This is a genomic window from Salinicola sp. RZ23, from assembly GCF_003206675.1.
GTDB classification, from domain to species: domain Bacteria; phylum Pseudomonadota; class Gammaproteobacteria; order Pseudomonadales; family Halomonadaceae; genus Salinicola; species Salinicola endophyticus.
In genome coordinates this window covers 172202-229872 of sequence record NZ_PZJK01000015.1, presented here as the reverse complement: position 1 = coordinate 229872, position 57671 = coordinate 172202, and the positions used below count along the sequence as shown (strand labels likewise).

Below are 57671 nucleotides of genomic sequence, written 5' to 3'. Positions count from 1 at the left end.
GTCAGACCCGCGACGCCCAGCCCGCCGCCTTCAACGCACCGTCGGGCGTCTCGGGCGCGGCGGGCGCCGCCAGCTACCAGCAGGTGAGCGAGGCCGGCGACGGCAGCGAGAAGGACGAACCCTCACCCGTCAACGCCACCCGCGAACGCAGCCGGCGTCGCTCCTCCGGCTACGAGCAGGACCTCAAGGATGCGCGTGAGATTGCTCAGGAGGATCCGCGCCTGGTAGCGATGGTGGTCAGAAGCTGGATGGATAAGTCATGACGGAAATGAACGGTGCCCGGCGCGGTGCGATCCTCCTGCTCTCGCTCGACGAGGACAGTGCGGCCGAGGTGTTCAAGTACCTCTCCTCGCGCGAGGTGCAGGAGATCAGTCAGGAGATGGCTCAGCTCGGCCAGGTGTCGCACCAGGACATGGCCGATGTGCTGCGCGATTTTCACAACGAGGCCGAGCAGTTCACGGCCATGAACCTGCACACCAACGACCACATCCGCTCGGTGCTGACCAAGGCGCTCGGCAGCGAGCGCGCCAGCAGCCTGATCGAGGACATCCTGGAGAGCTCCAACACGGCCTCCGGTATCGATTCGCTCAATCTGATGGAAGCTTCGATGGTGTCCGAGCTGATCCGCGACGAGCACCCGCAGATCATCGCCACCATCATGGTCCACCTCGAGCGCGGTCAGGCCGCCGATATCCTGGAGCTGTTCGACGACAAGCTGCGCAATGATGTGATGCTACGCATCGCCACCTTCAGCGGCGTGCAGCCGGCAGCCCTGCAGGAACTGACCGAGGTGCTCAGCTCGATGCTCGACGGTACCAATCTCAAGCGCAGCAAGATGGGTGGCGTGAGAACCGCCGCCGAGATCCTCAACCTGATGAACTCCTCCCAGGAGGAGCAGGCCATCGACGTGGTCCGCTCGCACAGCGAAGATCTGGCCCAGAAGATCATCGACGAGATGTTCCTGTTCGAGAACCTGCTCGACATCGACGACCGCGGCATTCAGCTCATCCTGCGCGAGGTCGAGACCAACTCTCTGGTCATCGCCCTGCGCGGAGCGGAAGAGGCGCTGGTCGACAAGTTTACCCGCAACATGTCCCAGCGCGCGGCCCAGCTCATGCGCGAGGACATGGAGAACCGCGGTCCGGTGCGCCTCTCCCAGGTGGAGAACGAGCAGAAAACGATTCTCGGTGTGGTACGGCGCCTGGCCGACTCCGGCGAGATCGCGCTGAGCGGTGGCGACGATGGCTACGTCTGATCGGCGCCGCGGTCAGCGCCTGGCTGCAGACGGCGAGCACTGGCACCGCTGGCAGATGGGCGACCTCGAGCGCCAGCGACCGGCATCGCGCAGTGACAGCGGCCGCGCCGAGGCCGCCGATCCGCAGCAGCAGCAAGCCAAGGCGGCGGCGCTGCGTGCCGAGGCGGAGCTGGCGCGCAACCAAGGCTACGAATCGGGTTACGCCGAAGGGCACGCCGCGGGCTACCGTGACGGCTATGCCGAAGGTCAGGCGGCCGCCAACGCAGCCGCAGCACTCGAATTTCACAAGCGTGTGTCGCTGCATCTGACGCCGCTCGCCGGTCTCGCCGAGAGCTTCCGCCAAGCGCTGGCGCAGCTCGATGACGAAACCGCCAATCAGTTGGTGGAGCTGGCGCTGATCACCGGCCGTCAGCTGGCCGGCGAATCGCTGGCTGCCAACCCCGAACACATCCTGAGCGTCGTGCGCGAGCTGCTCGAGGCTGACCATAGCCTCAACGGCAAGTCGCGTCTGTGGCTGCATCCGGACGATCTCACCCTGGTCAGCGCGGCGATCGGCGACACCCTCAGCGCCAGCGGCTGGGAGTGCTGCGCCGACCATTCGCTCGAGCGCGGCGGCTGTCGCGTGACCAGCGCCAGCGGCGGGCTGGACGCCAGCCTGGGCACCCAGTGGAAGGCGATCCTCGACCAGCGTCGGCGGCGCCAACCCGCCGCGCCGGACACCGCTGACGACTCCGACACGCCCACGCCTAAAGATGCCGCAGATCCCGATGCGTGAGCCCAACGTCACTGCCGACGAGGTCACCCCCGACAGCGTGACGCGTCACCGGCATCACTGGCAGCAGACGCTGGAGAAAGTGCGCCACCGCGTCGAGGCGCTGTCACACTATCGCCACGAAGGACGCATCATCCGTGCCACCGGGCTGGTACTGGAGGCGGTTGGCCTGCGCCTGCCGCTGGGGAGCGCCTGCCTGATCGAACTCTCGGGCCAGGGCGATGAGCGCTTCGCCGAAGCCGAAGTGGTCGGCTTTGCCGGCGACAAGCTGTTCTTGATGCCACTGGCGGATACCAGTGGACTGCTGCCCGGCGCTCGGGTCCTGGCGCTGAGCGGCAACCGGCTGGATGTCGCCAGCGCACGCCGCTTCCCACTCGGTGAAGGGCTGCTGGGACGTATCGTCGATGGCAACGGGCGCCCGCTCGATACCCGCGGCCCCCTCGACCTCACTCCGCATGCGCCGCTGGAGACGCCACCGATCAACCCCTTGGCCCGGGCACCGATCGACACCGCCATCGACGTCGGCATCCGCGCCATCAACGGCCTGCTGAGCGTCGGCCGCGGTCAGCGCATGGGGCTGTTCGCCGGTTCCGGGGTGGGCAAGAGCGTCCTGCTGGGCATGATGGCGCGCTTCACCAATGCCGATGTCATCGTGGTCGGCCTGATCGGCGAGCGTGGGCGCGAGGTGCAGGACTTCATCGAGAACATTCTCGGCGAAGAGGGGTTGGCACGCGCGGTCGTGGTCGCCGCACCGGCGGACACCTCACCCTTGCAGCGCATGCAGGGGGCCGCCTACGCCACCCGCCTGGCCGAGGATTTCCGCGACCAGGGGCGCAATGTGCTGCTGATCATGGACTCCCTCACCCGCTACGCCATGGCCGCACGCGAGATCGCCCTGGCAATCGGTGAGCCACCGGCGACCAAGGGCTATCCGCCGTCGGTGTTCGCCAAGCTGCCAGGGCTGGTGGAGCGCGCCGGCAACGGCAAGCGCGGCGGCGGCTCGATCACCGCTTTCTATACCGTACTCACCGAGGGCGACGACCAGCAGGACCCCATCGCCGATTCGGCGCGCGCCATCCTCGACGGCCATATCGTGCTTTCCCGCGCCCTCGCCGAGAGCGGCCACTACCCGGCGATCGATATCGAAGCCTCGATCAGCCGCGCCATGCCCGCGGTGGTCAGCGGCAAGCGGCTACGTCAGGCGCAGCGCTTCAAGCAGCTGATCTCGCGCTATCAGCGCAATCGCGACCTGATCAACGTGGGGGCCTATGTCAGCGGCCAGGATCCGCAGCTCGATCGGGCGGTGGCCCTCTACCCACGTCTGGAGGCCTTTCTCCAGCAGGGCATGGACGAAATCTCCGATATGGCGCATACCCTGGCCGAGCTGGACCGCCTGCTGCCCGAGACCGACTAGACCTGAGACCGACTAGGCCAGGATTCGACCCGAGACGCCCTCATCGCACGCCGAATAACCGCCCTCGGCGCACGCTAATCGGTGCTTTGCCCTGGCCAGACGTGACCCACAATGGCACTCGGTCACGGCTCTCTCATCGCGTGACGTCCGGATCATGGAGGTACGATTTTGGCCAACATGCAAGCCATGGCGATGCTGCGAGATCTCGCACGAGACAGCAGCGACAAGGCGGTCAAGGATCTGGGTCAGCTGCAGCGCCAGCGCCAGGAGGCCGAGACGCGCCTGGAGCAGCTCTTGCAGTATCGCGAGGAGTATCAGCATAAGCTCCACGCCAGTCTGACCGAGGGCGTCTCCTCGACCCAGTGGCGAGACTTCCAGCAGTTCCTCGCCTCGCTCGACAGCGCCATTGCCCAGCAGCGGCGGCTGCTCAGCGAGCAGGAGTCCAGGGTCGAGAGCGGCGTCACCCGCTGGCGTGGTGAGCAGCGCAAGCTCAACGCCTACGACACGCTCTACGCGCGCGGCGAGCGTGATCAGCTGCAGCGCCACGCGCGCGCAGAACAACGACATAGCGACGAGATGGCAGCCCAGCTGCGTCGGCGTCAGCAGGATAACGGCCGTCCCTACTAGCAAGTAGTCGATAGCAGGTAGTCGACCAGTAGCGGGCAGTAGTCAGGCGGTAGCGGGGCACCTGCCCCGACACTCACAGCGAGATGACGACGCGCATGGACGTGACACCGATTCCCCGTATGACCGCTGCAGGCGACAAGGCAGCGAGTGCCAAGTCGAGCGGCGATGCGTCGCCGTCGACGAGCTTCGCCGCGGCGCTGACCCAAGCCGGTGCGCAGCCGCGCTCGCCGTCGGACACCGATGCCTCCGGCAGCCGCGAGGCACGCCCCGCAACCGATGCCGCCCGCCTGACCGCCGATACCATCTGCCAGCTACCGGCCGAGCAGGCAGATGGCCTCGCCAAGCTGGCGCTGGCAGACTCGGCCAACGCCAGTGGCGACGACATTGCCGAGGCACTGAGCGCCCTCGCGAAGGCCGTCGGCGCCAGTGAAGATGGCGTTGCCGAGGCGCTGGGCGCACTGCGCACGCAGGCCGCCGGCGCCGGTGAAGATGGCGTTAGCGAGGCGCTGATCGGCGCAGACGGTAAAAAAGCAGCGGCCAATGAGCAGACCGACGCACTGACACTGGCCGCGCTGTTCGCCGGCCTGCAGCCCCTGAGCGCCAGCGCCGATCCCCGCGCGCCAACGGAAAACCGCGCCGGGCAAGCCCTGGCAACGAATGGCCTCGCAGGCTCGGCCAAGACGCCGACTTCCGCCAACGTTCTGGCCTCGGCCATCGGTCTCGCCACCCGCGATCTCGCAGGCCAGGCGCCCGCCGACGATGGCGAAGCGTCACGCGCCGGCGCCCGCGCGCTGTCGTCTGCACTGGACTCGGCGGCGGCTCAGCGTCATAGCGACACCCTGGCCCAACGCGACCCGCAGGCCCGAGCCGAGTCGCCACTTGCCGCCCTGCTCACGCGCGCGGCATCAGGGCAACAGGCCGCAGCTCAGGCTCAGGCAGCCGCCGGCAAGGACGCGCCCTTGACCGCGGAGCAACTGGCCGCGCGCACCCAGGCTACGGCACAGGGGACAGACCTATCTGCGCTGACCCGCGGTCACGGCGCCGCCACCGAGGCCAATGCAGGCTTTGCCGGCCAGCTCCAGCAGAGCGGTGCCCCGATGGCGATGACAGCAAACGCATCGCCCGCGGCCATGCCGAGTCACTCCCTGCCCGTCGCGGTGCAGTCGCCCCAGTGGCCAGCCTCGCTGGGCCAGCAGGTACTGCAGATGCAGCAGCGCGGCGACAACCAGATGGAGCTGAAGCTGCACCCCCGCGAGCTCGGCGCTCTGAGCGTCAGCCTGAATGTGCACGACAATCAAGCCCAACTGCAGATCCTCTCCGCCCACGCACCTGTACGCGCCGCCGTCGAAGCCGCCCTGCCGCAGCTGCGTGAGGCGCTGGCACAGAGCGGCATTGCCCTCGGCGAAGCGATGGTCGGCGATCAAGGCCAGTTCCAGCGCGAACAGCAGGAGAACGACGGCCGCGGCGCCCCGGGTGGCACGCGTAGCGCTACCGGCTTGGCCGCCCTCGACGAGCCGGCCGACGCCGCCACCGCAGCGCTGAACACGCTGCTGGGCGGCCGCGGCAACATCAACCTTTATGCCTGATCCGCGCTGCCGATAACACAGGGGCCGGCACTCGCCGGCGCCCCCTTGCTGTCGCGCAGGCGACGAGGGGCCCCGGCCGTCGTCTGAAAGGCGCAGTTAGCGCAGAGGATGGGGTCCTTTTCCGGCAATGACCGGACGCCACGACAGCGCATAATCCGCTGCAACTTCCCAGGGTTTCTATTCATGGCAGAAGCAATGGCTGCACCTCAAGCCGCGCCGCGCAAGAAGCGCTCGCGCCTGATCATCGGGCTCTTGATCGTGCTGCTGGCCGCCGCCAGCTCCGCCGCGATCTATTTCTTTCTTCACTCGCGTGGTGATGCCGAGCAGACCGCCGCCGTCGAGGAGAAGCCGGCCGAGCCGCCGACGCCGATCTTCGTCACCATCGCCCCGTTCACTGTCAACCTGCAGAGCGACTACGGCGACCGTCTGCTCTACGTGGGCTTGTCTCTGCGTGTCGGTGACCAGGCGACCAGCGACTTTCTGGTCCAGCACATGCCCGAGATTCGCAGCCGACTGTTGATGCTGCTGTCGGGCAAGAGCGCCGAGGAGCTGATCAAGCCGCAGGGCAAGGTCGAACTGAAGCAGGAGATCCTGGGTCTGTTCGACAAGCCGATCACTACGCCGCAGCCCGAGCTGTCGATCGACGACGTGCTGTTCTCCGACTTCATCGTGCAGTAAGCGGCGCCAGGTTACCCATGTCCCAAGACGATTTGCTGTCGCAGGAAGAGATCGACGCCCTCCTCAACGGCGTCAGCGGCGACGACGACAAGCAAGCCGAGGAGACGTCCGGCGAGAAGCGCACGCGTCCGTTCGATCCGGCCAATCAGCACCGGATCATCCGCGAGCGCCTGCAATCGCTGGACATCATCAACGAGCGTTTCGCACGCCTGTTTCGCGTGGCGCTGTTCAACCTGATCCGGCGCAGCGCCGATATCACTGTGTCCGGCGTACGCTACCAGAGCTACAGCCAGTTCGCGCGCAACCTGCCGGTACCGACCAACCTCAACCTGATCAGCCTCAAGCCGCTCAAGGGAACCGCCCTGCTGGTCTTTCCGCCGAGCCTGGTGTTCATGGTGGTCGACAACCTGTTCGGCGGCGATGGCCGCTTCCCGACCAAGTCCGACGGACGCGAGTTCACCGCCACCGAGCAACGCATCATCCAACGTCTGATGTCGCTGGCACTGGACGGCTACGGGGAGGCATGGAAGTCGGTCTATCCGCTGGAGGTCGAGTACATGCGCTCGGAGATGCAGGTGCGCTTCGCCAACATCACCAACTCGCCCAACGAGATCGTGGTGAACAGCACCTTCCATCTCGAAGTGGGCAACCTGGCCAGCGACTTCAATATCTGTATTCCGTTCTCGATGATCGAGCCGATCCGTGACGTGCTGTCGAGCCCGATCGGCGTCTACGGCAGCAACGACGCCCAGTGGGAGTCGCGCATGGCCGGCGAGATTCGCCAGACGGAGGTCGAGCTGATCGCCGACTTCACCGAGATCGATGCCACCCTCGGCGAGGTCATGGCGCTGGAAGTCGGCGACGTCCTGCCCATCGACCTGCCGCAGATCCTCGACGTACGGGTCGACGGCGTGCCGGTCATGGCCTGCGAATACGGCACGCGCCAGGGCCAGCGCGCCCTGCGCGTCAAGCATCTGATCGACCATGGTACCTATTCCGCCATGAAGGATTTCGACAATGAGTGACGATAACAAACCCAGCTCACCGGCCGACGACGCCAAGCCGCAGGACGATCAGTCCCAGGCGGAGAGCAGCGCGCAGGAGGATGCCGAGGATCTGTGGGCCGCCGCCATGGCCGAGCAGGGTGTCGAGCCGGAGCCGGACCCCGAGCCCGAACCTGCCGCCAAGCCGGCGCCCAAGCAGGAGCCAAAACCGGAACCCAAGCCGAACAAGCAGGACAGCGACGATGCTGCGTTCGTCAGCGCCGCCGACGAACGCAGCATGTTCCAGTCCTTCGACGAAGGCAGCCCGTCACACTCGACCCGCGACCTCGGCGTGATCATGGATATCCCGGTGAAGCTCTCGGTCGAGCTCGGGCGTACTCGTATCACCATCAAGCAGTTGCTGGAGCTCGCCCAGGGCTCGGTGGTGGAGCTCGACGGTCTGGCCGGAGAGCCAATGGACATCCTGATCAACGGCTACTTGATCGCCCAGGGCGAGGTCGTAGTGGTCGACGACAAATACGGCATCCGTATCACCGAGATCATCACCCCCTCCGAGCGCGTGCAGAAACTCAACCGATGAAGGAAGACGTCGTACGCCAGGCCGAGCCGCTGGTCGGTGGCACCAGCAATGACATCGGCCTGCTGATGATGGGCAAGACCGCCGTCTCGCTGCTGGTGGTCATCGCCATCATCCTGCTCTGCACCTGGCTACTGAAACGCCTCGGCACCCAGCGCAGGGGCGGCGGCAAGCATCTGCGCCTGGTCGCCAGCACCTCGGTGGGACAGCGCGAGCGTGTAGTCATCGTCGAGGTCGAGAATCGCTGGCTGGTGCTCGGTGTGGGTGGCGGTCAAGTGACCAAGCTCGACACCCTGGACTCACCGCCAATGCCACCGCCCGCCCCCGAGAGGCCAGCAGGTCCGCCGCTCACGGGCAGCTTTGCCAGCCGCCTGCGCCAGGCGATGCAGCACAACCTGCGCCAGTCGCTCAAGCCTCGCCAACGCCGGGAGGACGAACCGTGAGTGTCCGTCCCCGCCCCCGTGGTGTGGCCCTCGCCCTGATCACTGCCGCCCTGCTGCTGGCACCAGCGACTCAAGCGCTGGCCCAGGCCCTGCCGGGTATCGTCAGCGAGCCGATGGGCGACGGCGGACAGCGCTGGTCGCTCAGCCTGCAGACGCTGCTGTTCCTGTCGTCGCTGGCGTTCCTGCCCGCCCTGCTGCTGATGATGACCTGCTTCACCCGCATCATCATCGTGCTGGGGCTGCTGCGAACCGCCATGAGCACCCAGTCGTCGCCACCGACTCAGGTGCTGATCGGCCTGGCGCTATTCCTGACCTTCTTCGTGATGTCGCCAGTACTCGACCGCGTCTACCAGGACGCCTGGCAGCCCTACGCGGCGGAACAGATCTCGCTGGACCAGGCGCTCGAGCGCGGCAGTCAGCCGATTCGCGAATTCATGCTGGCGCAGACCCGCAAGAGCGATCTGGCAATGTTCGCGCGGATCGCCAAGGTCGGTGAGATGCAGGGGCCGGAGGACGTACCGATGCGGATCCTGGTCCCCGCCTACGCCACCAGTGAGCTGAAGACGGCGTTCCAGATCGGGTTCACCATTTTCATACCCTTCCTGATCATCGACCTGGTGGTGGCCAGTGTCCTGATGTCGCTGGGCATGATGATGGTACCGCCGGCAACGATCTCGCTGCCATTCAAGCTGATGCTGTTCGTACTGGTGGATGGCTGGCAGCTGCTGATCGGTTCGCTGACCCAGAGCTTCTACATGAGCTGACACGCACGGTCACCGCGGTGGCCGGTCCGGAGGTGTGCAATGACGCCCGAAATGGTAATGAGCCTGGCCTACCAGGGGATGAAGCTGACACTGATGATGGCCGGCCCCCTGCTGCTCACGGCCCTGCTGATCGGTCTACTGGTAAGCCTGTTTCAGGCCGCGACCCAGATCAACGAGATGACGCTGTCGTTCATCCCCAAGATCCTCGGGGTCTTCACCGCGCTGATCCTTTCCGGGTCGTGGTTGATCCAACTGCTGAGCAATTTCACCATCGAGCTGCTGACGAATATCCCGCAGATGGTCAACTGACACTCGCATGATCGATATCACCAGCGCCCAGTGGCAGGCGTGGCTCCAGCTCTTCGGCTGGCCCAGCGTGCGCATTCTGGCGTTCCTGAGCGCCTCACCGATCTGGAGCTGGTCCAGCGTGCCACGCCAGTTCAAGCTGCTGTTCGGCGTGGCCATGGCCTTCGCCATCGCGCCGTCGTTACCGCCAATGCCCAGCGTGCCACTGTTCTCGCTGGAGAGCGTCGGTATCATGCTGCAGCAGATTCTGATCGGCGCCGCCATGGGCCTGGTGCTACGCATCATGATCGCAGTGGTGATCAACGCCGGCGAATACATCAGCATGCAGATGGGTCTCGGCTTCGCGACCTTCTTCTCGCCCGACTCGGGCACCAACACCATGGTGCTGTCACGCTTTCTGGAGATGATCACGCTGCTGATGTTCCTGGCCATGAATGGCCACCTGATCACCCTCCAGATCCTGGCCTGGACCTTCGAGGTACTCCCGGTGGGCGCCACCTCGATCGACTCGAGCTTCGCCGAGACCCTGGCCCGCTGGGGCGGCACCATCTTCACCTCGGGCCTGCTGTTGGCCCTGCCCGTGGTCGCCTCGCTTTTGCTGATCAATCTGTCGCTGGGGATTCTCAACCGCGCCTCGCCGCAGTTGACAATCTTCTCCATCGGTTTCCCCATGACCCTCACCGCCGGCCTGGCGATGATCCTCGCGCTGACCCCCAATCTGGGTGGCTTTCTGAGCGACCTGTTCGAGCATCAGCTGCAATTCATGCAGGGCATGATCGAGCAGATGGCCGGCGCCACCTGACCCCCGCGGCGACGTCTGAAGGCCACGAGCCCTGAAGACAAGAACGCCCGGCGGCGAGGGTATCGCGACCGGGCGTCATGATGGTCTGTTCAGCTCGAATCGTTCACAGATAGCTCGGGAAGTGCCGCGGCCGTCGTGTGTCGTGTCTCCTCGCCCGACGCCAGCGCGTCGGGCGAGGGGGCATGGGCCCCCTCTCGCTCATCCGTTACACCAGGTCGTCCGTTACACCAGGTCGAACAGCGAGGTGCCCTGGAGGTTCATGAACGACTTCTGCGCCGCCTGCAGACCCACCTGACGCAGCACGTACTCGGAGACCGCCGAGTTGTAATCGAGGTCGATCAGATCGCTCTTGGTCTGGGTGTAGCTAACGTTGCGATCGTTACCCACGGTATCCAGCACGTCGAGCTCGTTGAGACGTGCACCCACCGAGGCGCGCACAGTCAGCACGTTGTCCAGTGCGTTGTCCATCTCACGACTGGTGGTGGAGAGCGCATTGGTGAAGGCCGCCTGAGCCTGATCGGAGTCGATCGGTGTTTCCAGCGCGCCCAGCATCTTCTCAAGAGCGCCGAAGACGTCCGGATTCATCTCCTTCGCGCGGCCCATGGAGAGAGTATCACCGTCCGCCGGACGGCCCTCAAGCTTGAGGCGCACGCCCCCGACCTCGATCGCACCGCTCTTGCCGTCGTAGGTGCCGCTGCCGCCCGGGCCGCCACTCACGTTGTAGTCGTAAGTGCCGTCACCGTTGTCACTGAAGCTGATGTCGAAGGTGCTGCCATAACCGTTCGCCGTGCTGTCGATGGTCTCGGGGCCGGTAAAGGTGAGCGAGCCGCCATTGCCGTCCCCCGCCCGCGCCAGATAGCCGGCGCCGGTGGCCACGCGCTGGAAGACTTCGTCGCCGGTGTTGCCTACCGACATCAGGCGTGACGGCCCGACCTTCTGCTCACGCCCTTCGGTGGCACCCTGGTAACTGATGCCGCCGTTGGTCTCGACAAAGGGCGCCGCACCATCCTTGTAGCCGCCGAAGAGATAGTTGCCGCTGCCATCGGTGGCATTGGCCTGCCCCACCAGCGCTTCGTAAACACCGCGCAGCTCGGTGGCCATGGACTGGCGAGCGGCATCGTTCAGCGTACCGTTACCGCCCTGAACCAACAGCTCCTTGGCTCGGCTCAGCGCATCGGTGACGCTGTTGAGTGCACTCTCTTCCTGGCTCAACGCGTTGCGCGCGGTGATACGGCTATCTGACTGCTGATTATTGCTCGCCATCGACTGCGAGACGCCGACCGCGCGCGCCGCCGCCTGGGGATCGTCCGACGGACGCACGACGCGCTTGCCGGAGGCGATCTTCTCGCCGATCTCCATGAACTGGCCTTGCTGCCGGTTCATCGAACTGACGCTGCGCTCGAACATGATGACGGTGCTGACGCGCATGACACTCTCCTGACTGGGTGCCCGCAGCGGGCACGCGCTTGGTCGATTCGATACGCGGCCTTCACCCGGAGGGGCGAAGGCCAAAACTTAACTTCTCAGGCCGAGAATCGTGTCCAGCACCGAGGTGCCGGCATCGATGATCTTGGCGTTGGCGGTGTAGTACTGCTGATAGCGCAGCAGATTGGCGTACTCTTCATCCAGGTTCACCCCGGAGTCGGCCTGCTGATAACTGTAGAGTTGATCCGCCAGTCCCTGTTGGGTGGTGAGGTTGGCATTGACGATCGCCGACTGGTTGCCCACGTCGCTGACCAACGCCGCGTAGGCACCGCTGAACGTGGCCTGCCCTCCCACCTGTTTCTGGTTCTGCAGATCCAGTAGTTTGAGCGCATTGCCGTTGTCACCGCTGCCACCATTGGCGCTGGCTGCCGCCGCGAAGAGGCTGGTATCGGTGAAGGCGATGTCGAAGCCCGCCGCGGCATTGCGCGTCGGCTGCACCAGGAATGTATCGCCATCGGCCGGCGTGCCGCTGGGCGTCACCGAGACGCCGCCGAAGACCAGATCGCCGTCGGCGTTGGTCGCGATGGTCGAGGTCTCGCCGCTGGTCAGGTTCTGCAGCTGATAGTCGTCACTGGCGCTCTGGTAGGTCAGCCGATAGTCGTCGGCACTCACCGGCGCATCGTCACTATAGCTGGCGCTCATGCTAACGTTAGACGCGTTACGCTCATTAGCCTGTACATTAGGCGAACCGATCGAGAAAAACGCCTGGCCAGGATCACCATCGAGATCGAACCCTTGCTCCTGCACCGCATTGAAGCTGCCCGCCAGGCTGGCAGCGAGTTGGCCGAGCTTGTTCTGCGCCCCGTCCAGCGTGTCATTGCGGAAACGCAGCAGGCCACCGAGCTCGCCACCCTGCACCACCGAGGCATTGAGCTCACGTACACCGCCCGATGAATCGCGATATCCAACGGTCTTGTTGGCGCCATCTTCATCGCCGTTAATGGCGCGGAGCTGGAAGCTTTTATTGCCGGCCACGAGCGGCAGGCCATTGGAGAGCGATATCTGATAAGTGGAGCCATCCTGTACGGCAACATCGACATCCACCAGCTTGCTCATATCGCCGACCAGCTTGTCACGCTGGTCCAGCAGCGCATTGGGCTCTTCACCCGATCTGGCTCGCGCCAGGGAGATCTGCTTATTGAGATCGGCAACCTGACCGCTGAGATCGTTGACCTGGGAGACGACACTGCCGATCTGGCCGTTGACGCCATCGCGCATGTCCTGAAGATACGTATCGAAGGCACGGAACTGCGCGACCATGCTCTGCGCCGTCCCCAGCACGCCCTCACGCGCCGCTGCATCCGACGGCGAGCCGGAGAGATCCTCCAGGCTGGAGAAGAACTTCTGCATCAGCGTGGTGAGTCCGGAGTCGCCGTCAGCGAGCAGGTCATCGACCTGGTTGATCTGCTTCTGATAGGTCTCGAGCGCTGTTTCGCGGCTGTTGGCCTGGTTGAGCTGACCACTGATATAGGCGTTGTACTGGCGTTGAACGCCATTCACCTTGACACCGTTGCCCATTTCGCCGCCACTGCTGCTCTCACCGAGCTGGATCAGCTGGCGATTGTAGCCATCGGTATAGACATTGGTGATGTTGTTACTGGTGGTGGAGAGCGCGGATTGCGCCGCGCCCAGACCGCTCAATCCAATCGAGAACAGGCTCATGTCGAATCCCTGTCAGACGCCATACCACATGGCGAGTTGCAATCACGTTGAAGACTTTATCGGCGATATCGCGGCGTGCTTGAACGATTCGGCTATTGATTTCGCAATGTTTTGTAATTCGTCTCGCCGACGCAGAGCGTAAAACCTGCGGCTCAGAACAGCGTTGTCGGCGCCCGCGCCAGCGAGTAGGGGTCGGAGGCCGCAACGAGACTCGGCTGAGACGACACCGACGCCAGATCGCCCAACTGGCCGATGATCCGATTGAGCTTGTCGGCATAGTTGGGATCGGTGGCATAGCCGGCGCGCTGGATGGCGTGGGCTGCCTGCTGTGGGGAGGTGGCGGCAAGCACGTTGCGATAGCGCGGATTGTCACCGATCAGCGCAGCGTAGTCGGCAAAGGCATCGGCGTAGGAGTCATAGACACGGAAACGATCCACGGTCTGGATCGGCCGGCCATTGACGTACTCGGTAGTGGCGATGTCGGTGGTCTTGCCCTGCCAGGCGCTACCCGCCTTGATCCCGAACAGGTTATGACTGTTGCCGCCGGCTTCGGTGGGGATTTCCCGTTTGCCCCAGCCAGTCTCCAGCGCAGCCTGCGCCAGAATCAGCTCGGCGGGCACGCCGGAGGCCTGCTCGGCGCGCTTGGCCGGCTCCGCCAGCTTGGTAAGGAAATCGGCAACATGCGCGGCGCGCCCGGCGAATTGGGTCGCGGCACCGGCCAGGCTGGCCGCCGACGGCACGATCTGATCAGTGGATGATCCAGGTGCCACGACATCGCTCTCCTGCGCCCCTGCCACCGGCGTACGCAGCGTATTGGTCAAGGGTGTCGGGATACCGCGCGGAATGCCGGCGATCAGCTTGTCGATATCCTCCTGCTGCGGCTGGGCCCGCTGGGTGCCAGGCAGCCCGCTGCTCTCGAGCTGCGTTACCAGCTGTTCGGCCAGACCGAAGCCCTTGCCGGCGAGATGCTGGGCCCACTGCTGATCCTGCATCGACTGAAGCATGTCGCCCTGCTGGCTGTGCAGCAGGTCCGACTTGGGGGTGGCTTCACGCATGCTCTTGAGCATCATCTGCAGGAAGACCGCTTCGAACTGCTTGGCGGCCTCCTTCAGGCTGCCTTGAGGCGAGTGCCCGGCGCTGTACTTGAGCTTCTGAATGCCCTGGACATCCAGCGCGAACTGCGACGAGAGGTCGTTACCGGTCATCAGATGATCTCCAGTTCAGCGTTCAGCGAGCCGGCGGCCTTGAGTGCCTGCAGGATCGACATCAGGTCCTGTGGCGAGGCACCCAGCGCATTCAGCGCATTGACCACGTCCATCAGGTCGGCACTGGTCTCCACCATCTGCAATGCACCACCCTCTTGCTGCACATTGATGTTGGCATTGGGCACGACCGCCGTGGTCCCGCCGGAGAGTGCGTTGGGCTGGCTGACCTGCGGGTTGGAGTCGATCACGACCGAGAGGTTGCCGTGGGCGACCGCCGCACGATTGAGTGTCACCGTATCCGACAGCACCACCGAGCCGGTACGCGAGTTGACGATCACCTTGGCCGGCCCGCGATCGGCGGTTACATCGACTCCCTGAACCCGCGCCAGGAAGTTGACCCGGGCATTGGGATCCGCCGGCAACTGCAGCCGCACGGTACGACCGTCAAGGGCAGACGCGACCGGCGCGCCGAACTCCTGGTTGATCGCCGCCACCACGCGCCGAGCATTCTCGAAATCGGAGCGCTTGAGAAACATGTCGAGGGAGCCATCGACGCCACCCAGCCGTACCGGCACCTCCTGCTCGACGAGGCCACCGCCCGGGATGCGCCCCGCTGCCTGATGGTTGATCGCCACGCTGCTGCCACCCGCCTGGGCCCCAACGCCGCCGACGTAGACGTTGCCCTGAGCCAGGGCGTAGACGCGGCCATCGGCCCCTTTCAACGGCGTCATCAACAGGGTGCCACCCCGCAGGCTATTGGCGTTGCCCACCGATGAGACGGTGACGTCGATCTCCTGCCCCTGGCGCGAGAACGGCGGCAACTGGGCGGTGACCATGACCGCCGCCACGTTGCGCAACTGCATGTTGGTGCCGGCCGGAATGGTCACACCGAGCTGCGACAGCAGGTTGACGATACTCTGCCCGGTGAACGGTGCCTGGGTGGTCTGGTCACCCGTCCCATCGAGGCCGACCACCAGGCCGTAACCCACCAGCGGGTTGTCTCGCACGCCGGCGAAGTTGGCCAGATCCTGAATCGGCTGCGCCTGGACGCCGGCAGTGGCTGCCAGCGTCACGACGAGGAGCAGCCAGCGGGAAAGACGGGTACGGCAGCGGCAGAGCAGTGTCATAAGCATCAGAACGGCGCGATGTTGAGGAAGAAACGCTGCAACCAGCCCATGGTCTGCGCCTCGTTGATGTAGCCGTCACCGATATACTCGATGCGGGCGTCGGCGACCTGAGTCGAACGCACGGTGTTGGAGCCGCTGATCGAACGTGGATTGACCACCCCGGAGAAGCGGATGTACTCCGTGCCCTGATTGATCGCGATCTGCTTCTCGCCGCGCACCTTGAGATTGCCGTTGGCGAGCAGATCGTAGACCGTCACAGTGATAGTGCCGGTAAAGGTGTTGTTGGCGTTGGCGCCACCCGAGCCATTGAAGACATTGCTGCCCTCCACGTCGGTGCCATAGTCCTCGAGCACGCTGAGCGGGCTCGGCACCTGATTCACCGTAAGGCCAATGGTGCCGTCACGCGAGGCTTGCGCCGCGGAGCTCTTGCTGGCGCTCACCTGCTCGTCGAGCACGATGGTGATGATATCGCCGACCTGACGCGGACGCCGATCCTCGAACAGCGGCTGGAAACCGAACCGCGCCTGATAGATCGAGCCGTTGGCCTGGGCCGGTGGCGTCGACGGGATCTCCACCGGCGACGAGTTCTCCACCACCGAGTGGCGCGGTATCTGCGCACAGCCGCTCATGCCCACGAGCAGGCAGAGCAGTAAGATACGGTGGCCGCGGGAGCCACCCTTGGTCAGCAGCCGCCAGGTGCGCAACAGCAAAGATCCCATGTATTCGTGGCCTCGGTTACAGCTGGCTCAGACGCGCCAGCATCTGATCGGAGGTTTCGACGGCCTTGCTGTTGATCTCGTAGGCACGCTGGGTCTCGATCATGCTGACCATCTCCTCGACCACGTTGACGTTGGAGGTCTCCACGTAGCCCTGATAGACCGTACCGGCACCTTGCAGGCCCGGGGTCAGACTGGTGCTCGGCCCGGATGCATCGGTCTCCAGGTATAGGTTCTGGCCGATGCTCTGCAGGCCGGTCGGGTTGATGAAGGTGGAGACCATGATCTGCCCCACCTGATTGCTCTGCGAGGTTCCCGGCTGGGTGACCGAGACCGTGCCATCCTGAGCTACGCTGATCGACAGCGCGTTCTGCGGAATGGTGATCGGCGGGTCGACCGGATAGCCACCGGCGGTTACCAACTGGCCGTTCTGGTCGACTTGAAAGCTGCCGTCACGGGTATAGCCGGTGGTACCGTCCGGCATCTGTACGGCGAAGAAACCCTTGCCGTTGATCGCCAGATCGCGCGAGTTCTCGGTATTCTGCAGACCGCCCTGGGTGTGCAGACGCTCGGTGGCCACCGGACGCACCCCGGTACCCACCTGCATGCCGGAAGGCAGCGTGTCGACGACCGAGGACTGGGCGCCGGGCTGACGTACGTTCTGATAGAGCAGGTCCTCGAACACGGCGCGCGAGCGCTTGAAACCGTTGGTCGAGACGTTGGCCAGGTTGTTGGAGATGACGTCCAGCTTGACCTGCTGCGCTTCCAGCCCGGTCTTGGCGGTCCAGAGTGATTTGATCATGATGGCATTCTCATAGTCGTGAGCTCGGCGCCGGGCGGGCTCAGGTCAGCGACAGCAGGCTGTTGGCACGCTGCTCGTTTTCGTCCGCGCTCTCGATCATCTTCATATGCATGTCGTAGCGGCGGGAGGAGTCGATCATAGAAATCATCGCGTCGGTGGGCGTCACATTGCTGCCCTCGAGTGCGCCGGGAACCAGCCGCAGGGTATCGTCCGCCGGCACCGGATTGGCGTTCTGCTGCCCCGGCGGCGGGGTCATGCGGAACAGGCCGTCTTCACCGCGGACCAGATTCTCGTTGCCCGGCGCCACCAGCTTGAGCTTGGCCAGCGGGGCGATGGAGTCGGGGTTCTGGCCCGGCTCGAGCACGCTGATCGAGCCATCCGCGCCGATGGTGACATCGGCGCCGACCGGGATCACGATGGCCTGACCGTTATCGCCCATCACCGGGTTGCCGAGCGAGGTCAAGAGCCCGGTGGCATCGACCTGCAGGTCGCCGCGTCGAGTATAGGCTTCACCGCCGCCGGGCGGTTGCACTGCCAGCCAGGCATCGCCCTGCAACGCCACGTCCAGGCTGCGCCCGGTGGTACTGATATTGCCCTGGGTGAAGTCGGAACCCGGCGTGGTCATTATCGACGCGACACGCGTAGGCAGCCGTGCCTCGCCTTCGACCGGAACGGCGCGCATCGCCATCAACTCGCCGCGGAAGCCCGGGGTCGAGACGTTGGCCAGGTTATTGTTGACCACCGCCTGCTGCGCCATGGTCTGACTGGCGCCGCCACCGGCAGTGTAGAGAATTCGATCCATCGGGGAGTCCTCGGAAAACGACGCCGCTGCCGATCAGACAGACCGGCAGCGATGACCTATCAGCGCAGCTGCGCGATCTGATCCATGACCTCGGACTGGGTTCGAATCGAATTGGTATTGGCCTGATAATTACGCTGCGCAATGATCAGGTTGACCAGCTCCTTAGTCAGATCGACGTTGGAGGCTTCGAGCGTCTCTGAAGCGATCGAGCCCAGTGTGCCGGTTCCCGCTGTCCCCAGCAGCTCGTTACCCGAGTCAACGGTGGCGGAGAAAAGGTTGCCGCCGGAAGGCGTCAGCCCCTCGGGATTACGGAAGGTGGCCAACGCGACCTGCCCAAGATTGACGGTCTTCTCGTTAGAGTAGCTACCTACTACAGAGCCATCGTCGGCAAAGCTGATCCCGACCAGGGCGCCCGAGGAGTAGCCATCCTGAGCCAGGCTCTTGACGGTCGAGTCGTTCGAGAACTGGGTGCTACCCGCCAGGTTGAAAGTGGCGGAAATCTCATTAACCCCATCACCCAACTCGTTGGCGGTGAAGTCGAGCTCAGGCCAGTTGACCGGGGTGGCCGTGGCATCCTCGCCATCGATCGTCGCCAGCTTGCCGTCCTCATCGAACGTCATTGACACATTCTGATCAGTCAGGATGCCATCGAGTGCAGTTCGTACATTCCAGGTATTGTCGTCAGTCTTCTGGAAATAGAGCGTGCTGTTGTGCTGGGCGCCCTGGGAGTCATAAACCGTGAAACTGGTCGAATAGTTGTAGTCGATCGAAGTCTGCTGCGTCGTATCCTCGTTCTGCTTGGCCGCGAGGGAATCATAAAGGACCGCTGTCGAAGTATCATCGGCGACGGTCGAGGCATCCAGGTTCAACAACATACGAATGCCCACACCCGTGGCGCCGGTAGCACTCGCCTGCATGTCGGCGGCCGGCACGTTGAGTACCTGCGGCTGCCCACCGGTCACCACGCCCGAGTTGACGTTAGTGGCGTCAGCCAGGCCATAGCCCATCAGGCGCGCACCCTGTGCATTTTCCAGAAAACCATCCGAGGTCAAGGTCAGCTGACCATTGCGCGAGTAGCCGACCTCGCCCTCTTGCTGGAAACGCAGGAACCCAGACCCACTGATCGCGATATCCAAATTGCGCCCGGTGGATTCCAGACTACCGGTGGTGAAATCCTGCAATACGCCAGAGACGCGCGTACCCAAACCCACAGCGCTGTTGGCAAAGACATCGGAAAACTGCACAGACCCGCTCTTGAAGCCCTTGGTCTGGGAGTTCGAGATATTGTTGCCGATGACATCCAACTGCTGGGAAGCGGCGTTGACACCGCTCAGTGCCTGCGAAAAACCCATGGCTTGATCCCCTACCTATATCGGTTGCGTGCGCTAAAAGCGTCGTGTGGCGCTACTGGTCTGGCTCAGAGAATTTGACGTACGGCAGAGAGTGCCACGGGATCCTGAGCGTATCCCAAGTCGAGCCTCGGCCCGTCCGCGCCTCTCATCACACCATTGACGAGGGCGTAATTCAGAGTCTGGGGCGCAAAGGTCTCGTCTCCGACTTTGCCGCTTATCGATGCCGTGTAGGTATTCTCGGCAGCGGCGTTGGTGCCGTCGGCCAGCACGCCGTCCCAGGTAAAGCTATGGACACCGGCCTTCATAGGCCCGGTAGAGAAGCTATCGACGACCTCGCCGTTGGCACCACGGATGTCGATCTGCAGGGATTGGACGTCCTGCTCCAGATCGACACCGATGGGCGTTGCCACGACGTTGGTATCCGAATCCCCCGCTCGGCCCACCAAAATATTGTTGCCCGGCACCATCACCCCTTTCCCAATCAGTGCGGTTGCCTGCAGCGCCTGACCCGCATCGATCTGCTGGGTGATTGCCGACAAGCTGTCGTTGAGCTTCTGTATCCCACTGACCGTATTGATCTGCGCCAGCTGCGCAGTCATCTCGGAATTCTCCATCGGATTGGTCGGATCCTGATTCTTCAACTGCGTGACCAAAAGCGTCATGAAGCGATCGTTGAGCTCACTGCCGGAGTTGGTACCGGTCGTCTTGCTCTGGGACGCGGTACCGTTGATGTTGGCAAGCGTACTGCTACCGATGACTGGACTGGACATACCGTTTCTCCTTGGCGCCAGGCCTCCGCAGCGGAAACCGTGACTGCCTCAAGCTGCGCCTGGGGCTCAGCCTTCGCCGATGGTTAAGGTCTTGGTCATCAACGTCTTGGCGGTATTCATCACCTCGACGTTGGCCTGGTAGGAGCGCGACGCCGAGATCATGTCCACCATCTCGTTGACGGGGTCGACATTGGGCAGGGACACGTAGCCCTGGTCGTCCGCCAGCGGATTGCCAGGACGATACTCCTTGCGCAATGGCGTCGTGGTATCCTCCACCACGCGGTCGACACGCACCCCGCCCGGGCCGCGTCCATCCTGGCCCAGCGCCTGGAACATGACCTGACGTGCGTAATAAGGCTTGCCGTCGGGCCCGGCCACGCTGTCCGCGTTGGCCAGGTTGCTGGCGGTGACGTTCATGCGCTGAGAGTTGGCCGTCAGCGCCGAGCCTGAAATTTCGAAAACACTGAACATCGACATCGGTTTACTCCGGTTGCATCGCCTTCTTCAGCCCCTGAATGCGACGGCTGACGAAGGTGACATCCGCCTGGTAGCGGACCGAGTTATCGGCGAAAGCGGCACGCTCGCGGTTCATGTCGACGGTGTTCCCGTCGAGACTGGGCTGATCCGGCACTCGATAGAGGAGATCGTCGACGCCCGAGACGCGCGGCCCTTCGGCCGCGATATGCCGGCTGGAGGTGCGGGTCAGCGAGAGACCGCCCTCACCTGCCGAACGCCCCTGCTGCATGGCCCGATCGAGCTCGGCACGAAAGTCGAAGTCACGCGCCTTGAAGTTGGGGGTGTCGGCATTGGCTATGTTGTTGGCCAGCACTTTCTGGCGTTCGGCGCGCAGATTGAGCGCCTCTTGCTGGTAGCGCAGCGCACTCTCCAACTTGTCGAACATGCCGATGATCTCCTGGTGATGGCCGGACGGCGGCACTCATGAAGCCCCCTAGCCGCCAGCTTTCTTGGACAGGGTGGAGAATAGCGGCGAGTTACGCATGGCAAACTCGTAAACAGACCGTCAATTGCACGTCATTTCCTGCGATACCCCCACCCTCATCGTTCTACAATCGCTTTCCATGATGGAAAGAACCGTGCAGACCAGGCTCGACAGGCACGACTCGCTGGCAGGTTCTTTTCGATGCCGACACGAATTGCATGCAGTTGGATCGATGCCATGACAGCGCCCAGATCGGAAGACCCGCAAGACCTCTGGCTCGCACGCCACCCACGCCTGCGGCGACTGCTGCTGAGTGGCGCCGGCATGCTGCTGCTGGCACTGTTTGGACTGGCACTGCTACCTCTGCCTTCGATCGCTCAGGCGCAGGAGACCGGCAATGAAGATCCGCTGGCCGCCAGCGTGAAGCGCTTCTTGCTCACCCAGACGCGCTCGCTCGGCGATCAGGTCAGCGTCGAAGTCCACGACAACACCGCCCGCCTCGGCCCCTGCGCAGCACCGGAGCCGTTCCTGCCGCGCCCGGGAACCCCCCAGGGCCGCGTCACTGTCGGCGTCAACTGTCAGGGAGAAGGACGTGCTCGTTATGTTCAGGCGACGGTCTCGGCCGGCGTCAGGCATCTGGTGGCGGCACGTACGATCGAGCCCGGCGACCCCATCGTTGCCTCGGTACTGGCATGGCGAACCTCGGATGTCACTCGGCTCCAGCGCGGCTACCTGAGAGACATGCCCGATGCGGCCGGACATGTCGCCACTCGTCGTATACCCGCCGGCGCGACATTGACCGATGCCATGGTGAGACAGCCCTGGCTGGTCAAGCGCGGCGACACCGTGGTACTGATCGCCCAGGGCCAGGGGTTCCGCGTCAGCCGTAGCGTCGAAGCGCTGGAGAATGGCGGCATGGGCAACACCATCCGCCTCAAGACCGAGGGCAATCAGATCCTGCAGGGCCAGGTCACCGGCCCCGACCAGTTGCGCGTCAACTTCTAGCGCGGATACAACTTCAAGGCGCAATTGCAAACTTTTTTTACAAAACTCTGCGTGGCCGGCTTTCAGTTTCGGCCATGGCTGCCGATAATCCTTGCAAGCGGGCCAAGGCCCTACCCTATCGGCAAGCACATGACCGTGGGCATCGCCCAGAGGTAACGACATGAAGATCGACCAGACAAACTCGCTGACGCGCCTGACGCAGAGCGACGCCCTCGACCAGAAGCGCAACGTCAAGCAGGCCGAGAGCGCATCATCCCCGGCGGGCTCGACCACGACGCTGAGCCAGATCGATACCCAGAACACCAGCGGCGATATCGATACCGCCCGAGTCGCCGAGGTCCGTCAGGCCATCGCCGATGGCACGCTGCAGCTCGACACCAGCAAGATCGCCGACGGCCTGATCCAGAGCGTACGCGACATGCTCGACGAGCGCGGCTGAGCGCCAACGCCCCCTCGTCCTACTTTGGCACATTCCTCTCGAGAGCCTTAGATGATCGTCACAGACCTGCTCACCGAACAGTTGCACCAGCTCGAACAGCTTCTGGAAACGCTGACGGCAGAACGGGAGTGCCTGAAGGAGGGCCGCGCCGACGGTGAGGTTCTCAACACGCTCGCAGCCAACAAGCAGGCGCAACTTGCCGAACTCGAACGTCTCGAACATCTGCGTCGCGAAGCGCAGCAGGCGCAAGGCCTGGGGGATGGCGCTCGCGGCGCCGAGCAGCTGGCCAGTCACCACAACGCCGATGCGCTCTGGCGTCAGATTCGCCAGCAGGCGGACCGCCTGAAACAGATGAACCGCCTCAATGGCTTTGTCATCTCCCAGCGCATGGAACACAACCAGCGTGCGATCGATTTTCTCGAACGTGCCGTGGGTGGCAGCGTCTATGGTCGCAACGGCCAGGCCAAGCCCAAGAATTTCAGCGGCATCAGCTCCCGCGCCTGATATTCCTCGCCGGACTTCCCGTGCCAGGTCCGCGCCAATCGATGAGGTCATGACCTCATCGTCGATGCCCATCACCGGGGCAGTCAGATCACGATAGACTTCCAAGCCAGGCAAAATCACAGGTATTTTCGAGCACCTTGCCTGGCGGCGTTTCTCGCGCTTCCCTCTACACATCCCTGTCGAAGCACCTGGCGCAGTGCAACTATTGGCTGGCGCTCTCTCCTGGCCAGACCTGGGCAAGCTCCTGTTTTCTCTAATCAACTACGCCGACACCCCTCCTGGTGGCCGCATCGCACCTCAGACACTGCCACCAATACATTTTTTCACAAAAAGCGCCAATCTTTCTCTAAAGCTCCCCGGGGTAGCGCCGATAAATGGGACAACGGCCAAGGGGCCGTTGCAGCAGGATCCGACAGCCATTCGACGTTCTGCGGATCAGGCCCAAATCGCCCTCTCATTTGAGAAAGGAATACGACAATGGCAGTTATCAATACCAACATCACCGCTCTGATCGGTCAGAACAACCTGAACAAGTCGCAGAGCCAGCTCTCGACCGCCATGGAGCGTCTCTCCTCCGGCCTGCGTATCAACAGTGCCAAGGACGACGCCGCCGGCCAGGCCATCGCCAACCGCATGAGCAGCCAGATCACTGGTCTCAACCAGGCTAGCCGTAACGCCAACGATGGTATCTCTCTGTCTCAGACCGCCGAAGGCGCCCTGGACCAGGTCAACGACAACCTGCAGCGCATCCGTGAGCTGACCGTTCAGGCTCAGAACGGCACCAACAGCGCCGACGACATCGATTCCATCCAGAAAGAAGTCAACCAGCGTCTGGAAGAGATCAACCGCGTCACCGATCAGACCACGTTCAACGGCACCAACGTCTTCAAGACCAGCACCAGCAGCTCCTCCTTCAGCATCCAGGTCGGTGCTAACGATGGTGAAACCATCAGCATCACCATCGGCGGGGCCAGCGCTTCCGGTACTTCGACCAACGCTTCCAGCGGCTGGAACATGTACACCAGCACCGCAACTGCCGGTGCATCGGCTGCCAACGGTGGCACGCGCTCCGTCAGCGCCAGCGGCTTCGACGTGCTCGCCGACGACGCGCTCAAGATCCTCGACAACAAGCTCAACAACGTCGACACCGAGCGCAGCAACCTGGGTGCGGTCCAGAACCGTTTCGAAACCGCCATCGACAACATCACCACCACGTCCACCAACCTGTCGGCAGCCCGTTCGCGCATCGAAGATGCCGACTACGCCACCGAAGTGTCGAACATGACCCGCGCGCAGATCCTGCAGCAGGCTGGCACCTCGGTTCTGTCCCAGGCGAACCAGACCCCGCAGACAGTTCTCTCGCTGCTGCGTTAATCCCTCCCCAGGGAGTGATGGAAGGCCGGCATCTTGCCGGCCTTTTTCGTTATCCAGCCGCCGTTCCCACAACCGCGGCGGAGAATGGAGCCGACATAGGCAACTATTCGCCGCTTCGCCCTTCTCGAGACATGGGAAGCTAGAGACACTTCTCACATCCTGCCGGAACATCGCCGCTCATGAACCATAGCCAACACGTCCCAGCCCCGCTGCAAAAGCGATTCATGGACCTCTATCGGCGAGGTGACTATCAGCATGCCAGGAAAGAAGCCGAATCCTTGGCCCAGCGCTTCCCACAGGATGCCTTCTCCTGGAAAGCGTTGGGCAATAGCCAGCTGCAGACTGGCGATGCCGCAGGCGCGCTCTTTTCACTGGAGCAGGCCAAGACGCTGACCCCGACGGACCCACTGGTGTTGACGGCTCTGGCGAAAGCGTACTTCAAGCAGGGCCAGAAGGAGCGGGCTTTCGATCTGCAGACCCGCAGCCTGGAGATCGACGGTGACAGCGCGCAGGCTCATTTCAACATGGCGAACATGTGTTATGAGATCGGCGCCTATCCGCGTGCGGAAAAACATCTGGCGCAAGCCGAGAAGGCAGGACATCCAGAAGCCGAAATCCTGGCGATGCGCAGCATTCTATTTTCGCTGCATTTTGAGTTCCAGAAGGGCCTGGACGCGCTTGAGCGCCTGCATACGCTCAAGCCGGAAGACCCCTCGGTTCTCAATACGCTCGGCAACTATCACAAGGACATGACCGACTTCGCAGCGGCGGAGCGTTACTACGCCCAGGCGCTGCGTCTGAGCCCGCAATACTACACGGCCTACTCCAACGGACTGCTGAACGACCACTACAACCCCGCGGCCACGGTCGAAAGCATCCTGCTCAAATCCAAGGCCTGGCGAGACCACTTCACGCCATCGCGGCTGTTGGCGCATGAAGCCAAGGACCGCACCCCCGATCGCCCGCTCAAGATCGGACTGCTCTCGAGCAACCTTCGGGTTCACCCGGTCGGCTGGATGGTGAGCAGTGCACTGGAGAACCTGGCCAGCGATATCGAGATCTACGCTTACACCGATAACGACGCTCACGACCCGATTGCCGAAAAAGTCAAACGGCGCTGCCATTGGGTACCCACCTATCATCTAAGTCATCAGCAGCTCGCCGATAGAATTTTTGCCGACGATATCGACATCCTGATCGACCTGGCGGGTCACGGGGCCCAGAGCCGACTCCCGGTCATCGATATGAAGCCGGCGCCCCTGATCATCAAATGGGTGGGCATGCAGATCAGCAGCATGGGCATGGAGGCGTTCGACTACTTCCTGAGCGACCCGTATGAAACGCCGCCTGGCGTGGATCACCTCTATACCGAGAAACTGATCCGGCTGCCCAATGACTATATCTGCTATACGCCGCCCGCCTATACGCCCGCGATCACACCGTTGCCGGCCATCAGCAATGGATACGTGACCTTCGGCTGTTTCAACAACCCCGCCAAGGTCAACGATGTCATGCTGGGCGAATGGGCCAAGCTGATGCACCAGGTGCCCGGCAGCCGCCTCTTCCTGAAAGGGGGGCAGTACACCAGCCCGGACGTGTGCCAACGCATCCTGTCCACACTCGAGCACCATGGCATCGACTCCGGGCGCGTTTTGCTCGAGGGACCTTCGGATCACGCAGCGCTGCTCAAGAGCTACAACCGTGTCGATATCGCCCTGGATACCTGGCCCTACTCCGGCGGGCTGACGACCTGCGAGGCGCTGCTGATGGGCGTCCCTGTGGTCACGCATGTCGGACCGACCTTCGCCGGGCGACACAGCGCGACGCACCTGTCGAACGCCGGCATGTCGGAACTGGTCACGGATAGCTGGGAAGCTTTCCGTGAGCGAGTGATCGAACTCGCATCCGATCTGCCGAGTCTGGCGGTGATCCGAGCGGCCCTGAGAACCTATCTCGAACACTCCCCGATCTGCGATGCGCCCAAGTTCGGCCGCCATCTGCGCAAGGCGCTGCGAGCCGTCTGGCAGCGCTATTGCGAGAACGCAGCCCCGGCCGCGCTTAGCTTCGACGGTCATGGGCGCGCCTATTTCGAAGATGGCGACGAGCCGGTGGAGATACCTCGCCCGCCGACGCTCGGCACGGATGAGGGCTTCGGCTGGCCGATCGAGGAGTCGATCATCGCCATCGACAACGGCGGCCAGCTCCTGAACGACAGCAAGGTCGAACAGCTGCTGACTGACGAACGCCTGGAGCTGATCGTATTCGATCCGTCAGGGGATGCCGCTCATCACCCCATGAGTCGCGCCGAGCGCGTGCACTACTATGCCGGCCATGGCCTGGGCACGGGCTCCCCGGCGACACTGTTCACCCCGAGCCCCAACTCGCCGCGCCCCCTCCCCGGCGATAGCCAGCATGAGCAGCAGGCACAGGCAGCAGCTGAGCCAACCGATTTCGACACCCTGGCGCTGGATAGCATCGAGGGCCTACCGGCCCTGGACTGGCTGGTGCTGGACGACACCTGCGATGCTGCCGACATTCTGAGCCACGGCACCCGGTCGCTGGCCCCGGCGGTGCTGATTCAGATCAAGGTTGCCTTCCAGCCGACACATGAGCGCCAGCCCGATATCGGCGAGATTCAGCGCTGGGCCAAGGAGAACGGCTTTTGCCTCTATCACCTGCACGACCAGCAACACCGCAGCGCCCTGCCCGCGGATGAAGCCAGTGCCGAGATGTTTGCGTCCGAGCTGCGCTCGGCCCAGGCGCTGCTGCTACCCGACCCGGACCGCATGACGGCCATGGGCGACAGGCAGCGGATGAAGCTGGCTTTCCTCCTGCACGTCGTCTACGGACTCAAAGATGTGAGCGGCAGTTTGCTGCAACAGCTGGATGCCGGGCTCGCCCGCCGCTATCTCGACAGGTTCTTGTCCTCGGAGAGTGACGAACTGCAGGCCACGTTGCCCGCGCCTCAGGGCGACGCCAGCCCGCGACCGGCGATCGACATGGCGCCCGACGACGTTCAACGCCGTCCCCTGGAACGCCTACGCAGCGCCCTTGGCCAGCGCAAGCTATGCCTGATCGACACCGGCAACCAGGCCAATCACGGCATCATCAAGCGGGGAATGCACGGCATTTTCCGTACATTGCAGGGTGCCGACTGCCCGGTGGAGTGGATAGATGCCGATAAGATTGAACCCAAGACCATGCTCACGCTGGCCACGTCCGCAGATCATGTCCTGCTGGGGGGCAATCGCTACTTCGATTTTTCGCTCAACATCAGCGGCTATGGGAGCAGCAATGTCTTTCATAGCCATGGGCGCCCCATCATCGGTGCGGTCAATGACCACCCGTATGCCGATTTCATGCTCGACAGGATGCGCAACGCCTCGCCCAGTGGACTATTCGTCGCGCGGGCCTCGTTGAGTAGCGAACTCGCATTTGTCAGACCCGATATCTCTTCCATCTTCAGCCCAACGACGGAGTCGTCTCCGCAGGCGTGGGAAGGTTGCGACAGACCGCACCTGGAACGAGAGATAGACATCCTGGTGCCACTCAACCTGAGCTACGCGCCGCGTGCAGAGGCTCTGCATCGCGACATGCTGGACAGGGCCGCGAGTTACGGCGCTGACTACGTCAAACTCGTGGATGAGGTACTCGAACAGTTCACCGATTTCGCACGCCCCCTGCTACCGCTCTTCCGAGAAGCCTATCAGCGTATTTTCGGATACGAATGGCATGTCTCCTATCCATGGTCGGAAGAGGACGAGCGGTTGTTGGGCCTGCTTAGCCTCCTAGACGACGTGAGCCGCGGGCGCGCCCGAATCAGGGCCATCGAGATACTGGCGCAGATGCCCTCCTCGGCCAATATCGTGGTGCTGGCACCAGAGATCGCCAGGCAAGTCCTGGGAAGTTTCGTTGGTGCCGAGGCCATTCGCCACTGGCAGTTCATCGGCGAGAAGACCTTCGAGGAACTGCAGTCGCTGTATACACAGGCTCGCTATGTGCTGAACGTCTCCCCGACCTATCACGACTGGTTGCATGAGCGCATCCGGCATGCAGCGATCTCGGGTTGCGCCATTCTTTCCAATCTGACGCAGCGCGCCGATCAATTCTTCGATCAGGGCGAGGACATCCTGTTCTTCGAGCACACCGCCCATGACGCGCTCTACTCGGAAGATCCGAGCCGCAGTGAGTCATTGGGTTTCGCCGCACAGGATAAAGTCAAGACTCAGCTACCCAGCGAAAAGAAGACCTTCGCCAACGCCATCGACGCGTATGCCGACTATCTGGAGACATTCGGTAGACAACTGAGCGATGCCGGTTTCGTTGCTGACACACAGCAAGCGGTCAGATTGCCCGACGCACCCTTCATGAGCGATGCAGAGAAGGAGCTATTCCGCGATGCACTGACTCGCGCAAGCAGCTACTTCGAATTTGGCTCAGGGGGCTCTACCGTCTGGGCGATCGAGAGCGGTCTCGAGGTCGAAGGCGTCGAGAGTGATGGAAAGTGGCTTGATGTCGTCAAGGCAAAACTCGGCGAAAAGTGCCGCTCGACCTATATAGACATCGGCCCGACGGGCGCCTGGGGTTTCCCCACGTCAGAGGTGGCGATTGCCAACTATGGCAACTATAGCCGCCATATCCTTGATTTTGCCAAGCCGTTCGATTTGACACTGATCGATGGAAGATTCCGTGTCGCTTGTACGGTGGCCACCGTCATTCATATCCTGAAGACGGCTGACGATATCGGCAAACCTCGGATTTTCATCCACGACTTCTGGAATCGACCCAATTATCATGTTGTGCTCGACTATCTGCAGCCGATACGCCGAGTCGACACTGCGGGCCTCTTCCGCGTCAAGTCTAATCTTGTCATCGAGGATCTGGAGAAGAGACTTGCCGAATTTCTCAACGATCCTCGTTGACTAGGCAACGTCTATCACAAAGCCTAGGTCGACATGATCTTGTCCCACCTGGGCCATACTCCTCTATATGTCCAAAGCCACCGATGGCCGTGCTCCGCCGAACTGAGGCCCGCTAGCCCGTCCCAGCGGCTCAGTTGTCGAACAAGTGCTGATAATCGTCAAAACGAGAGAGCCCAAGACGCTCGAAAAATGCCATCGGCCATCCATAGCAACTCGTGAAATAGCCATGCCCTAGCGCGTTGACAGCGGGCTTCGGCTCGATATCGGTATCGAGCATGAATGCCAGCTGCTCGCGGCTATCAGGCTCGTGAACCGCATCCAGACCTCTATAGATGGCATTGCCAAGCACAATACTCGGCACCCCTAGATAGGCCGCCTCGATACCCGCCGTCGAAAAGAAGCAGAGAACCTTGTCTGCGCCCTGCATGAGATCGTACGAACTGATGACGGAATCGCTCTGAATGACATCCACATTGTCCCCCGCCAGGCCATGCCAGTAGTCGAAGTCACGACGACATATGCCCGCTTGGTTGGGATGATTGCGAATGATCAATTGATAGCGAGACTGATTGGCAGCCCAGCTTATCAACCAAGCGACGGCCTCGCGCTGGGTCGCAAAGATAGGGGACAGTTTGATCCTCGGATCCAGAGAGGCATACTCATCTTCGCTAGAAACGAAATAGACGACGTACTCACGTTGTCCGGTCGGCGCCTCAGAAAATTTCTCGGCAAATGCATTGGTTCTTTGCTCTTCGAAAAAAGCCTTTGCCTTCTCCCCTTTCAAGGGATCATCCGACTCCTCCCAAAAAGCCTTGACCACAGCGGACATGGACAAGAAATCATGGATACGACAAGGCTGAACCCGGAGCGTTTTACCGGCATTCATCCTTTCATAATAAATGATCTGCTGCTCAAGCCGCTCCAAGACCAGTGTTTGCGGATAGGTATTGTAGGAGCGGCCATTATAGATATAAAAAAGGTCATCAGGCTCCAGGCCAATCGACTGTATACCAGCCTCAAAATGGGCTACGAAAAGCAGTGCCTGGCGGAGATAAGACTCGACCTCTGGCCAGCAGTCATCGAGATCAAGCGAGACACAACGGTAACGAGAGACCAGATTGGAGACAATGGCCACCCCAATATTGAGGCCTCGATATGTCACGCCCCTCAAGTCTTCGATATCCACCACCGAGCAGAGCAACTCATCGACCAACGCTGATAGGTCGGCAGAAGACTCGAAAGCACTGACTGTCGTCTGGTAGTAACCTTGATGCTCTCCGAGCATCCGAGAGATGGTCGCCTGGATATCAGCCAGCCGCCCTGCATCTCGCTCACCCACAGTGACCAGTGGGATCACCTGAAAGCGATCCTGCAAGCTGAGCCGATAGAGCATCTCCAGAAAGGTGCCGAAGACTTGATAATTTCGCAGGTCGCTACAAAAAACGAAGGCTCTACGCGACATCACTTATTCCCTGAAACTGTCAATGGTACTTTGCATATCGTGACATGACCGCCAAGCATACTGGTGATGGGCTTTACGGCTGGAGATGATCAAGTCACCGGGTACCTCCGTGGTGGGTGTCTCCATCCTGCAATAGCTTCCACCCAACGCCTCTGCTGCACCATCGAGCACCTCTCCCAGAGAAGGGGTTGTATCGGGACCGATATTGACGATATCAAAGAAGCCATGCTGCGATTCGAGCTTCGTAAAATGCACCAGCGCGTCGACAGCGTCCCGATAGTCGATTTTGCTGACCCGACGCGACACATGCCTTGCAGACACCTCTCCCCCATTGGCCAATGTCGACATCATTGACGAGTAGGCTTCCTGTTTGACTAACGACTCGAGTGGCCCCATGACAGAAGAGAGCCGCAAGACAGTAAAGCGCGTTTCACGGGTCATCTGTGAAAGCGATTTCAAGTGCTCCTCCACAAGCACCTTGGCTTGAGCATAGGAACCTTCCGGGCACAGCAAAGACGCCTCTGAAAGTATCTCCTTCGAGGTCCCATAGACACTCTGAGAGGACACGAAGATGATTTTCGCAGGCGTCACGCGCATACATGCCCGCAGAAATTCGACACTCGTTTGAACGGCGGCAAAATGATCGGCAGGCGCGTGGTGAGGCCTGGCAAAAGCACCATGCAGCACCACATCGATACCGCGCAGATCCGCCATTCCGGAGAGCAGGTCCTCGAAGCAATAAGCGTGGCTAATACCTTTTCTTTCATTGCGACAGCGATCGACGGTAGAGACTTCGAGCCCACTGTCAGAGAGCAGCCGGTCCAGCAATAGCCCTCCAAGCAATCCGCTACTGCCAGAGAGCAGCACTCTCTTCACTATCGATGGCTCACCGCGACTTCCCGAGCTGGATGTTGGCTGTAAAAAGGGAGCCAGGTCGACCTTTTTACTAGCCACCTGTCTGACACCGGCATGTCTCAACGAGAGATGGGGTTTCAAGCAGGGCTGCTTCATCAGCAACCCCATGACCACATATTCGACCTCATTGAATCCGAGCTTGGCCCTGAGCCCGGTGATACCGGTAAAGCGGGGGTTGATTTCGAAAACTTTGAAACCGTCGTCCGTGATACGGCCTTGCACGTTAATTGGCCCAAATGCATCCAAACGTTGCATGGATCGGCAAAAAGCTTCAATAAAATGCTCTAGCGGTGCCAGATCGAGTGGAACGATCTCGATCGGCACCCCATTGGCCAGGCGATTGGTGGTGGCACAACAGGCACGCAGCTGGGAACTCTGATCAAAGATCAATTGCAAAGAAATTTCACCGACCTGGCGATTCTCTCCGCGAAGCAGACCTTTGCTATAGTCAGCGGCGTGACAATCGTTACTTGCCGGCATGGCGATTTCTTGATAGATATGGCTTTCGCCATCTTCAATGGCATGCAAAGCCCGCTGGTCAGCAACGACACTGATGCTCTGGGAAGCGTATCCTGAGCGCGGCTTTCTAATCAGCGGGAATATGATGTCCTCGGCGGCCAGCACTTCCTGATGCGTAAAACTTCTTACAAAAAAAGAGGCAGCCTCTTTAAACGCCCTGGCGTAGCCATACTTATCCCGGCAAGCTGCAACCAGAGGCTCCGCTGCGGCCAGCACGCAGATCCCATGCTTTCCAAGTAAGTCTCTATGTTTTGCCAGCAAGTAGGCCTCATCGTCGTGCCCAGGAATGAGTACCGTAACATTTTCTTCCGTCGCGACCCTGACCAGACTCTCTATATAGTCATCGTCGTAATAACTCGGAATCAGCCGACTGCGATCACACTCCGTCGCGCCGAAAGCCGAGGGATTGTTTCCCAAACCGACGGTCTGAACAGCGCCAGGCTTGAATAGCTTGCATGAATCAATCACTGACTGACCGACACCACTACCAATTGAACAGATGCCGACCACAAGCTCATCCATATGACACCCCGTATCCGTGCTCTTTGACGACCTGACAAATAAATTCGACCTGATGGGCAGAAAGAGAGGCCGATATCGGCAGACAAATGACCTCATCTGCAGCACTGTGCGCGTGACTCAAGGGCGACGGCGATCGACTCTCTGCACCACGATAGACCGCGTGATCGCTGATGAGCGGATAGAAGTAGCGCCGCGCGTAGACATCATGCTCTCGCAAGCGCTCATAGAGTTCGTCCCTGCTCACTGCGTAGTCATGACTGACGCGCACAGGAAAATAGGCATAGTTGGAGACGGTCTGCGCCTGAAAATCCGGCAGCCGGATACCTTTGATACCTTCCAGATTGCGCCTGTATAGGCGATCGACCTCCTCTCGCCTACGGATGGCACAATCGATATGTTTCAGCTGCAGCAGACCGAAGGCAGCATTGATCTCGCTCATCTTGCCATTGATGCCCGATGCCACGACCGTCGTCTCGTTGACGATGCCGAAATTCTTGAGGTTATCGATATGGCGCTTGGTCTTGGCATCAGGGCAGACGATGGCACCGCCCTCGAAGGTATTGAAAACCTTGGTGGCGTGGAAGCTGATTGCGCTCAGGTCACCATGACGCAGAATGCTGCCACCCTCGTCCTCGACGCCGAAAGCGTGCGCGGCGTCATAGATCACCTTGAGGTTGTAGGTATCGGCGATCTCCTGGATCGCCGCGGCATCGCACGGGTTGCCGTAACAGTGCACCGGCATGATCGCGGTCGTGCGCGGCGTGATGGCCGCCTCGATCTTCTCGGGGTCGAGATTGAACGTCTGGGGATCGATATCGACGAAGACCGGCGTGATGCCGTTCCAGAGCAGCGAATGCCCGGTGGCCACGAACGAAAACGGCGTGGTGATCACTTCACCGCTGATTCTTAGCGCCTGCAGCGCGGTAAGTAGCGCAATGGTCCCGTTGTTGAAGAGCGCGATCTCCGGTACGCCCAGGTAGTCGCGAAGTGCCGCTTCCAGCTGCTGATGCATCGGCCCATTGTTGGTCAGCTTCTTACTCGCCCATATCTGTTCGAGATAGGGAATGAACTCGTCCAATGGCGGTAGATAGGGCTCGGTGACATAGATGGGCTTGTCGTTCATGGATTACCTTTTCTCAGATACCCACCGGCACCACGGCATGGCATCGAGGGCTGATCAGGCCCTGTTGATCTCGGCTATGGCGATTCTTCGAGAAACTCGAGCAGATAACGTCCATAGCCATTCTTGGCGAAGACTCTAGCAGCCGCGGCCAGCTCGCTCTCACTCAGCCAGCCTTGACGCCAGGCGATCTCTTCCAGACAAGCGATCTTGTACCCTTGGCGTTTCTCGATGGTCTCGACGAACTGAGCGGCTTCCAGCAGGCTTTCGTGGGTACCGGTATCGAGCCAGGCGAAGCCACGTCCCAATAGTTGAACGTGCAAGTCGCCGCGTTGGAGATAGGCTCGATTGATGTCGGTGATTTCCAACTCGCCTCGATGCGAAGGCTTCAGATGCTTGGCGATCTCGATAACGTCGTTGTCGTAGAAGTAGAGCCCGGTGACGGCGTAATGGGATCGGGGTTTGCTAGGTTTTTCCTCGAGAGACAGTACACGGCGTTCGGCATCGAACTCGACCACGCCGAAGCGCTCGGGATCCTTGACCTGGTAGCCGAATACCGTGGCACCGGAGGCGCTTTCCATGACCCGCTTTAGCTTGGGACTGAACGCCTGTCCGTAGAAGATATTATCGCCGAGCACCAAGCAGACATTGTCCTGACCAATGAAGGACTCTCCGATCAGAAACGCCTGCGCCAACCCCTCCGGGCGTGGTTGCACAGCGTATTGCAGATCGATACCGAAGCGCGCGCCGTCGCCCAGCAAACGCTGGAAGTTGTCTCGATCCTCTGGCGTGGTGATGATCAGGATGTCGCGTATCCCCGCCAGCATGAGCACCGACAGCGGATAGTAGATCATCGGCTTGTCGTAGATTGGCAGCAGCTGCTTGGATATGCCCATGGTGATCGGGTGCAGACGGCTACCAGCACCACCAGCCAGCACGATACCCTTGTAGCGCTTCATGCCGGAGTGCCCAATCGGGACAGATCCAGCCCGCCCACACCCTGACGGCTCCACCAGTTCGGATGCGCCAGGTACCAGGCGACCGTTGCTCGTAACCCATTCTCGAACTTCTCCTGGGCGCGCCAGCCCAACTCTCGCGAGAGCTTGCTGGAGTCGATGGCATAGCGCCGATCATGGCCCGGCCGATCTTTGACGAATCGAATCTGACGCGCGTAGGAGGCCCCCGCGCCGGCCAGCGGCCGCCATTCGTCAAGGAGCTCACAGATCGACTGCACCACCGAAAGATTGGTACGTTCGCTGTCACCGCCGACATTGTAGGTTTCGCCGACTCGGCCGCGTGTAGCGATCGCGACGAGCGCTCGGGCATGGTCGTCAACGTAAAGCCAGTCACGTATCTGCTGGCCATCGCCGTAGACAGGCAGGTCAGCGCCGCACAGCGCCGAAAGGATCATCAGCGGTATCAACTTCTCGGGGTACTGGAAAGGGCCATAATTATTGGAGCAGTTGGATACGATGACAGGCAGCCCATAAGTTCGGTGCCAGGCCCTGACCAGGTGGTCCGCCCCCGCCTTGCTGGCCGAATAGGGTGAACTGGGGGCGTAGGGCGAGCTTTCGTCGAAACGTGTCGTATGGTCTGCACCGAGATCGCCGAACACTTCATCGGTGGAGACATGGTGAAAGCGAAACGTCTCACGTCGCGCCTGGGAGAGCCCGCGCCAGTGGCTTCGCGTCACCTCAAGCAGTGTTGCCGTACCGAGGACGTTGTGATGCACGAACGAGAGCGGATCGTCGATGGAGCGATCGACATGTGTCTCCGCGGCCAGATGCATCACGGCATCGGGCGAGTGGCGCTCGAAGACCTGTTCCAGGGCCGCACGATCATTGATATCGATTGGCTCCATCCAGTAACGGCCAGCATGGGTGCCAGCGAGATCGGTATCCGGATGCGAGGCATAGCCGAGCCTGTCGATATTGACGACGCTATGCTCGGTAGCCGTCAGCAGGTGCTGGACCAAAGCCCTGCCGATGAAACCCGCCCCGCCCGTGACCACTATTTTCATGCCGCACCCGTCGATAATTCTCCACCGAGTGCCAGCATGCCTGCATCGGCGACGAACGTTACAGTGAATAAGTGCCTATACGCTCTCCAGTTCGTCGCTTATCGGACGTCAAAGAGCCTCGATCGACACGCCCTCTTCAGAAGCGACCGAATGATGAGCGACCAGCATATGGGCAAGGTGCCGGACGAGCGTGCTGCCACACCCTCATTCGGCCGGTCGGCCAGCGTCTACCGCCTCTCCCCCTTCGTCGCTCTCCGCCACGGCCGGCGGTACCGACAAGCTGTCGCGGCGCTCGCCGCCAAACGCCTCGCGCAGCACGTCGTGCTCGGGATTCATATCGATGTTGCCGTGGAAGGCCGCGCCATCTTCGAGGATCAGCCCGGGGGCGTAGAGTTCTCCCTGGACTGCGGCTGTGGCTTTCAGCGTGATCCGCTCGGCAGCGATGAGCTGCCCTTCGACCTGCCCTTTCACGGTGATCTCGCGGGCGACCAAGCGGCCCTCGACCTGGCCGTCACTACCGACCGTCACCGCGTGGTGGGGAAAGCTGACATCACCGACGACCCGGCCTTCGATCAGCAGATCTTCTTCGCCGTTGACATCACCACGAATCGTGGTCTTGGCGCCAATTCGCGACATGCCGTGTAGCGACTGGGAGGGCTCGTTACCACGAGTCGGCGTGCTGGCGGCCTCACTCGAAGCGGGCTGGCGGAGCGCTTGGCTGGATTTCGGAAACATCGGACAGCTCTCGGTCACAGGTTGGCGATATCCGGGCGTAAGCTGCCCGAACGCTAGATTTCTTCATCGGCGATCACGCCTATATCTTGACCGCGAGAGCCCCATCACTCTCTTCAGGGCTCTACTCACTCCCTTTCGGGCCTTTCGGTTCCTGGATCGTGTCCGTCGACAGGCATGGCGGACAGCCTCGAGCGCACGGCCATGGAACAAGCACGGCTACCTTCAGGTTTTCTTACCCGCGCCGATACACGAATCAATTGCCCCGAAAAAGATGATGGGAGGGCTTCCCTCGTCCCCTGCCAACGTCAGTACTCGGGCTTGGGCGTCTTGAACAGAGACGATGCGGGCGTCTTGAAAAGACGCGGTCATAGACACGTCTCCAGCACAATGAAGAGGAAGGCATGGATTTGGGAGAGTGGCTTCTGCTGGGCGGCCTAGGCTGCTGCCTGCTGCTGCTGTTCGACGGCTACCGTCGGGCACGCGGGCGACGTAAGCGCGCTGTGGCAGCCTCGGCATATGCGTCGTCGCAGACAAAGCCTTTCGAGCAGACAAAACCTGTCGAGAGAGGGAGCACTGAGCCCGACCAGACACTCCCCGAGGCGGACGCGTCATCTTCCTGCCCACCGGCGCCGTCAGGCTCATCAGCGAGTTTCGAAGGTGACGACCCGGCCACACTGATCGGCGCCAGTATGAGCGTGGTCGGCGACATCGACTGCGCCGAATCGATTCGTGTCGAGGGGCGACTCGACGGCACGCTGGCCGCCGATGAACACGACGTCGTCGTCGGTGCACTGGCTGAGGTCGGCCCGCAGCTGAGTGCCGGCACACTACATATCGCCGGCCGCGTGTCGGGCGAGCAGCGTGTGCAGGGGGCGGCGTTGATCGCTCCCGGTGCACGGGTAGAGGGCACACTCACGGCACACAGGTTGGCGTGCCATGAGGGCGCCAGCCTGCAGGGTAGCATCCAGGTGGGCGGCCATCGCTCGGGCGCTGCCCGACGCTGAGCAGCTCCTTCAATGAGTGGCTGACAGCGGCTCGACGCTGGCAGTCGAAGTGCCTGATCCAAGTGTCGCTAACGGGAGTGACAAGCCATGCCCAGCCCCATCGATCTCAACACGCTATCGCTCAACTTGGGCGCCGGCAGCTCGCCACAGCAGCGCCTCGACAGTCTGATGCAGCAGGCACGGCAAAATCTGCCGTTCGTGCAGGATGCCAATGCAGCCGCCAATGATGGCGAGCGCGCCGGCAAGGGTTATCTGAGCGACCAGATCAACGAGCTCAATGCAGTCATGTACCAGTACGGCCTGCGCTTCGAGCTGAGCGACTTCGACAGCCAGGTGATCACCCGGGTCATCGATCGAGCCACCGGCGAAGTCATCCGCCAGATCCCGTCGGAGGAGATGCTGCGGATCGCCAAGGCCTTCGCCGACGACCAGGGCCGCTTGGTCGACGCCTCAGCCTGACACCGACAGCCCTTCCCGCCTCTGGCTTGCCCGGCAGCGCGACATGGCGTCTGAGTAACAGCTGCCGGCGTGCCCTGTTGCGAATTCGTCGAATCGAGCGCCAGCGCTTACGCTTAGGCCACGACACATGGCCGAGGGAGCGGCAAGATGATAGGGCAATCAATGGCGCGCGCGATGCGCGCCCTGCGAATCTGGCAGGAATGGGGGTTGTGTCTGATGCTGGGCATGGCGCTGGGCGGCTGCTCGACCTACGTCAACGCGCCAGACGTCTCGGGGGCGGCCGCAGCCCGAACCCCACAGGGACTCGACTACCAGGTCCTGCCTGACCAGCTATTCACGCCTGGGGATTGGCCGCAGCCGCTGAGCGCGGACGTCTACTTACCCGATACCGCCGGCGACGCCATGCGTCCGGCAGTGATGATGGTTCACGGCGGTGGCTGGGAAGGTCGCTCGAAAGAGGACATGACCCCGATCGCCAAGCGTTTCGCCCGTCACGGCTATGTGGTGATCAACGTCAGCTACCGCTTCGCCCCCGAGTTTCGCTTCCCGGCGCAGTTGCACGATCTGCAGCTGGCACGTCACTGGATCGACGCCCACGCCGCCGAGTGGCGGATCGACCCCGGTCGCATCGCCGGTCTGGGCTACTCCTCCGGCGCCCACCTGGTCAGCCTGTTGGCACTGGTGGCAGGCACCGATAGTCCACTCGACCGTCCCTACGGTGGCGCGGATACCGGCTTCGCCGCCGTCGTCTCCGGGGGCACGCCGGCGGACCTGCGGCTATGGGACAGCGGTCGACTGCTGATCCAGCTGCTGGGCGGTACCAAAGAGGAGCTTCCCGGCGCCTATGCCAGCGCATCGCCGGTGACACATGTCCACGCTGGCGCTCCGCCCTTCTTCCTGTTCCATGGCACCTGGGACGACCTGGTGCCGCCCGAGCACGCTCGGGTACTGTTCACGGCGCTGCAGTCACACGGGGTCCACGTCGAGCTTTACTGGATGCGCTGGCGTGGCCATATCACTGCCTTCCTGCTGCGTGGCGACGCCGAGGATGCGGCACTCGATTTTCTCGCCCGCGAGATGCCCCCTGGCTGAGTGCGGGCAGGCGTCACCCCCGGCTTGCATGCGGCCCGGCGAGCGCGCACCATTATCGTTTCCAACGATAAGCTTATGAACAGAGGCCAAAAAAGCGATGAGCCGATGGAGCGCTAGCGAGCCCCGCGAACGGATTCGGCTGCGGGCGCGTATCGCCGGCTACTTCCCCATCACCACCTGGCTGCCCTACTACAATCGCCACCTGCTCGGCGAAGATCTGATCGCGGCAGTCATCGTGACTCTGATGGTGATCCCCCAGGCGTTGGCTTACGCCATTCTCGCCGGACTGCCGGCGATCGCCGGGCTCTATGCCAGCATGCTGCCGCTGATCGCCTATACCCTGTTCGGCACCAGCCGCACTCTTGCCGTCGGCCCCATGGCGATCGTCTCGCTGATGACCGCTGCGGCGCTGTCTCCGCTATTCGTGTCCGGCACCGTCGCCTACAGCCAGGGGGCGGTCACCCTGGCACTGCTCTCAGGGCTCATCCTGGCGCTCATGGGACTGCTGCGACTGGGCTTTTTCGCCAACTTCCTGAGTCATCCGGTGGTCTCGGGGCTGCTGACCGCCTCGGGGGTACTGATCGCCGCCAGCCAGATCGCCGGTTTGATGGGCATTGGTGGGGCCGGCTTCACGCTGGTCGACCAGCTACTGCACATTCTGCGCCATCTCGAGAAGGTGCACTGGCCCACCCTGGGTCTGGGCCTGGCCGCACTGCTCTTCCTGCTGCTGATGCGCCGCTCCGCCCCTGCACTGCGCCGCCTGGGGCTCGCCGCCGGTACTGCCACTTTCGTCGTGCGCCTGGGCCCGGTCATGGCGGTGGCCATCACCACCAGCCTCTCCTGGGCACTCGACCTCCCCGCGCTGGGCGTGGCCGTGGTCGGCGAGATTCCAGCACATCTGCCGCCGCTCAGCCTGCCTTCACTCAACCCCGCGCTGTGGCGCGAGCTGCTGCTGCCGGCCTTTCTGATCAGTGTGGTGGGCTTCATCGAATCGGTATCGCTGGCGCAGATGCTGGCTGCCCGCCGGCGCGAGCGCATCTCTCCCGATCAAGAGCTGATCGGTCTGGGCAGTGCCAATCTGGCCGCCGCCTTCACCTCGGGTATGCCGGTCACCGGCAGTCTGTCACGCACCGTGATCAACTTCGATGCCGGCGCGCGCACCCCCGCCGCCGGCGCCCTGGCAGCGCTCGGCGTCGGCCTGGTGATCCTGTGCCTGACGCCGCTGATCGCCTACCTGCCGATCGCCACCCTGGCCGCCAGCATCATCGTCTCGGCGATGACTCTGGTCGATCTGCCCGCTCTCAAGCGTACCTGGCGCTACTCGCAGAGTGACTTCGCCGCCATGCTGATCACCATCGTGCTGACTTTCCTGGAAGGGGTGGAGGCCGGCGTGATGGCCGGCGTGGGCGTGTCGCTGGCGCTCTACCTCTATCGCACCAGTCGGCCGCATACCGCCGTGGTAGGCCGGCTGCCGGGCACCGAGCACTTTCGCAACGTGCGCCGTCACGATGCCGAGATCGATGCCGAGATCGGGCTACTGCGGATCGACGAGAGCCTCTATTTCGCCAACGCGCGCTACCTGGAAGATACCGTCTACGGGCTGATCGCCGATCGCCCGGCCATGCGCCACCTGGTGCTCATCTGTTCTGCGGTCAATCTGATCGACGCCTCTGCACTGGAGAGCCTGGAAGCGATCAATGCCCGCCTGGCCGACTCACAGATCGCGCTCAATCTGGCCGAGGTCAAGGGTCCGGTCATGGATCGCCTCAAGAAGAGCGACTTTCTCGATCACCTGAGCGGCGAGGTTTATCTCAGTACCTATAGTGCCTGGACCGAGCTGCGTCACCGCCTGGATGACGAAGCCCGAACCAGGGCCGAGTCATCGGATGCCGCCAGTTGAGGCTTCAAACCCCAGCGAACCTACCGCCGACAGCACGCCCTGGCTCGCTCAACCCTTCACGGCGACGCAGGATCGGCAGCAGCAGATAGCATGTGGCCAGCGGGCGGCGGTCGGTCTTGCCCAGCGGGCTCTTCTCACGTGAGTAGGGGCGATTGTCCGCGGTCAGCGTGGCATACCAGCCACCGCGGAGGCCGTCGATCATGTGCTGGCCGCAGTAGCCGGCAATGCGATCGTACCAGCGCCAGTAGCGCGACTGCCCGGTGGCCTCCGCAAGCAGCGCCGCGGCCGCCAGCCCCTCAGCCTGTACCCAGTGCTGCTTGTCGCGATTGACCACCTCGCGGCGCATGTCCACGCCGCTCACCAGGCCACCATGCACGGCATCCCAACCCGCCTCCATCGCCCCCACGAACAGCGAGCCGGCGGTTTCCAGCAGCCAGCCACGGGCACTCGGCGAACACGCCGCCAGCCTCGTCATCAGCTTGGCCCACTGGACGAGATGGCCGATCTGAAATCCCCAGGGGCGATAGGGATCATCGGGGCGGTCGCGGTGGAGTTCGAAATCCGCCCGCCAATCGCTGTCGAAATGCTCCCACAGCCAGCCGCCGGCGAGCGGTGCCAGCCGCTGCCAGACACAGCGGGTCACGCTCAGCGCCCGCGCCAGACACGCAGCATCGGCGCTCACCGCATAGCAGGCCAGTAGCGCCTCGCACATCTCCAGATTGGCGCGCTGGCCGCGGTAGGGAGTGAGCCGCCAGCGCCCATCCGCCGAGTCGGCGTAGAGTCCGCTGTCGCTTTCGTAAAAGTGCTTGTCGATGAGCACGCGCACCCGTTCGAGCCCCGCCGCCGCCTCGCCGATGCCGGCGTCCAGCGCCACGGCATACGCCTCGAGCACTCGCGCCAGCCCCAGGCCGCGCTGGGCCTCATCCTCCGGCGTAACGCCATCGAGCAGCCAGGCATAGCCCTGGATCCGCGTCTGGTAGTGGCGTTCGTCGAGAAACCGCAGACCATGCCGCGCCCAGGTCAGATACTCGGGCTCCCCACGATATACGGCGTAGCGGGCATAGTTGATCACGAAGCCAGCGCTGGAGAGCAGATGCCGACGCTGGGGCTGAATCCGCTCCCCGCTATCGGTAAAGGCGTGGAAGAACCCCGCCTGGGTATCGATGCAGCGAGGGTGATAGAACCCCATGAGACTATCGATCTGCTGGGCGACTTGAGAGGATGACGTCAATGGCATGAGCAAAGAATCCTTCGGATTGCTCTGTCTGGTGTAACCTGCCTGTCACCGCGACGCAATGCGTCTCTGGTCGTGCTTCTCAAGAAGTCGATATTTTCGTTAAATGTCGACATAGACTGCCATTCATCGCCTCGGCCCCACTCATCATGCCGCCTGATACGCCCAGTCACCCCGTGAACATCGAGCCCAGCTCCGCCGCCCCGCCCACCCAGAGCGCCGAAGCCGCCTATGCGGCACTCAAGCGCGACCTCGTGCGGGGCCGCTACGCCCCCGCGGAAAAGCTGCTGATGAACGAGCTCAAGGCCCGCTACGCCATCGGCGTGGGACCACTGCGCGAGGCGCTGACCCGCTTGGTCGGCGAACGTCTGGTGACCAGCGTCAGCCAACGCGGCTACCGCGTGGCGCCGATGTCGCTGGACGAGCTCGAAGCGCTCTACGACGCCCGCGCCGAACTCGAGGGGCTGCTCACCCGGCTGGCCATCGAACGTGGCGACGACGCCTGGGAGGCTGCAATTCTGGCAGCAGCGCATCGTCTGGCCAGGGTCAGCGACCTGCACTCCGGCGACGACATGCTCGATCTGTGGGATGCCCGCCATCAGGCGCTTCATGCGGCGATCGTCGACGGCTGCGGCTGCCCGCCGCTGCTGCAGGCCCGCGCGGCGCTGTTCGACCAAGCCCAGCGCTATCGTCACCTGTGGCTGCACCAGACGGTGTTCTCCGCCGAGGCGTTGGCCGCCAAGCGAGTCGAACACGCGGCGCTGGTCGAGCGCGTGCTGGCGCGCGATGCCGAGGGTTCCGCGCGCGCCCTGCGCGATCATCTGCTGACCCCGGTGGCGATCATCCAGCAGCGGCTGGCGGAGCGCGGCTGGGCCTGAACGGCATCAGCCGATCACACCCCGTTCACGCAGGGCTTGCCAGTGCGCGGCATCGGGGCCCAGCCACGCCTCGAGAACCTCGAAGGTATGCTCACCCAACCGTGGCGGCATGCCCGATGCGCCCAGACGCTCGCCATCCAGCTTGATCGGGTTGCCGACCAGACGCGCGACCCGACCATCTTCGCCGCGGCGCTCGATCTGCATCCCGCGATGGCGCACCTGGGGGTCGTCGAACACCTGATCGAGGGTGTTGATCGGCCCACTGGGCACCCCTGCCCGCTCCAGCGCCAGCAACCACTCGTCGCGACACCGTTCGCGCAAACGCGCCGCGAGCTTTTCCACCAGCAGCTCGCGGTGCGCCACCCGGGCGGCGTTGGTGGCGAAGCGCGGGTCGTCCGCCAGCGCCGCCAGCGACAGCACCTCACACAGGCGCCGGAACTGGTCGTCGTTGCCCACGGTGATGATGAGATGACCGTCGGCGGCGGCAAACGCCTGGTAGGGCACGATATTGGGGTGAGCGTTGCCCAGGCGCTGGGGCACATTGGCGCTGGTGAGATAGTTGAGCGCCTGATTGGCCAGTACGCCGACCTGGACATCGAGCAACGCCATGTCGATATAGGCGCCCTTGCCATCGCTGTCACGCCGGCGCAGGGCCGCCAGGATGGCGTTGGCGGCATAAAGCCCGGTGAAGATATCAGTGAGGGCGACCCCCACTTTGGTCGGCTCGCCACCGGCCACATCGGGTTGCCCGGTAAGGCTCATCAGCCCACCCATCCCCTGGATCAGGAAATCATAGCCCGCCCGCGAGGCGTAAGGGCCATCCTGGCCGAAACCGGTGATCGAGCAGTAGACCAGGCCGGGGTTCTCCGCCGTCAGGCTGGCGTAATCGAGCCCGTAGGCCGCCAGGCCACCGACCTTGAAATTCTCGATCAGCACGTCGGCGCACGCCGCCAGCCGGCGCACCAGCGCCTGGCCCTCGGGGTCGGCGAGATCGATCGCCACCGAACGCTTGCCCCGGTTGGCACTCAGGAAGTATGCGGACTCCTGGGTGCCGGGTAGCCAGGGCGGCCCCCAGGCGCGGGTATCGTCGCCGCGCCCCGGGCGCTCGATCTTGATCACCTCGGCCCCCAGATCGGCCAGCTGCTGGGTACACCAGGGGCCAGCCAGCACCCGCGACAGATCGAGTACGCGCAGGCCGGCGAGCGGAGCTTGGGCGTCGCTCATGACCTCACCCGAACGCCTGGATGCCGGTCTGGGCGCGCCCCAGGATCAGCGCATGGATATCGTGGGTGCCTTCGTAGGTGTTGACCGTCTCCAGATTGAGCATGTGGCGGATGACCCCGAACTCCAGCGAAATACCGTTGCCGCCATGCATGTCGCGTGCGGTGCGTGCGATGTTCAGCGCCTTGCCGCTGTGGTTGCGCTTGATCAGCGAGATCATCTCCGGCGTCGCCTGGCCGGCATCGAGCAGCTGCGCGACGCGCAGACATGCCTGCAGACCCAGGGCGATCTCGGTCTGCATGTCGGCCAGCTTGAGCTGGATCAGCTGGTTTGCCGCCAGCGGCCGGCCGAACTGGTGGCGATCCAGGGTGTATTGACGCGCCGCGTGCCAGCAGAACTCGGCGGCGCCGAGTGTCCCCCAGGCAATGCCGAAACGCGCCTTGTTGAGGCAGCCGAACGGACCGCTCAGACCAGCGGCCCCCGGCAGCAGCGCCTCCTCGTCGACGAAGACGTCATCGAGCACGATCTCGCCGGTGATCGACGCCCGCAGCGACGCCTTGGCCTGAATGGTAGGCGTGGAGAACCCCTTGGCGCCCCGCTCGACCAGAAAGCCCTTGATGCGGCCCTCATGGGCGTCGGATTTGGCCCACACCACCGCTACGTCAGCGATCGGGCTATTGGTGATCCACATCTTCTGGCCGCTGAGGCGGTAGCCGCCCTCGACCTTGCGCGCCCGGGTCTGCAGGCTGCCAGGGTCGGAACCGGCGTTGGGCTCGGTCAGGCCGAAACAGCCCACCAGCTCGCCCCGCGCCAGTCCCGGCAACCAGCGCTGCTTCTGCGCCTCGCTGCCGTAGGTCTCGATCGGATACATCACCAGCGACGACTGCACGCTCATGGCCGAGCGGTAACCGGAATCGACCCGCTCCACTTCGCGCGCGATCAGGCCGTAGGCCACGTGGCTGGCACCGGCGCCACCGTAGGTTTCGCTCACGGTCGCCCCGAGCAGGCCCAGTTCACCCATCTCGGAGAGAATCTCGCGCTCGAAGCGCTCTGCCTCGAACGCCTCCAGCACCCTGGGCTGCAGCCGTGCCTGGCAGTAGTCCCGTGCCACCTGCTGGATCTGACGCTCCTCGTCATCGAGCTGCTGGTCGAAAAGCAGCGGATCGTCCCACTGGAAACCGGACATGGCACACGCCTCCTGGCGCTGGATCGAAGGAAGGGAGATGGCGTGCGCAACGGCAACGCCCTGCCGGGAGCGTACGCCAAGGCTGCGGGAAGGGATATGCGAAAAACGTCGATATCCAATAACGAATATCGACGTTTTCAAGACAACATCTACGTTATAGCGCCAATGGCTATATTTTCTGCAGGGTTGCACCACCCGCGTCGGATACCAGTCGCCAGCTGCTGTCGCAGCCCGGCAGCGCTGCCGATTCGTGCGCCAGCAACAGCGCGGTGCGCCCGGCCAACCAGCGCGACAGCGCCGCTCTCACTACCTGCGCGGTTGCCGCGTCCAGTCCACTCAATGGCTCGTCGAGGATCACCAGCGGTGAGTTGCGCAGCATCACCCGCGCCAGCGCCACCCGGCGAGCCTGGCCGCCGGAGAGCTGGCGCCCCTGCTCGCCGACCCAGGTCTGGAGCCCCTGTGGCAGCGCTTCGGCCCAGTCGTGCAGGTCCACCTGCTCAAGCACCGCCCACAGCTGTGCGTCGCTGGCCGTGGGATCGCCCATGCGCAGATTGGCGGCCAGGGTGTCATGGAACAGCTCGCTGCGCTGCGTGAGGTAGCCGATGCGGGCACGCAGCGAGTCCGGCGCCAGCTCGGCGACCACATGGTCATCGAAGCGCAGTTCGCCGACATCGGGGTCGAAGGCGCGCACCGCCAGCTGTGCCAGGGTCGACTTGCCGCTGCCGGAGGCACCGATCACCCCGACGATCTGCCCCGGCGCCAGCGCCAGATCGATCCCGCGCAGGACCCAGCGCGGGCCCTGGCGCAATCCGACATCGCGATAGACCAGACTCGGCGCGGCACCACCGCTCTGCAGAGACTCGCCCTCCTGCTCAGGCGTCAGCGCGGTCTGCGCATTGAGACGCTCGGCCGCACGCTGGGTCGCACCGAGCTGGGTGAACGCCATCGGCAGGCCACCGAGGCCCTCGGCCACCGCCAGCGTCCCCAGGGTCAGCATCACCATCACCGCACCGCTTAGGACCCCGCTCGACAGCGCCGCCAGTCCCAGACCAAGCACGCCCACGGCGGCCAGTTGGATCACCAGCGTGGTCAGCGCATTGGCCGCTGCGGTACGCTGGCCCAGTTGGCGCTGATCGGCGATCAGGCCCTGCTCCTCCGCTCTCCAGTGATCCAGATGCGTCTCCAGGGCGGCGTAGGCAGTGAGTTCGGCCAACCCCTCCACCTGCTCCACCGCTCGCACGCGCAGCGCTTCCTGACGATCGACCCGACGGTGGCTGGCGCGCCAGCCCCACAAGGCACAGCCGAGCGTCAACGCCAGCCACAAGGGCAATAACAGTGCCAGCAGCAACCAGCCCGCCGCAGGCAGAAACAGCATGGCGAACAGGGCAAAACCGAGAATCGCCACCAACGCCACCAGCGGCGGCGCCAGCAGACGCAGATAGAGGTTGTCGAGGGTATCGATATCCGCGGTGAGACGGTTGAGCCACTGCGCGGCGCGTGCCCGGGAGAGCGTGCGTGCATCCAACCGTACCAGACGCGCGAACACCCCGCCACGCAGGTCGGCCAGCAGGCGCAGGACGGTGTCGTGATTGTAGAGCCGCTCGAGATAGCGGCTGGCAGTACGTGCCACGGCGAAGGCACGCACCCCGCTGCCCGGCGCGAAGACATCGAAGAACACCGGCACGGAGAGGGCCGCCACCGCAGTGGCGGTGATGAACCAACCGGAAAGCGACAGCAGCCCCAGCGCGCTCACCAGCGTCGCCAGCATCAGTGCGGCGCCCAGCCAGAGGCGTCCACGTCGCGCGCCGAGCACAGCGAGCCACGGGCGCAGGCTGCGATAGAGATCCGTCAGTCGAATTGCCAGAGACCTCATGAGATCGGAACCTCCTGCCACAGGGTGCCGGGAGCGCTGACCAAACGGCCGCCATCGAGGGCGAGCACGCGATCAGCCATGGCCATGAGCGCCGGGTGATGGGTCGCCACCAGCAGCGTGCGCCCGGTGGCGGCGAGTCGCTGGAGTGCGGTCACGACCGCACGCTCGGTCTCGGGGTCCAGAGCCGCGGTGGGTTCGTCGAGCAGCACGAGGCGCGCCGGCGACAGAAAGACCCGCGCCAGCGCCAGACGCTGCCCCTCGCCCCCGGAGAGCCCTACGCCGCGCTCGCCCAAGGGCGTGTCGAGGCCACCCTTGGCGGCGCGCAGCCAGGCGCCCAATCCGGCCTCTTCCAGTGCGCTACGCAGTGCGGCATCACTCGCCGTCGGCGCCACCAGGCGCAGATTCTCGGCGAGGGTGCCCTGGATGATCAGCGGACGCTGGTCGAGCCAGGCGATTGCCGGCCCGGGGGTCACCGCGACACGGCCGCGGTCGGCGGCGACGAAGCCGGCGATCAGCTGCAGCAGGCTCGACTTGCCGCTGCCGGAGGGGCCGACCAGGGCCACCACCTCGCCCGATTCCACGCGTAGCGAGAGTGGCCCCAGCACCCGCTGGCGGCCGACATGGCTGAGCTCCACCGCCTCGAGTTCCACCGCCGCCGTCATCGCCCCGCTCGGTGCCTGTGCCGATGCCGAATCCGTCTCAGGCACAGGCTCATCGAGCAGTGCCATCAACCCTTCCGCAGCGCCCAGCGCCGAGGCACGGTCATGGTAGTGCTGCGACAGCGTGCGTAGCGGCTGGAAGAACTCCGGCGCCAGCAGCAGGATGAACAGGCCGCTGAACAGATCGAGTTCGCCGGCCGGGCCATAGTCGATATAGCCCAGCAGGCCCAGGCCGATGTAGATCGCCACCACCGCGACCGAGACGGCAGCGAAGAACTCGAGTACCGCCGAGGAGAGAAACGCCACCCGCAGGGTGCGCATGCTACGCCGCCGATAATCATGCGCGACGTCGCTCACCTCGGCGGTGGCGCGCTCGCCGAGACCGAACAGCTGCAGTGTGGTGATCCCGCGCACGCGGTCGAGAAAGTGGCCGGAAAGACGTGTCACGGCACGAAACTGCGCCTCGTTCAGGCGTTGCGCGCCCATGCCGATCAGCGCCATGAACAGCGGGATCAGCGGCGCGGCAATCAGCAGCCAGATCGCCGCCAACCAGTTGAGCCACAGCACCACCGCCAGATAGAGCAGCGGCACCAACAACGCCAGCATCACCTGGGGGCGAAAGCGCGCGTAGTAGCCTTCCAGCGACTCGACCTGGTCGACCAGCTGGCTGGCGATCCCGGCGCTGTGCCGAGAAGCCAGGCATACCGGGCCCAGGGCGTGGAGCTTGGCCAGCAACTGCGCGCGCACCTCGCGCTTCACCGTCAGCCCACAGGCCTGGCCGCTCACCTCCTGACCCCACTGGGCAGCGGCGCGCAGCACCAGTGCCAGCCCGACCACCAGCAGTACCGGCCACAGCTCGGCGATGCCTTGCCCCGCGATCACGGCATGCGCGACGATCCAGGCCAGCCCGCCCATCTGCACCAGCGTGGCCACGGCGACAATCAGACCACAGCCCAGCGCGCGACGGTGCCACGGCCGGATGGCCGTGGCCTGTGCCTCCAGCCACGCCCGCGACGGGTTACGCGGACGTGACCGGGCGCCTGAACGCGACCCTCGACTCAATGGTAGCCCTCACCGACGCGCACCTTGCCGCGGAATACCCAGTAGGACCAGGCGGTGTAGACCAGTACGATCGGCAGCACGAAGAGGACCCCGATCAGCAGGAAGAACTGCGACTCCGGCGCCGAGGCGGCATCCCACAGGGTGATCTTCGGCGGCACCACGTAGGGCCAGCGGCTGACGATCAGCCCCAGATAGGTGCACACGAACAGCCCCAGGGTAAGCATGAAGGCGGCACCCTCACGCCCATGCCGGTTGCTGAGGAAGATCCCCAGCGCGCACAGCAGCGCACCGCCAGGCAGCAGCCAGATCACCTGCAGATGATCGAACCAGCGATCGAACACGCCCCGATCGATCCACGGCGTCCACAGACTGACGATGACGAACACCGCGAGCACCCCCAGCAGCAGCTTGGGCACCAGCGCCCGCGCCCAGTCACGCACGTGACCTTCGGACTTGAGCACCAGCCAGGTCGCTCCCAGCAGCGCATAGCCGACCACCAGGCCAATACCCGTGAGGATCGTGAACGGCGTCAGCCAGTCGAAGGCACCACCGACATAGACGCCATTGGCGGTATCGAAGCCCTGGATATAGGCACCGACGACACACCCCTGGGCAAAGGCCGCGAGGAAGGAGCCGCCGGCGAAGGAGAGACTCCAATAGCGCTTGGAGCGGTGCGACTTGAAGCGGAACTCGAACGCCACGCCACGGAAGATCAGCCCCGCCAGCATCAGGAACACGCCCAGGTAGAGCGCCGGCAGCAGAATGGTGTAAACCAGCGGGAAGGCACCGATCAGCCCGGCACCGCCGAGGATCAGCCAGGTCTCGTTGCCGTCCCATACCGGCGCCACCGAATTCATCATCACATCACGGGCATCCTCGTCCGGCGCGAACGGGAAGAGGATACCCAGACCCAGGTCGAAGCCATCCATCAGCACGTACATGATCACGCCGACAGCGATGATGACCGCCCAGATCAGGGAGAGATCGAACATTTCCATGCGCTTAGCTCCTGGAGGCCGAAGTGTGGCCGTCGAACGGCACGTGGGTGGCGGAAAATGGCCGCGCCGGGCGATCCGCGTCGTGAATCTCCTCATCCGGATCGAGCTCGTCGAGTCCCTGACGAATCACCTTGAACAGGTAGTAGACCCCGGCGACGAAGATCACCGCGTAGACGGTGATGTATCCGATCAAGGTCGTCAGCACCATCCAGCCGGAAAGCGAGGGGGTCACCGCGTCCTTGTAGGAGAGCACGTTGTAGACCAGCCACGGTGAGCGTCCGATCTCGGTGACGAACCAGCCCGAGAGCACTGCCAGGAACGGCGCCAGACTCATCAGCTGCAGACCGCGCAGATAGAACCGCGAGGTGTAGAAGCGCCCGCCCTTGCGCAGGAACAGACCCGCCAGTGCGAAGCCGATCATCAGAAGCCCCATCGCCACCATCACCCGGAAGCTGTAGAACACCATCCATACCGGCGGCTGCTGCGACTCGGGGATCTCCTTGAGACCCGGTACCACACCGTTGGGGTCGTGACGCAGGATCAGGCTAGCGCCATCGGGAATGCCGATCTCCACGCGGTTGGCCTGCAGGCTGCGGTCGGGCAACGCGAACAGCAGCAGCGGCACGTGGGATTGGGTATCCCAGTTGCCCTCCATGGCTGCGACCTTCATCGGCTGGTGTTCGAGGGTGTCGAGACCATGCTCGTCGCCGACGAAGGCCTGAAGCGGCGCCAGGATCAGCAGCAGCCACAGGGTCATCGACAGCGCCCGCCGGTGGGCCTCGACATCGCGACCGCGGATCAGGAACCAGGCGCTCACGCCACACACCACGAAACCGCCGGTGAGGAAGGCCGCCAGCGCCATGTGCATGAATCGATAGGGGAACGACGGGGTGAACATCGCCTCCATCCAGGAGGTGACGTGCGCCACGCCATCATGAATCTCGAAGCCCTGCGGAGTCTGCATCCAGCTGTTGGAGACCAGAATCCAGAACGCCGAGATGAAGGTACCCACGGCCACCATCAGCGCAGCAAAGAAGTGCACCGAGGGCGACACCCGATGACGGCCGAACAGCAGCACGCCGAGGAAGCCCGCCTCGAGGAAGAAAGCGGTGATCACTTCATAGCTGAGCAGCGGACCAATGATATTGGCCGCAAAGCGCACGAAGTTGCTCCAGTTGGTACCGAACTGAAACGCCATCACGATGCCCGAGACCACACCGATACCAAACACCACGGCGAAGATCTTGGTCCAGAAGTAGCCCAGACGGTCCCAAACTGCGTTGCCGGTGGCGACATAGAGCCCCTGCAGCACGGCGACATAGGAGGCCAGACCGATGGTGAACACCGGAAAGATGGCGTGGAAGGAGACCACGAAAGCGAATTGCAATCGTGAGAGTAGGATGGGATCTAGTGCCATGGCTGGCTCCTCGGATGTGCGGGCGCGTCGCGAGTCGACTGAGCGGATTGGGCTATCCGCGCCGCCGGGCGCGCTCCCTCTAGTAGTGACCGGCCGTCGAGGTCGGCGAAGATCAACCCTCGCAGGTCTTGGCACCGATGATACGAGTGCTGACAACGGCTTACACGATGTCGCGATGTCGCAGCCCTGCCGCAGGTCCTGGCAAAATATTAGCCAATTCTGCTTGAAGCCGGCAACCATGGGGGCTGGCGCCAGCCCATGGCGTATCGTCGAGCCCGGCGGCCTGCCTGGGGTGCGACAATATGCCAAGTCTCGGCGCTTGCCTTCGTCGCAATCCCGGCCTCTAGCGTGGCTAAGAACTGAAGCGCAGGCACCTGCCGAGCACGTAGGCAGGCACGATCTGGTTCACACCAGCACGGTGACGACCAGCCAGGAGGTGTAGGCGATGAAAGTAGCCAGCAGCGCCGCGCCCTCGAGACGATTGATGCGGCCCTGGCGGCCACGCCAGCCGATGCCGAAGACGAGCAGCGCCAGGGTCAGCCCTGCCATCACCGGCCAGTCCCGGGTCACCACCACCGCGTCGACATCGATCGGGTGGATCACCCCGGCCAGCCCCACCACCGCCAGCGTATTGAAGAAGTTGGAGCCGACCACGTTACCGAGCACCAGGTCGTGCTCGCCTTTGCGCACCGCCACCAGCGAAGACGCGAGTTCCGGCAGCGAGGTACCGATCGCCACCACGGTGAGACCGATGACCAGATCGCTGACCCCCAGCGCCTGGGCGATGCTCACCGCGCCCCACACCAGCAGCCGTGAGCTGGCGATCAACAGCAGCAGCCCAACGAGGGTCCAGAACAGGCCGCGCTTGAGACTCATGGCGTGCGCCGCGGCGTGACTCTCCACGTCCACCGCCAGGGTATCGTCATCCTGACGGCGCGCGCGCAGCACGCTGTAGATCAGGTAGAGTGCCAGCAGCCCCAGCATCAGCACACCGTCGCCGCGCGAGATGTCACCGTCGTGCAGACACCAGAGCGAGACCAGGGTCGCCACGCCGAGCAAGGGCAACTCCTGGCGGATGACCTGCGAGTTCACCATCAGCGGAGTGATCAGCGCCACCAGCCCGACGATCAGGCCGATATTGGCGATATTGGAGCCGTAGGCATTGCCCAGGGCCAAGCCCGGATTGCCCTGGCTCGCCGCCAGTGCCGACACCATCAGCTCCGGCGCCGAGGTGCCGAAGCCGATCACCAGCATGCCGATCAGCAGTGGCGGCAGCCCCAGATGTGCCGCGGTGGAGGCGGCCCCCTCGACGAAACGGTCGGCACTCCATACGAGTAGTACCAGACCCACGATGATTGCCCCTAGAGCCAGCATGTCTATCCTTCCCTGTAGCGATCACTCGAGCGCACCCGCGGGTGCGCGCACTCTCCTCCCCCGACGCCATCTAAGCGATTGTTCTTCTAGGGCACTCACGAGTTGACCTACTATAGTATCGGAGCGCGATACGTCACCAGCGTGGCACACACAGCCAGCGGGTCGCGCTCCCACGTTTCCGCTGGCGTACCGGCAAGCCAGCAAACATGCATGAATGTATGTAATTAGGTAACATGACGACCCTGCACGAACGCGACTCGAAGGAAGCTTGATTGGCCTCTCTGCGTATCGACCATCCCGTCGCTCAGGACACGGCGCCCTGGCGCCCTGGCGCCCGGCGCCGGCGGCTGCGCGCGTGCCATGAGTGCGACCTGCTGGTGGCGTTACCGCCGCTACGCCCGCATCAGCGCGCCAATTGTCCGCGCTGTGGCCATACCCTGAGCCACCGCCACGCACGTCCGGCCCAACGTAGCCTGGCCTTGGCGATCACGGCACTGATCGCGCTCATCGCCTCCATGAGTTTTCCCTTCATTCGCTTCGAGGCGCGCGGGGTCAGCAACGCCATTCAACTGACCGATACCGCGATCAGTCTGGTCGACTTCCACGAACCCTTCGTCGGCATTCTGGTGCTGCTGACCATCGTGGTACTGCCGGTGTTCTATCTGCTCAGCGTGATCTGGCTGCAGATCGGCCTGCTGCGCCGTCGCCCGCTGCCACGCAGCCGGCGCATCGCGCGTGCCCTGGTGCAGCTGTCACCCTGGATGATGGCCGATGTCTTCGTGATCGGCGCGCTGGTCAGCCTGATCAAGATCGCGGGCATGGCCTCGGTCGACCTGGGGCTCTCTTTCTGGTCGTTCTGTGCCTTCGCACTGCTGCTGCTGTGGACTTCGCGTTCGCTGGACATCGACTGGATGTGGTTCTCCCTCGCCGGCGAGCCCCCGGCCCCGGAGCATTGCCGACTCGGCGAGCCGGCGGCGGCGCAGGGCGTGACCGGCTGCCCCACCTGCGGCCTGGTCAATCGGCTGAGCCATTTCGGCCGCGGGCGCTGCGCGCGCTGCGGTGAGCGGTTGCGCTTTCGCAACGCGCACAGCCTGCAGCGAACCTGGGCCCTGCTGCTGGCGGCGGTGATCTTCTACATCCCGGCCAACCTCTACCCGATCATGACCACTACCTCGCTGGGCAGCGAGACACCGTCGACCATCATCGGTGGTGTGCTGATCTTTATCTCCCATGGCGACTGGCCGATCGCGCTGATCATCTTCACCGCCAGCGTGGTGGTGCCCATCGGCAAGATTCTGGCCCTGGCCTGGCTCTGCTTCGTGGTCCGCAAGCGCGGCCAGCTGAACTACCGCCACAAACGGCTCAAGCTCTATCGCATCACCGAGTTCATCGGACGCTGGTCGATGATCGACGTCTTCGTGGTGGCGATCCTGGTCTCCCTGGTGCATGCCGGCTCGCTGCTGGCGATCACGCCCGGCCCGGCGGCGCTCGCCTTCTCGTCAGTGGTGATCATCACCATGCTCGCCGCGATCACCTTCGATGCGCGCCTGATCTGGGATACGCGCGACGTACAGCCACACATGCCCGCTGCCCTCAAGCGGCAGTCCCCCTACTCTCCGGTCAAGGAAGCCGACGATGTCTGATTCGCTGCAGCGCGCCAAGCGCTTGTCCCAATCGCGGCTGTCGCCGATCTGGATCGTACCGCTGCTGGCGGCGCTGATCGGGGCCTGGATGGTATGGGACAACTTCTCCAGTCGCGGCCCGCTGGTGACCCTGGACATGGACAATGCTGAGGGGATCGAGGCCGGCAAGACGCTGATCAAGACGCGCAACGTCGAGGTGGGGCACGTCGAGAGCGTGCGCCTCTCCGATGACCTCTCCCACACCGTCGTGACCGCACGCATGTCCAGCGATGCCGGGCGCATGCTCAACAGTGACACTCGCTTCTGGGTGGTCAAGCCGCGCATCGGTCGCGAGGGCATCAGCGGCTTGGGTACGGTGCTATCGGGTGCCTACATCCAGCTGGCGCCGGGCAAGAGCGACAAGTACCAGGATCACTTCGATGTACTCGACCAGCCGCCGGTCGCCCCGCCCGATGCACCGGGACTGCGCATCAATCTGGTCAGTCAGGTGGGCAACTCGCTCAGCGCCGGCGATCCGGTCACCTACCAGGGCTACACCGTGGGCCGGGTAGAGAGCACCGACTTCGACCCCGAAAAGCGCGAGATGCGCCACCGCCTGTTCATCCAGGCACCCTACGATTCACTGGTGACCGACACCACGCGCTTCTGGAGCGCCTCGGGCATCGATGTGCAGCTCAACTCCGAGGGCGTCAGCGTCAACCTGGATTCGTTCGAGACCCTGATCAGCGGCGGTGTCACCTTCGGCGTGCCCGAGGACGTGACCCAGGGCAGCCCGGCCAAGCAGAACGCCACCTATACGCTCTACAACAGCGAGGAGAGCGCCCGCGAAGGCACCTACGACCAGTACGTCGAGTACGTGCTGCTGGTCGATGACACCGTGCGCGGACTGAGCCGCGGCGCGCCGGTGGAGTATCGCGGCGTACGCGTGGGCACCGTGGTCTCGGTACCCTGGCACTTCACCGCACCGCAGCCGGACGGTCTCAACCAGTTCGCGATTCCCGTGCTGATCCGGATCGAACCGCAGCGGCTGGAGAGCGGCGAGGACATCAACAAGAAGATCGACGATCAAGAGGTGCGCCAGCGCTTCGAGAAGATGTTCAAGGAGCTCGGCCTGCGCGCCACGCTCAAGGCTGGCAACCTGATCACCGGCGCGCTCTTCGTCGACCTCAACTTCAGCGATGATGCCCCTGCCTACAAACCCATGACATTCGATGGCAAACCGGTCTTCCCGACGGTTTCCGGCGGCTTCGCGCAGATCGAACAGAAGGTCTCCAACCTGCTCGACAAGCTCAACAACCTCAAGGTCGAACCGATCCTGTCGAGTCTGGACAAGACCATGCAGACCTCGCAGAAGACCCTCGAGCAGGTTCAGCAGATCGCCGAGTCGGTCAACGCAATCGTCTCCGACCCGGCCACCCAGCAGTTGCCGGGCAGCGTCAACGACACCCTCGAGGAGCTGCAGAACACCCTGAACGGCTTCTCCTCCGGGTCGTCCGGCTACCGCCAGCTCAACGATACGCTCAAGCAGCTGGAGCAGCTGATGCGCGACCTGCAGCCGGTGGCGCGCACGCTGAGCGAGAAACCCAATGCCCTGATCTTCGATCGTGAGGTTCAGGCCGATCCCACGCCGAGGGCCGCGCCATGAGACCGACCCCTGAAACGCTGTCGACGCCATCGACACACAAGCTGCAGCACCAGGCACACGCCACACAGAGCATGCCGCATGGCAACGAATCTGGCCGGAGTTCGAGCAGTCAGGCGTCTGCCTGCTACGCCCGCCGCAGCGCCGTCAGGGACGCCGAGGCCGCGCCGGCACGGGGACCGCGATGGCGCCGCGGCGCCCTCTCCCTGCTGCTGCTTGCCGGCTTGTTCACCCTGGCCGGCTGCGCCGGGACGCCCAGCGCCCCCAACCGCTACACCCTGCCGGAGATCGGCAAGGTGACGCCGGCGGCCGGCATCGGCGCGCCAACGCTGGTGGTGCAGCCGGTGGCGATCTCGAACTATCTGGATCAGGAGGGGATCGTGATGCAGTTGAGCGATATCGAGCTCAACAGCGCCAATCAGAACCTGTGGGCCGATAGTCTGGGCAGTCAATTGACTCGTAACCTGCGCCAGACCCTGACCCAGGCGCTACCACAGACCCTGGTGCTGGGTGCGGGCGGTGCCGGTGATGCCCGCCTCAGCGTCGAGGTGGATCGATTCCAGGGGCGTTACGACGGTCAGGCGGTGGTGTCGGGCGAGTGGCAGCTGCGCGAGGGCAACCGCGTGGTGCGCCAGGAGCCGTTCAGCATTACCCGACCGCTCACCGCCGATGGCTATCCGGCGCTGGTGCGCACCCTGGGCGAGGCTTGGGAGGCGGTCGGCGAGCGCATTGCCGGCGAACTATCGAGTTCGCGCAACGGCCACTGAGTCCAGCTGACAAAGCGCTGCCTTCGAAAAGCATCGACCCGGGCGCAGAGACACGTCGCCCGGGTCGATGGATGCAGCTATTTACGGTGTCGGCGAGCGCTGGCGCGGCCCAGGATGGTCGGCGCCTAGTTGACCAGACGGCCACGCAGACGGGCGACTGCCTGGCTATGCAGCTGACAGACGCGAGACTCGCTGACCCCCAGTACCGCGCCAATCTCCTTGAGGTTCAACTCCTCCTGGTAGTAGAGCCCCAGCAGCAGCTTCTCGCGCTCCGGCAGGGCATCGATCGCCGCCATCAGACGTTCGCGATTGTCGCCATCGAGCAGCGCCTCGAAGGGTGACGGCGGCCCCCCTTCGCTGACCGCCCCCACCCCGTTTTCACTGTCGCTCTCATCGTAGGCGAGCAGGAAGCCGTTGTTGGCGTCCGTCAGCAGCTGGTGATAATCGCTCTGGGAGATCCCCATCTCCTGAGCGATCTCGCGCTCTTCGGGGGTGCGCCCAAGGCGTTGCTCCAGACGTCCGATGGCCTGATCGAGAGCCCGCGCATTACGGCGCACGCTGCGCGGCATCCAGTCACGGCTGCGCAGCTCATCGATCATCGCCCCGCGAATACGCTGGTTGGCGTAGGTGGAGAAG

General features: G+C 63.3%; 52 protein-coding genes (2 of these 52 running past the window's edge). 26 read left to right on the top strand and 26 right to left on the bottom strand.

All coding sequences use genetic code 11. From position 1 onward, the window contains the following. The 13 genes from fliF to fliR all read left to right on the top strand — a co-directional run. On the top strand, nucleotides 1-263 hold the 3' portion of the coding sequence (gene fliF / locus DOM67_RS15850) for a flagellar basal-body MS-ring/collar protein FliF (RefSeq protein ID WP_110677662.1). The gene continues 1585 nt to the left of window position 1, outside the view; the window shows 263 of its 1848 coding nt (coding positions 1586-1848); its start codon lies off the left edge, out of view; the stop codon is at nucleotides 261-263. After that, nucleotides 260-1255 carry a flagellar motor switch protein FliG gene (gene fliG / locus DOM67_RS15845; RefSeq protein ID WP_110677660.1) on the top strand — a complete coding sequence of 332 codons (996 nt, stop codon included), beginning with the start codon at nucleotides 260-262 and terminating at the stop codon, nucleotides 1253-1255. The genes fliF and fliG overlap by 4 nt, the downstream gene beginning before the upstream one ends. Then, nucleotides 1242-2030 carry a flagellar assembly protein FliH gene (locus DOM67_RS15840; protein ID WP_110677658.1) on the top strand — a complete coding sequence of 263 codons (789 nt, stop codon included), beginning with the start codon at nucleotides 1242-1244 and terminating at the stop codon, nucleotides 2028-2030. Before fliG ends, DOM67_RS15840 begins: the two co-directional genes overlap by 14 nt. Beyond that, nucleotides 2023-3441, top strand: a complete 1419-nt coding sequence (gene fliI / locus DOM67_RS15835; RefSeq protein WP_110678005.1) for a flagellar protein export ATPase FliI — start codon at nucleotides 2023-2025, stop codon at nucleotides 3439-3441. The genes DOM67_RS15840 and fliI overlap by 8 nt, the downstream gene beginning before the upstream one ends. 177 nt (nucleotides 3442-3618) lie before the next feature. After that, on the top strand, nucleotides 3619-4068 hold the full coding sequence (gene fliJ, locus DOM67_RS15830; RefSeq protein WP_232825292.1) for a flagellar export protein FliJ: 450 nt from the start codon (nucleotides 3619-3621) through the stop codon (nucleotides 4066-4068). A gap of 119 nt (nucleotides 4069-4187) precedes the next feature. After that, nucleotides 4188-5654, top strand: a complete 1467-nt coding sequence (locus DOM67_RS15825) for a flagellar hook-length control protein FliK (RefSeq protein WP_157958882.1) — start codon at nucleotides 4188-4190, stop codon at nucleotides 5652-5654. A gap of 195 nt (nucleotides 5655-5849) precedes the next feature. Continuing rightward, the gene (fliL, locus tag DOM67_RS15820; RefSeq protein ID WP_232825280.1) at nucleotides 5850-6332 is read left to right on the top strand and encodes a flagellar basal body-associated protein FliL; all 483 of its coding nucleotides are present in this window, start codon (nucleotides 5850-5852) and stop codon (nucleotides 6330-6332) included. A gap of 17 nt (nucleotides 6333-6349) precedes the next feature. Beyond that, nucleotides 6350-7357, top strand: a complete 1008-nt coding sequence (gene fliM, locus DOM67_RS15815; RefSeq protein WP_110677650.1) for a flagellar motor switch protein FliM — start codon at nucleotides 6350-6352, stop codon at nucleotides 7355-7357. Continuing rightward, the gene (fliN, locus tag DOM67_RS15810) at nucleotides 7350-7916 is read left to right on the top strand and encodes a flagellar motor switch protein FliN (protein WP_110677648.1); all 567 of its coding nucleotides are present in this window, start codon (nucleotides 7350-7352) and stop codon (nucleotides 7914-7916) included. Before fliM ends, fliN begins: the two co-directional genes overlap by 8 nt. Continuing rightward, entirely contained in the window at nucleotides 7913-8356 is a 444-nt protein-coding gene (gene fliO, locus DOM67_RS15805) for a flagellar biosynthetic protein FliO (protein WP_110677646.1), read from the top strand. The genes fliN and fliO overlap by 4 nt, the downstream gene beginning before the upstream one ends. 35 nt (nucleotides 8357-8391) lie before the next feature. Continuing rightward, nucleotides 8392-9120 carry a flagellar type III secretion system pore protein FliP gene (gene fliP / locus DOM67_RS15800; RefSeq protein ID WP_232825291.1) on the top strand — a complete coding sequence of 243 codons (729 nt, stop codon included), beginning with the start codon at nucleotides 8392-8394 and terminating at the stop codon, nucleotides 9118-9120. Nucleotides 9121-9159: 39 nt separating this feature from the next. After that, complete coding sequence (gene fliQ / locus DOM67_RS15795) at nucleotides 9160-9429, top strand: flagellar biosynthesis protein FliQ (RefSeq protein WP_110677642.1); 270 nt, start codon at nucleotides 9160-9162, stop codon at nucleotides 9427-9429. A 7-nt stretch (nucleotides 9430-9436) separates the two neighbouring features. Further along, nucleotides 9437-10228, top strand: a complete 792-nt coding sequence (gene fliR / locus DOM67_RS15790) for a flagellar biosynthetic protein FliR (protein WP_110677640.1) — start codon at nucleotides 9437-9439, stop codon at nucleotides 10226-10228. 222 nt (nucleotides 10229-10450) lie between these two features. Here the strand turns inward: fliR and flgL are convergent, their stop codons facing one another. From flgL to flgB, 11 genes are all read right to left on the bottom strand, one after another. Continuing rightward, nucleotides 10451-11656: a flagellar hook-associated protein FlgL gene (gene flgL / locus DOM67_RS15785; RefSeq protein ID WP_110677638.1), complete on the bottom strand. Its 1206-nt coding sequence runs from the start codon at nucleotides 11654-11656 to the stop codon at nucleotides 10451-10453. 87 nt (nucleotides 11657-11743) lie between these two features. Next, nucleotides 11744-13375 (bottom strand): flagellar hook-associated protein FlgK, encoded by a 1632-nt coding sequence (flgK, locus tag DOM67_RS15780; protein ID WP_110677636.1) that lies wholly within the window; start codon nucleotides 13373-13375, stop codon nucleotides 11744-11746. A gap of 152 nt (nucleotides 13376-13527) precedes the next feature. After that, nucleotides 13528-14580 carry a flagellar assembly peptidoglycan hydrolase FlgJ gene (gene flgJ, locus DOM67_RS15775; RefSeq protein ID WP_110677634.1) on the bottom strand — a complete coding sequence of 351 codons (1053 nt, stop codon included), beginning with the start codon at nucleotides 14578-14580 and terminating at the stop codon, nucleotides 13528-13530. Next, the gene (locus DOM67_RS15770) at nucleotides 14580-15713 is read right to left on the bottom strand and encodes a flagellar basal body P-ring protein FlgI (RefSeq protein ID WP_110677632.1); all 1134 of its coding nucleotides are present in this window, start codon (nucleotides 15711-15713) and stop codon (nucleotides 14580-14582) included. The genes flgJ and DOM67_RS15770 overlap by 1 nt, the downstream gene beginning before the upstream one ends. Then, nucleotides 15713-16426, bottom strand: coding sequence for a flagellar basal body L-ring protein FlgH (locus DOM67_RS15765; RefSeq protein ID WP_110677630.1), 714 nt, complete (start codon nucleotides 16424-16426; stop codon nucleotides 15713-15715). Before DOM67_RS15765 ends, DOM67_RS15770 begins: the two co-directional genes overlap by 1 nt. Nucleotides 16427-16442: 16 nt before the next feature. Further along, on the bottom strand, nucleotides 16443-17225 hold the full coding sequence (gene flgG / locus DOM67_RS15760; protein WP_110677628.1) for a flagellar basal-body rod protein FlgG: 783 nt from the start codon (nucleotides 17223-17225) through the stop codon (nucleotides 16443-16445). 40 nt (nucleotides 17226-17265) lie between these two features. After that, nucleotides 17266-18027, bottom strand: coding sequence for a flagellar basal body rod protein FlgF (locus tag DOM67_RS15755; protein ID WP_110677626.1), 762 nt, complete (start codon nucleotides 18025-18027; stop codon nucleotides 17266-17268). Nucleotides 18028-18086: 59 nt separating this feature from the next. Next, the gene (gene flgE, locus DOM67_RS15750) at nucleotides 18087-19379 is read right to left on the bottom strand and encodes a flagellar hook protein FlgE (protein ID WP_110677624.1); all 1293 of its coding nucleotides are present in this window, start codon (nucleotides 19377-19379) and stop codon (nucleotides 18087-18089) included. Between the two features lie 65 nt (nucleotides 19380-19444). Continuing rightward, nucleotides 19445-20149, bottom strand: a complete 705-nt coding sequence (locus DOM67_RS15745) for a flagellar hook assembly protein FlgD (protein WP_110677623.1) — start codon at nucleotides 20147-20149, stop codon at nucleotides 19445-19447. Between the two features lie 66 nt (nucleotides 20150-20215). Then, nucleotides 20216-20626 (bottom strand): flagellar basal body rod protein FlgC, encoded by a 411-nt coding sequence (gene flgC / locus DOM67_RS15740; protein ID WP_106420134.1) that lies wholly within the window; start codon nucleotides 20624-20626, stop codon nucleotides 20216-20218. A 4-nt stretch (nucleotides 20627-20630) separates the two neighbouring features. After that, nucleotides 20631-21050, bottom strand: coding sequence for a flagellar basal body rod protein FlgB (gene flgB / locus DOM67_RS15735; protein WP_110677621.1), 420 nt, complete (start codon nucleotides 21048-21050; stop codon nucleotides 20631-20633). A gap of 276 nt (nucleotides 21051-21326) precedes the next feature. Here flgB and flgA point away from each other — a divergent pair, with 276 nt between their 5' ends. From flgA to DOM67_RS15710, 5 genes are all read left to right on the top strand, one after another. Continuing rightward, complete coding sequence (gene flgA / locus DOM67_RS15730; protein WP_157958881.1) at nucleotides 21327-22094, top strand: flagellar basal body P-ring formation chaperone FlgA; 768 nt, start codon at nucleotides 21327-21329, stop codon at nucleotides 22092-22094. A gap of 160 nt (nucleotides 22095-22254) precedes the next feature. Beyond that, nucleotides 22255-22533, top strand: coding sequence for a flagellar biosynthesis anti-sigma factor FlgM (gene flgM / locus DOM67_RS15725; protein ID WP_110677617.1), 279 nt, complete (start codon nucleotides 22255-22257; stop codon nucleotides 22531-22533). A 51-nt stretch (nucleotides 22534-22584) separates the two neighbouring features. After that, nucleotides 22585-23037, top strand: coding sequence for a flagellar protein FlgN (locus DOM67_RS15720; RefSeq protein WP_110677615.1), 453 nt, complete (start codon nucleotides 22585-22587; stop codon nucleotides 23035-23037). Between the two features lie 477 nt (nucleotides 23038-23514). Then, nucleotides 23515-24411, top strand: a complete 897-nt coding sequence (locus DOM67_RS15715) for a flagellin (RefSeq protein ID WP_110677613.1) — start codon at nucleotides 23515-23517, stop codon at nucleotides 24409-24411. A gap of 179 nt (nucleotides 24412-24590) precedes the next feature. Then, nucleotides 24591-29333: a tetratricopeptide repeat protein gene (locus DOM67_RS15710; protein WP_110677611.1), complete on the top strand. Its 4743-nt coding sequence runs from the start codon at nucleotides 24591-24593 to the stop codon at nucleotides 29331-29333. Between the two features lie 130 nt (nucleotides 29334-29463). Here the strand turns inward: DOM67_RS15710 and DOM67_RS15705 are convergent, their stop codons facing one another. The 6 genes from DOM67_RS15705 to DOM67_RS15680 all read right to left on the bottom strand — a co-directional run bounded on the left by DOM67_RS15705 (nucleotide 29464) and on the right by DOM67_RS15680 (nucleotide 36527). Then, entirely contained in the window at nucleotides 29464-30795 is a 1332-nt protein-coding gene (locus DOM67_RS15705) for a hypothetical protein (protein ID WP_110677609.1), read from the bottom strand. A 3-nt stretch (nucleotides 30796-30798) separates the two neighbouring features. After that, a complete protein-coding gene (locus DOM67_RS15700) occupies nucleotides 30799-32751 on the bottom strand; it encodes an NAD-dependent epimerase/dehydratase family protein (RefSeq protein ID WP_157958880.1) in 1953 nt (650 codons plus the stop codon). Further along, nucleotides 32744-33874: a DegT/DnrJ/EryC1/StrS family aminotransferase gene (locus DOM67_RS15695; RefSeq protein WP_110677606.1), complete on the bottom strand. Its 1131-nt coding sequence runs from the start codon at nucleotides 33872-33874 to the stop codon at nucleotides 32744-32746. The genes DOM67_RS15700 and DOM67_RS15695 overlap by 8 nt, the downstream gene beginning before the upstream one ends. Nucleotides 33875-33948: 74 nt before the next feature. Next, nucleotides 33949-34830 (bottom strand): glucose-1-phosphate thymidylyltransferase RfbA, encoded by an 882-nt coding sequence (gene rfbA / locus DOM67_RS15690; protein ID WP_110677604.1) that lies wholly within the window; start codon nucleotides 34828-34830, stop codon nucleotides 33949-33951. Further along, entirely contained in the window at nucleotides 34827-35891 is a 1065-nt protein-coding gene (gene rfbB / locus DOM67_RS15685; RefSeq protein ID WP_110677602.1) for a dTDP-glucose 4,6-dehydratase, read from the bottom strand. Before rfbB ends, rfbA begins: the two co-directional genes overlap by 4 nt. Nucleotides 35892-36095: 204 nt before the next feature. After that, complete coding sequence (locus tag DOM67_RS15680; RefSeq protein ID WP_157958879.1) at nucleotides 36096-36527, bottom strand: polymer-forming cytoskeletal protein; 432 nt, start codon at nucleotides 36525-36527, stop codon at nucleotides 36096-36098. 500 nt (nucleotides 36528-37027) lie between these two features. Between DOM67_RS15680 and DOM67_RS15675 the strand changes: the two genes are divergently transcribed. The 4 genes from DOM67_RS15675 (at nucleotide 37028) to sulP (ending at nucleotide 41081) form a co-directional block, all read left to right on the top strand. Beyond that, a complete protein-coding gene (locus DOM67_RS15675) occupies nucleotides 37028-37630 on the top strand; it encodes a polymer-forming cytoskeletal protein (RefSeq protein WP_110677597.1) in 603 nt (200 codons plus the stop codon). Nucleotides 37631-37717: 87 nt separating this feature from the next. After that, entirely contained in the window at nucleotides 37718-38089 is a 372-nt protein-coding gene (locus tag DOM67_RS15670; protein ID WP_110677595.1) for a flagellar protein FlaG, read from the top strand. 147 nt (nucleotides 38090-38236) lie between these two features. Further along, complete coding sequence (locus DOM67_RS15665) at nucleotides 38237-39181, top strand: alpha/beta hydrolase (protein ID WP_232825279.1); 945 nt, start codon at nucleotides 38237-38239, stop codon at nucleotides 39179-39181. Nucleotides 39182-39278: 97 nt separating this feature from the next. Then, the gene (gene sulP / locus DOM67_RS15660) at nucleotides 39279-41081 is read left to right on the top strand and encodes a sulfate permease (protein ID WP_110677593.1); all 1803 of its coding nucleotides are present in this window, start codon (nucleotides 39279-39281) and stop codon (nucleotides 41079-41081) included. A gap of 4 nt (nucleotides 41082-41085) precedes the next feature. Here the strand turns inward: sulP and DOM67_RS15655 are convergent, their stop codons facing one another. Continuing rightward, nucleotides 41086-42318, bottom strand: coding sequence for an AGE family epimerase/isomerase (locus tag DOM67_RS15655; RefSeq protein ID WP_110677591.1), 1233 nt, complete (start codon nucleotides 42316-42318; stop codon nucleotides 41086-41088). A 179-nt stretch (nucleotides 42319-42497) separates the two neighbouring features. Between DOM67_RS15655 and csiR the strand changes: the two genes are divergently transcribed. Next, the gene (csiR, locus tag DOM67_RS15650; protein WP_232825290.1) at nucleotides 42498-43193 is read left to right on the top strand and encodes a DNA-binding transcriptional regulator CsiR; all 696 of its coding nucleotides are present in this window, start codon (nucleotides 42498-42500) and stop codon (nucleotides 43191-43193) included. Nucleotides 43194-43199: 6 nt separating this feature from the next. Here csiR and DOM67_RS15645 read toward each other — a convergent pair whose 3' ends face one another. The 7 genes from DOM67_RS15645 to DOM67_RS15615 form a co-directional block, all read right to left on the bottom strand. Then, complete coding sequence (locus tag DOM67_RS15645; protein WP_110677586.1) at nucleotides 43200-44417, bottom strand: CaiB/BaiF CoA-transferase family protein; 1218 nt, start codon at nucleotides 44415-44417, stop codon at nucleotides 43200-43202. A 4-nt stretch (nucleotides 44418-44421) separates the two neighbouring features. Continuing rightward, nucleotides 44422-45600 (bottom strand): acyl-CoA dehydrogenase, encoded by a 1179-nt coding sequence (locus tag DOM67_RS15640; RefSeq protein WP_110677584.1) that lies wholly within the window; start codon nucleotides 45598-45600, stop codon nucleotides 44422-44424. A 169-nt stretch (nucleotides 45601-45769) separates the two neighbouring features. Continuing rightward, nucleotides 45770-47473, bottom strand: coding sequence for a thiol reductant ABC exporter subunit CydC (gene cydC, locus DOM67_RS15635; RefSeq protein WP_110677582.1), 1704 nt, complete (start codon nucleotides 47471-47473; stop codon nucleotides 45770-45772). Continuing rightward, nucleotides 47470-49194, bottom strand: coding sequence for a thiol reductant ABC exporter subunit CydD (gene cydD / locus DOM67_RS15630; protein WP_110677580.1), 1725 nt, complete (start codon nucleotides 49192-49194; stop codon nucleotides 47470-47472). Before cydD ends, cydC begins: the two co-directional genes overlap by 4 nt. Beyond that, on the bottom strand, nucleotides 49191-50192 hold the full coding sequence (gene cydB / locus DOM67_RS15625) for a cytochrome d ubiquinol oxidase subunit II (RefSeq protein ID WP_110677578.1): 1002 nt from the start codon (nucleotides 50190-50192) through the stop codon (nucleotides 49191-49193). Before cydB ends, cydD begins: the two co-directional genes overlap by 4 nt. Before the next feature lie 4 nt (nucleotides 50193-50196). Beyond that, nucleotides 50197-51609: a cytochrome ubiquinol oxidase subunit I gene (locus DOM67_RS15620; protein ID WP_110677576.1), complete on the bottom strand. Its 1413-nt coding sequence runs from the start codon at nucleotides 51607-51609 to the stop codon at nucleotides 50197-50199. 405 nt (nucleotides 51610-52014) lie between these two features. Next, complete coding sequence (locus DOM67_RS15615; RefSeq protein ID WP_110677574.1) at nucleotides 52015-52983, bottom strand: calcium/sodium antiporter; 969 nt, start codon at nucleotides 52981-52983, stop codon at nucleotides 52015-52017. Between the two features lie 281 nt (nucleotides 52984-53264). Between DOM67_RS15615 and DOM67_RS15610 the strand changes: the two genes are divergently transcribed. The 3 genes from DOM67_RS15610 to DOM67_RS15600 are packed head-to-tail and all read left to right on the top strand — an operon-like array spanning nucleotide 53265 to nucleotide 57035. Next, nucleotides 53265-54626, top strand: a complete 1362-nt coding sequence (locus DOM67_RS15610) for a paraquat-inducible protein A (protein ID WP_110678001.1) — start codon at nucleotides 53265-53267, stop codon at nucleotides 54624-54626. Next, complete coding sequence (gene pqiB, locus DOM67_RS15605) at nucleotides 54619-56271, top strand: intermembrane transport protein PqiB (protein WP_110677572.1); 1653 nt, start codon at nucleotides 54619-54621, stop codon at nucleotides 56269-56271. Before DOM67_RS15610 ends, pqiB begins: the two co-directional genes overlap by 8 nt. Then, on the top strand, nucleotides 56268-57035 hold the full coding sequence (locus DOM67_RS15600) for an ABC-type transport auxiliary lipoprotein family protein (protein ID WP_232825278.1): 768 nt from the start codon (nucleotides 56268-56270) through the stop codon (nucleotides 57033-57035). Before pqiB ends, DOM67_RS15600 begins: the two co-directional genes overlap by 4 nt. 125 nt (nucleotides 57036-57160) lie before the next feature. Here the strand turns inward: DOM67_RS15600 and DOM67_RS15595 are convergent, their stop codons facing one another. Next, nucleotides 57161-57671, bottom strand: the 3' portion of a protein-coding gene (locus DOM67_RS15595; RefSeq protein WP_110677568.1) for an RNA polymerase sigma factor FliA. It continues 188 nt past the right edge of the window; only the last 511 of its 699 coding nucleotides appear in the window; its start codon lies beyond the right edge, outside the window; the stop codon is at nucleotides 57161-57163.

Bases quoted from the DNA above. Each gene is read 5' to 3' on its own strand.
- fliM (WP_110677650.1), top strand. From the start codon at position 6,350: ATGTCCCAAGACGATTTGCTGTCGCAGGAAGAGATCGACGCCCTCCTC.
- flgG (WP_110677628.1), bottom strand. From the start codon at position 17,225: ATGATCAAATCACTCTGGACCGCCAAGACCGGGCTGGAAGCGCAGCAG.
- DOM67_RS15655 (WP_110677591.1), bottom strand. From the start codon at position 42,318: ATGCCATTGACGTCATCCTCTCAAGTCGCCCAGCAGATCGATAGTCTC.
- fliJ (WP_232825292.1), top strand. From the start codon at position 3,619: ATGCAAGCCATGGCGATGCTGCGAGATCTCGCACGAGACAGCAGCGAC.
- DOM67_RS15770 (WP_110677632.1), bottom strand. From the start codon at position 15,713: ATGCTTATGACACTGCTCTGCCGCTGCCGTACCCGTCTTTCCCGCTGG.
- cydB (WP_110677578.1), bottom strand. From the start codon at position 50,192: ATGGAAATGTTCGATCTCTCCCTGATCTGGGCGGTCATCATCGCTGTC.
- DOM67_RS15680 (WP_157958879.1), bottom strand. From the start codon at position 36,527: ATGTCGCGAATTGGCGCCAAGACCACGATTCGTGGTGATGTCAACGGC.
- rfbA (WP_110677604.1), bottom strand. From the start codon at position 34,830: ATGAAGCGCTACAAGGGTATCGTGCTGGCTGGTGGTGCTGGTAGCCGT.
- pqiB (WP_110677572.1), top strand. From the start codon at position 54,619: ATGTCTGATTCGCTGCAGCGCGCCAAGCGCTTGTCCCAATCGCGGCTG.
- rfbB (WP_110677602.1), bottom strand. From the start codon at position 35,891: ATGAAAATAGTGGTCACGGGCGGGGCGGGTTTCATCGGCAGGGCTTTG.
- sulP (WP_110677593.1), top strand. From the start codon at position 39,279: ATGAGCCGATGGAGCGCTAGCGAGCCCCGCGAACGGATTCGGCTGCGG.
- DOM67_RS15765 (WP_110677630.1), bottom strand. From the start codon at position 16,426: ATGGGATCTTTGCTGTTGCGCACCTGGCGGCTGCTGACCAAGGGTGGC.
- DOM67_RS15745 (WP_110677623.1), bottom strand. From the start codon at position 20,149: ATGTCCAGTCCAGTCATCGGTAGCAGTACGCTTGCCAACATCAACGGT.
- DOM67_RS15670 (WP_110677595.1), top strand. From the start codon at position 37,718: ATGCCCAGCCCCATCGATCTCAACACGCTATCGCTCAACTTGGGCGCC.
- fliI (WP_110678005.1), top strand. From the start codon at position 2,023: ATGCGTGAGCCCAACGTCACTGCCGACGAGGTCACCCCCGACAGCGTG.
- DOM67_RS15755 (WP_110677626.1), bottom strand. From the start codon at position 18,027: ATGGATCGAATTCTCTACACTGCCGGTGGCGGCGCCAGTCAGACCATG.
- flgA (WP_157958881.1), top strand. From the start codon at position 21,327: ATGACAGCGCCCAGATCGGAAGACCCGCAAGACCTCTGGCTCGCACGC.
- flgB (WP_110677621.1), bottom strand. From the start codon at position 21,050: ATGTTCGACAAGTTGGAGAGTGCGCTGCGCTACCAGCAAGAGGCGCTC.
- flgK (WP_110677636.1), bottom strand. From the start codon at position 13,375: ATGAGCCTGTTCTCGATTGGATTGAGCGGTCTGGGCGCGGCGCAATCC.
- fliO (WP_110677646.1), top strand. From the start codon at position 7,913: ATGAAGGAAGACGTCGTACGCCAGGCCGAGCCGCTGGTCGGTGGCACC.
- fliG (WP_110677660.1), top strand. From the start codon at position 260: ATGACGGAAATGAACGGTGCCCGGCGCGGTGCGATCCTCCTGCTCTCG.
- DOM67_RS15840 (WP_110677658.1), top strand. From the start codon at position 1,242: ATGGCTACGTCTGATCGGCGCCGCGGTCAGCGCCTGGCTGCAGACGGC.
- DOM67_RS15640 (WP_110677584.1), bottom strand. From the start codon at position 45,600: ATGTCCGGTTTCCAGTGGGACGATCCGCTGCTTTTCGACCAGCAGCTC.
- DOM67_RS15705 (WP_110677609.1), bottom strand. From the start codon at position 30,795: ATGTCGCGTAGAGCCTTCGTTTTTTGTAGCGACCTGCGAAATTATCAA.
- flgM (WP_110677617.1), top strand. From the start codon at position 22,255: ATGAAGATCGACCAGACAAACTCGCTGACGCGCCTGACGCAGAGCGAC.
- DOM67_RS15665 (WP_232825279.1), top strand. From the start codon at position 38,237: ATGATAGGGCAATCAATGGCGCGCGCGATGCGCGCCCTGCGAATCTGG.
- fliN (WP_110677648.1), top strand. From the start codon at position 7,350: ATGAGTGACGATAACAAACCCAGCTCACCGGCCGACGACGCCAAGCCG.
- DOM67_RS15675 (WP_110677597.1), top strand. From the start codon at position 37,028: ATGGATTTGGGAGAGTGGCTTCTGCTGGGCGGCCTAGGCTGCTGCCTG.
- DOM67_RS15620 (WP_110677576.1), bottom strand. From the start codon at position 51,609: ATGGCACTAGATCCCATCCTACTCTCACGATTGCAATTCGCTTTCGTG.
- DOM67_RS15710 (WP_110677611.1), top strand. From the start codon at position 24,591: ATGAACCATAGCCAACACGTCCCAGCCCCGCTGCAAAAGCGATTCATG.
- DOM67_RS15615 (WP_110677574.1), bottom strand. From the start codon at position 52,983: ATGCTGGCTCTAGGGGCAATCATCGTGGGTCTGGTACTACTCGTATGG.
- flgC (WP_106420134.1), bottom strand. From the start codon at position 20,626: ATGTCGATGTTCAGTGTTTTCGAAATTTCAGGCTCGGCGCTGACGGCC.
- cydC (WP_110677582.1), bottom strand. From the start codon at position 47,473: ATGAGGTCTCTGGCAATTCGACTGACGGATCTCTATCGCAGCCTGCGC.
- DOM67_RS15715 (WP_110677613.1), top strand. From the start codon at position 23,515: ATGGCAGTTATCAATACCAACATCACCGCTCTGATCGGTCAGAACAAC.
- DOM67_RS15645 (WP_110677586.1), bottom strand. From the start codon at position 44,417: ATGAGCGACGCCCAAGCTCCGCTCGCCGGCCTGCGCGTACTCGATCTG.
- fliR (WP_110677640.1), top strand. From the start codon at position 9,437: ATGATCGATATCACCAGCGCCCAGTGGCAGGCGTGGCTCCAGCTCTTC.
- flgL (WP_110677638.1), bottom strand. From the start codon at position 11,656: ATGCGCGTCAGCACCGTCATCATGTTCGAGCGCAGCGTCAGTTCGATG.
- flgE (WP_110677624.1), bottom strand. From the start codon at position 19,379: ATGGGTTTTTCGCAGGCACTGAGCGGTGTCAACGCCGCTTCCCAGCAG.
- DOM67_RS15720 (WP_110677615.1), top strand. From the start codon at position 22,585: ATGATCGTCACAGACCTGCTCACCGAACAGTTGCACCAGCTCGAACAG.
- DOM67_RS15700 (WP_157958880.1), bottom strand. From the start codon at position 32,751: ATGGATGAGCTTGTGGTCGGCATCTGTTCAATTGGTAGTGGTGTCGGT.
- DOM67_RS15695 (WP_110677606.1), bottom strand. From the start codon at position 33,874: ATGAACGACAAGCCCATCTATGTCACCGAGCCCTATCTACCGCCATTG.
- DOM67_RS15600 (WP_232825278.1), top strand. From the start codon at position 56,268: ATGAGACCGACCCCTGAAACGCTGTCGACGCCATCGACACACAAGCTG.
- fliL (WP_232825280.1), top strand. From the start codon at position 5,850: ATGGCTGCACCTCAAGCCGCGCCGCGCAAGAAGCGCTCGCGCCTGATC.
- flgJ (WP_110677634.1), bottom strand. From the start codon at position 14,580: ATGACCGGTAACGACCTCTCGTCGCAGTTCGCGCTGGATGTCCAGGGC.
- fliQ (WP_110677642.1), top strand. From the start codon at position 9,160: ATGACGCCCGAAATGGTAATGAGCCTGGCCTACCAGGGGATGAAGCTG.
- DOM67_RS15825 (WP_157958882.1), top strand. From the start codon at position 4,188: ATGACCGCTGCAGGCGACAAGGCAGCGAGTGCCAAGTCGAGCGGCGAT.